Genomic DNA, 44,821 nt, shown 5'->3' with positions numbered 1-44,821 from the left:
CCAGTCACGATGGCTATCCAACGTCTTATGTTCTACCGCTAAAGCGCCGAAGGGGCACAACTCTATGTCGTATCGTGGGGGGACAACCTTACGTCGGGTGACACACTGCAATGTCCCTACGTCGAACCTGTCCTAACCAAATGGACGTTTGCAATATCTGATTAAGTCATTTGTTCGCGCGCTGCATCAAGGATGCCTCCCTCTAAAAGGCGTAGCGCACCGTGCAGTAGGGCATCTCCTGATGCAGTAGTTCCTGAAATTGCTCAACTAAACTGCCCTTCAACCCTCGCTTGTAGCGAACGTTTTTGCCGCCGGTCTGCGAAAACTTGGTCTCTTGCAGGTCGGGTTGCCACAGCAGGTCTTCGCCCTTGGGATGCCAGCCCATGTTGATATCGTGGAGGCGATCGTTGTGGGTTAAGAAGATCACCTCGCACTGGAGCTGCTGCTTGGCGCGATCGCTAAGGGTGTCGTCAATTTGGCGAAAAAGCTCGGTGTAGTCGTCGAGCCAGCCCTCGTAATAAACAACGGGCGCAAAGTTGAGGTGCACCTCGTAACCGGCTTCGACAAAATCGTTGATAGCATTGATGCGATCTGGAATTGGCGACGTTCGCACATCGATAATTTGAGCCTTAGCGGCAGGCATGAGGCTAAACCGAATCCGGGTCTTGCCCTGGGGGTCGTAGCTCAGCAACTGTCGATTGACGCATTTGGTAGCAAAGGTCGCCTTGCCGTTGGGAATGCGGCGAAACAGGGCAATGATATCCTTCACGTTGTCGCAAATAGCCGCATCGACCGAGCAGTCGCTGTTCTCGCCAATCTCGTAGACCCAAAACTGAGAGTCGACCTGGTTGGGTTCTAGCTTGTGGCCCTGGCGCTTGGCGTGACGCTCTAGGTAACCCAACACTCGCTCAATATTGACAAAGACGGTAATTGGGTTCGCGAAACCTTTGCGCCGGGCCACATAGCAGTATGAGCAGGCCATGGCGCAGCCGTTGGCGTGGGAGGGAGCAACAAAATCGGAAGAACGGCTGTTGGGCCGCGCCTGCATAGATTTCTTCACCCCCAGCACCAGTACGGTGCGCTTGATGCGAGTCCAGTCATCGATCGAGCCTTCGTTGCCGTGCAGGTCAGGAATGTTCCAGTGGGACGGCACCTCAATCAGCGATGCGTTGGGATGCTGGGCCAAAATCTCTTGACCGCGGGGGTACTGAAAAGCATCGGGCTCGTGATAAATCTCCTGAATGTTGAGAAGTCGCTCTAGGTGAATCTGAGGGGCCAGTCTCTGCTCGTCGCGCGTTGGTTGGGGGGCGATGGGAGTCGAGGTCAAAGTGCAGAAATCCTTAGCGGGTGATGAATACAGTGCTTGCGCATCTGCTTTCACCGTAGCGAGTAGACGCGGCAGAGAAAACCAGTTGATTGGGGTAACTGCCGCCCCTAGCAGGGCGGGTTTCTGCCGTCGAAAGATACCCCTCAGAGGGTGGGGAATCCATGCCCGCTAGAGGATTGCTCAGCTCAGTTTGCTTGCCATAGTAAAAGCTGCTCGCTCTTCTGCCCCCAACTGCAAGCGCACAGTCGCAGCGCACCTCGCCCATGACTTCCTATGCCCCCACTCAAGCCATCGTTGACACCCCAAACCTAGGGCTGGTCTGCATTACGACCTCGCCCGAGGTGCGCTTTAAGACGATGACTCGCAAGCGGCTGTTGCAGCTAGATGAAGAAGCACAGGCGCAGGCGGTGCGATCGCTCTACGGCGAGAACCTGAGGCGGCTCAACCTAGCGATCACGTTTTGCCAAGACAACCAAATTCAGCTCTACCGCCTGATATCAAACATTTTTCCGTTTTCGGATACACCTCTGGGCACGAAAATTTTGGAGGAGTTTGCCGAAGCTCTGAGGCAGCTAGGCGATCGCGCCCAGGCTGCCAACATCCGTCTGGTGCTGCACCCCGATCAGTTTGTGGTGCTCAACTCCGACAACCCGACGGTGATTGAGAACAGCATCACTATCCTGACGGCCCACGCCCGCTGGTTTGACCTGATGGGCCTACCCCAGTCTCCCTGGGCGTTGATGAATATCCACGGCGGCAAGGGCGATCGCGGCGATCGCCTCATCCAGGTAATCCGCGATCTGCCGACGCCGATTCGCTCTCGCCTCACTCTAGAGAACGACGAGCACACCTACAGCGCCGCCGCTATCCTAGACATCTGCCAAGCAACGCAGATTCCGATGGTGTTCGACGCCCACCACCACCTAATTCACGAACGCCTCGATAGCTACGACGATCCCAGCGTCGAGCAGATGCTGACAGCGGCTCGCACCACCTGGCCCGACCCAGCCTGGCAGCTAGTGCACATTTCCAACGGGTCTAGCGCCCTCCACGACCCTCGCCACAGCGACTTGATCACCGCCATGCCCAGTTCCTTCCGCCAGGCTCCCTGGATTGAGGTGGAGGCCAAGCACAAGGAGCTGGCGATCACGCATCTGCGCCAGACGTGGTTGTCGGCCTGAGGTGCCAAGGGTGACGGGTTAGTGGGGGTCTAAGGTTTAGGGTTTCAGGTATAGGGCCGGCCTTGAACCCTAGACCTTATACCCTAAACCCAAGCCTGTTAGAGCTTGTCACAATCAGCCCAGTCAAGCACTAGATTTCAGTATCCTTAAGGTAGGGCCAGATAAACCGACACCCTAAGGAAATTGCTAAATGAATCGTCGTGGGTTGATTGCCAAACTGCTGGCCGTGGGGATGATGGTTGCGATCGCCCTGCTCGGCTCCCCCATTGCCCAGGCGCAAGCGGCGACGGAGCTAACGGTATACCGTAGTCCCAGCTGTAACTGCTGTGGCCACTGGGTTGACCACATGCAAGCCGCTGGGTTTACCGTAGAAAGCGTGGTCACGGACGACATGGATGCGATCAAAGACCAGTACGGTGTGCCAGAGGCGCTGGCCTCGTGCCACACGGCCCTAATTGAGGGCTACGTCATTGAGGGCCATGTGCCCGCGTCGGATGTGCAGCGGTTGTTGAGCGAGCAACCTGATGTGCTCGGCATTGCCGCGCCGGGGATGCCAGTAGGCTCGCCGGGGATGGAAACGGGCGATCGCGTCGACCCCTACACCGTGGTCTCCTTTGCCGCGAACGGTGACACCGCCACCTTTGCCGAACATCTGTGAGCATCGCCACCTACCCCACTGTAGATCGTGCCGATCTCACGCTATGACTTACTACCGCAGTCAGCCCGAGGCCTTTTCTGCTGCCTACCTGCACAACCTGCGGGGGGCAATTCAGTCGTGTCGCTACTTTGCCACCAACAACCTCAACCGCGATTTTGTCGCCACAAAAGGGTTCTCTGTGGTGTTTAAGCAGGCGGGCCGGGCCGAGGTCGATCGCCAGTTTCCCTTTTTTAAGCCCTATCTCGACCAGGCGCTGCTGCCCAACTGCAACGCTTTCTATCTGAACCCGCTGATGTTGAAACAGGGGTCGCGGGTTGACCCTCACATCGATCGATCACTGCGGTCATATTGCAAAACCATTGAGCCCCCCGAACAAGTCAGTGTGCTCTACGTGCAGGTGCCCGCCGACCTGGCCAGCGGCGAACTGGTGTTGCAACGGGGGCGGCAGCGGGTGGCGCAGATTCGGCCCCAAACCGGCCTACTGCTACACTTCCAGGGCGATCTGACCCACTCTGTAAACGCTATGGCCAGCGCGGGCAGCCGCCTCAGCCTGGTGTGTGAACAGTACTGCCTCGATGCCGAGGCTCTGTGGGATATCCCTGAATTTTTGATCGAATCTAGAGCCGCTGCCCCCGCTAAAACCCGGCGATAGGCCAATTGAGGCACTAGTGGGTACAAATTTAGTATTCTTTAATCAGTCATAGAGGGCGTTTGAAGAGCGATTTGCTGTAGCTTTGAGCATCTGCTGATTCCCGTACCTTTCTTAACAGGGAGGTAAAAGTTCCTTTCTTGAGGGAAAGGGAAATTGACGTGGAATCTTCACTTTTGCTACCAGAAGCAGAGCTTTTTAAAAGGTCCTCTCGAACCGCTGTCGTAGAAAGTGAAGTGTCTTCTAGAGCAATCTACAACGCCACTACTTAGGTGCGTTAGGCACTTTCTTTTTTTCATTCTTTGCCCTTCATTCTTTAGCTGTATGAGTTTAATTCAAGAAATCTTTCTCGAAACCGATTGGGAAGAGGTGGAGCAAGCCCAGGCCGCCTGCGATCTGCGGGCCGCCCAGCTCAAAGCTGAGGGCCACAACTGCACCTGCACAACGCTCTACCGCATTACCGACGGGCGACGGGTGTTTTTGCTTGAGGCCCAGCACCCCGACTCCTTGGAACCGGAGAACAAGCCCTCACGGCGCAAGCTTCCTGCCCGGCGATCGGCCCCAAGAGGATGAGCTGAGGGGCGTGCGCCGTGCGCCCCTACGAGGGGTTACCCCTTGACCAAACTCAGGGCGACGGCCTCTGCCACCCGAATGCCGTCGATGCCGGCGGATAAAATGCCCCCGGCATAGCCGGCCCCTTCGCCAGCGGGGTATAGCCCAGCGGTGTTGAGGCTTTGAAACTGCTCATTGCGCTTGATGCGAATGGGTGATGAGGTGCGGGTCTCGATGCCGGTAAGCACGGCGTCATCCATGGCGAACCCGTGGATTTTGTGGTCGAAGGCCGGGATGGCCTCGCGGATGGCGGCGATCGCATAGTCGGGCAAACTGCCGCTCAAGTCACCCAGCTTGACCCCCGGTTTGTAGGAGGGTTGCACCTCACCAAAGGCCGTCGAGGGACGGTTGGCTAAAAAATCCCCCACTAGCTGCCCCGGAGCTTCGTAGGTGCCGCCACCCAGCTCAAAGGCAACTTCCTCCAGGCGACGCTGGAGTGCGATGCCCGCCAGCGGCCCCTCGGGATAGTCAACCTCAGGGGTGATGCCCACGACGATGGCGCTGTTGGCGTTCGATTCATCGCGCGCGTACTCGCTCATGCCGTTGGTCACCAGGCGGCCCGGCTCTGAGGCGGCCGCCACCACCTTGCCGCCGGGGCACATGCAAAAGCTGTAGACCGATCGTCCGTTTTCGCAATGGTGCACCAGCTTGTAGTCGGCGGAGCCAAGGCGGGGGTGCCCAGCCTGGTCGCCCAACCGGCAGCGATCGATCAACGCCTGGGGATGCTCGATGCGAAAGCCGATAGAAAAGGGCTTGGCCTCGATATAAACCCCCCGCTCGTGGAGCATGTGAAAGGTGTCGCGGGCGCTGTGGCCCACGGCCAACACCACGTGCTCGCTGGCCAGGTAGTCGCCGTTGTCGAGCCGCACGCCGCGCACCTGGCCCTGGTCGATGTCAATGTCGGTCACGCGAGTTTGAAAGCGAATTTCGCCGCCGAGAGACTCAATCATGGCCCGCATCTTTTGCACAATCTTGACTAGGCGGTAGGTGCCAATGTGGGGCTTGTTGATGTAAAGAATTTCAGGAGAAGCCCCAGCATTCACCAGCTCGGTGAGCACCTTGCGGCCGTAGTGATGGGGGTCACTCACCTGGCTGTAGAGCTTGCCATCGGAGAACGTGCCCGCGCCACCTTCGCCAAACTGCGCGTTTGACTCGGGGTTGAGGGTCTTTTTGAGCCAAAAGCCAAAGGTGTCAACGCTGCGATCGCGCACCGACTTGCCCCGTTCGAGCACAATCGGCCGAAACCCCATCTGCGCCAGCATCAGCCCCGCAAACATACCGCAGGGTCCCATGCCAATCACAATGGGTCGCGCCGGGAGCTGGGGTGGAGCTTGGGCTACCGAACGGTAGGTCAGATCGGGCGTCACGGTCACCGTGGCATCTTTCTTAAACCGCTTGAGCAGGGCCTTTTCCTTTGGCGTCTCCACATCGACAATGTAGACCAGCGCAATGTTGCCCTTTTTGCGGGCGTCATAGCTGCGTTTGAAAATGGTGAAGCTGCTCAAGTCTTCTGCTGTCAGATACAGCTTTTTGAGAATGGCCTCCTCAAGGGCGGCTTCAGGGTGGTCGAGGGGCAGTTTAATCTGGCTAAGGCGTAGCATACGAAATAGTGGGGCAAAGTCCCAGTGAGGCGCAGAGGATCATCATGCCACATCGGTCTGGGGTCTTACCATTTTGGGCGATCGCCTGTCAGGAATAGCCTGCCTAGCCGCTGTAGCTGGGGGTATCAGCTTCTAAATCGAGCCGATGTTGTGCTAATTGAGGAGAGACCGAGGATGAAATTAAATCTGGCCGTGGCGCTGTTGGGCAGCCTACCGCTGTGTTTGCTGAGCAGTGCGGCGGCCTTAGCCAACACAATTGAACTCAGCGTGGCACCCCTCCTAGACGGCCCAGCGTCGAACTGCCCCGAGAGCCTCACTGCCCACGAAACTATCCAGCCCTACTCCGAAGGCGGGTTTGCCACCAATGGCATGATCAGATTGCGGGATATTGCCACCAACATTAGCGTCTCCCAGTCCGATCGCTTCAGCACCACCTGGGTGGGCACACTCAAGCCCGAATATCGCAATTGCCAAGCTGCTGGAGGCATGCTCAGACTGGATGGAGAAACCTACGAGGGCCACTCCTATATTCGTGTTCAGCTGGTCAACGGTCAGGTAAAGGCCGTGCTCGATATGACCGGACTACGCGACCCCAACGGGTTTACCACTGTGATCACCTTCAAGGGTCTGCGGGATGACAATCCTCGCTGGACCTGGGGCGGTAGCGACTAGGCAGCTTCCCTCGGTAACGGCTATGGATATTGACCTGGGCGCAAGGTCTAGCACTTTGACAGCAGCCGACCTGGAGCCGAACCTAAAAGCATTGGAGCTATTCCGGCTCCAGACCATCGCGATCGTCTTCGTGGGTCGCTTTCAACATGGCGCGAATACGGTCAATATGAAGTTGAGAATCTTGCACCCGTTGCAAGACTGAAGAAGAAGAATTGCCCTGCTTCTGGCCCATGGTGGCAATCAAGTTCTGGCGCTCTTCAAACATTCGCAGAGCCACCCACAGCGTTTCTTCAATCTTGGCCGTTTGCTGGGCTAGCAGCACTGCCGAGGTAAATGCGTGGCCTGTATGACAGCGGTACCTGAGAAGATCGCCTTCCGACATTTGCCACAGCACCCCACCACAGTCAGGACAGTTGAACGGCACTTGCCTGCCCAGCGCCTCGACTGAGGGCAAATCGCTTAAAACGCGTTGGGCAATTTCTGCCTCGATCACAATATCTTTTGGGGGTTGCTTGCGAGCGGGTAGTTTTCTCTGCACCAGCTCCGACAGCAGCATTCCCATTTCGGCGATGGGCAAGCAGTAGTCAGCTCCCACATTAGCAATGACCGACTGGGGCATATCTGGGTAGGACGCATCCAGCGGATCTTGGACAATACAGAGGCCGCCGCATCGTTTGATGGCCATCATGCCGCTGGTGCCATCATCCAGGTATCCGGTCAGAATGATGCCGATGACGCGATTGCCGTAAGCCACCGCTGCGGAGCGGAACAAGGGGTCGATTGCCGGTCGGTAGCGGTTTTCGCGAGCCCCTTTGGTGACCAAAATTTTTCCTTCTACAAGCAAAATATGTTGATCGGCGGGTGCTAGATAGATGTGACCACTTTGGAAGGGTTGTTCGTTGTGGGCCTGTTCGCAGGTTAGACCCCCACTCTCATTTAAGGCTCTGACCAGCACGTCTCCAGTGGTCTCTGCACCCATGTGGTTGACCACAAAAATGGAGGCCGGAAAACCTTTTGGAAACTGGGCGACCAGCTGCTTCAAGGCCTGCATACCTCCCGCAGATGCGCCAACAACAATGATCACCGGATGTTTCTGATTCATCGTTACCTCTGTTGTGTATAGGTTTAGCGCATTCCTCTCTGCTGTCAATTCAAATAGGTCTAGCCTAAGGGGAAAATCTACCGGAGGTTGCACCAGCGCATTGAATTCAGCTCCTAGAGTAGAGGGGCTGTTGATTCTTTCGCCTTGATACCTGTGGATATTTACATTCTCGACCTGCTGGTGATTGGCTTATTGCTGCTGACAGTCACCTTGGGGTCGGGCTGGATTGGCCGATTGCCCCTGTCCTATGCGCTGATTTACCTGATTGTGGGGATTGCGCTAAGCCCCTACGGCTTTAACCTGGTGCAGGCGCGCCCCGACACCGCCTTTTTAGAGCGGCTGACCGAGTTTGTGGTATTGATTTCTCTGTTTAGCTGCGGCCTCAAAATGAATCGGCCGCTAAGGCGCTGGGCGTGGAATTCGACGATTCGGTTGATTGGCTTTTTGATGCCAATTTCGATCTTTGCGATCGCCGCCATTGGCCACTTTTTTCTCAAGTTGGAATGGGGCGTCGGCATGTTGCTCGGGGCAATTTTGGCCCCCACCGACCCGGTCTTGGCCTCTGAGGTGCAGCTCACCAACCCCCAAGACCAGGACGAGCTGCGCTTTGGACTCACGTCTGAGGGCGGCCTCAACGATGCGCTGGCCTTTCCCTTTGTCTATTTTGGGCTGCACTGGTTAGAAGACAATAACTGGCAGAGTTGGTTTGGGCGCTGGGTGGCCGTCGATCTGGTCTGGGCGATCGCTGCCGGACTGCTGGTTGGTATTGGGGTGGCTAAGGGGGTCTGCTGGCTGGAGCAGCATCTCGCTAAAAAAAGTGCTGTCGATGAGCTTATGGAAGATTTTATTGGCCTCAGCACCATCTTGATCAGCTATTCGGTGGCTGAACTAGCTCGCGGCTATGGCTTTTTGGCCGTTTTTGTCGCTGGAGTGGTGATGTACAACCAGTGCCTGAGCGATGAGCGATCGCTCTCTCGCCTCAGTTTTATGGAGCGGCTCGAAAAGCTGACTGAAATTGGCACAATTTTGCTGCTGGGGTCGCTGCTGCGCATTGAGCCCATGCTGAAGTTTGCGGTTCCGGGCCTGCTCATAGCGGGCTCATTGCTCTTTGTGATTCGCCCCCTAGGAGCCTGGGTGAGCACCATTGGCTCTCCAGTTCACCCGGCCACGCGCTGGCTGTTTGGCTGGTTTGGCATTCGCGGCGTGGGCTCGCTGTACTATCTCGCCTATTCTCTGGGTCATGGGTTGCAGGACGAAACTGGCGAGCTGATAGCTTGGGTGACAATCATTACGATCACCATTTCAGTAACGCTGCACGGCGTCACCTCGACTCCATTGATGCAGTGGTACGAGCACTACATTGGCGGCCGCAACGATATCGAGAAAGAGCTGTCCCCCTAGATCACAGTTCCCGATATTGCCCCACACACCAAAGCTTCTGTCTGGGAAAATCCTGTCATTTTTATCGCTGAGCCATTTTTATCGCTGAGCGGCGCTTGGGGCAGTGACTAAGGCAGTTTTTGCAGATCTTGCTGAAGCTGCTCCGCCCGTTGCTCCACAACTTCAGCCGCTTCGTTGGCTTTCTCAATGTTTTCTGTGGGGAGAGGGGTCTCGCTAGTCTCAGCGGGCTTGTTTTGCTGAAACATCAGCATCCCCACCACCCCAAGCCCCACCAATAACCCGACCAAATGAGAGTCCACGCATGGTTTTTACCTATCCCTAATGGGCCGTAGCCCTACGCCAGAGTCACTGTCCCACGTTCTGCCAGGGGCAGTGACTTTGGGTTTAAGCGCAGTGGCCATGACTATACTGTCGGCAGTTCAATACTCTTAAGGTACCCACGGGGCGACACGATGGAGGCACAGCTTACTATCGCTGGCCCTGAGTGGCGGCTTGATATCCCTGGCATAGCGGTGCTGGGCTGCGATCGCGCCGCCATGCCTGTAGAATTTTGCCATGACGACCTTTGTAGCCCTCGATTTTGAAACCGCCGATCGCTACCGCGACAGCGCCTGCGCCATTGGCCTGGTGCGAGTCGAGCAGGGGCAGGTGGTAGATAAGGTTCACTACCTCATTCGGCCCCCTCGGCGGCTGTTTGAGTTCACCCACATCCACGGCATCACCTGGCGGCAGGTGGCGAATGAACCCGATTTTGCCGAGCTATGGCCTGCGATCGCAGCGATGCTGACCGGAGCTGACTTTCTCGTGGCCCACAATGCCTCCTTCGATCGCAGCGTTCTCTATGCCTGCTGCAAGACCTACGGCATTTTGCCACCGGTGCCCAACTTCATTTGTACTGTGAAGCTGGCCCGTCAGGCTTGGAATATTCACCCGACCAAGCTGCCCAATGTGTGCGACTACCTGGGCATTTCCCTCAACCATCACGATGCCCTGTCGGATGCGGAGGCCTGCGCAAAAATTGCAATGCTGATTCCGACACAGCTGGCAGCCTCCGCGTTTGGGGCTAGCGCTGGCTAACCCTTCACCCCCAACCAATCGGCTGAGGGTGACTGCTCTATGGGAGCGATCGCAAAAAGGACAGACTGCTGTACTCAAGCATCCGTCCCTTTTACGACCGGCCACAGTCAAAACCGCTTATTGCCCCCCAGGGAATTTCTCCACATAGGCCTGCATCTGTAGCGCAATTTTCCCTGGCTGTACGTCTAGGCTTTGCAGCTGGAGCGTCATGCCGCTGAGGGTAAAATTATGCAGGTTGAGCAGGTCTTTGGCCGCCACCAGCAAACTCTGGGTCAGGGGTTCTGAGGTGTTTTCTGGCTCGATTTGAACGTCGTTCAGCACCACCTCATGCCCCTGGGGCCCCATAGCTGGGGTGGTGCGAAAGGCCACCTGCTGCCGTTCGCCGGTTTCTTCTAGCAGTACGCTAGCGGCGATCGCCACCTGACCATTCCCCGGCAGAGAAAAGTCAATTTGCTCAGCACTGACCTGCACTGGACGGCCGTCTAGGGTGACGTCCAGAGACTTCAGTTTTTGCTGAATATAGTCAGAATTGCAGGCCCGCTCAATATCGACCTCGGTCAGCTCAACCGCGGCGCTGGCGTTGGTGGGGCGAGTTAGCTCAATATTGCCGAAAGCTGCCTTGAGGGGGTCAATGGCGATGCCATCGGTTTTGACCGAAAGCTGCTCAGTACGCAGGTCATTTTTGATCACCAGACCCCGCCCTTGAATTTCAGCCGATTCTAGCTCCCCCTGCATCAGCGCGATCGGGTTGGTACGAATATCGGCATCTAGGTCGTCTGCGGCATCGAGCTGGGTAGATAGCCCTACCTCAAATGCTTTGCTTAGGGCCTGCTCTCCCAAATCTGAATTGCCTTTAGCCATCGTAAGTGTCCTTTCATAGGGTTGAAGGCATAGTCTAGACGGCATCCCAAGGGTTTACGCTCTGTCGAGATACGGGTCTTAGGGCCAGCAATAGTCTGCCTAGGGAGGATAAATAATTGGCCTAAATCACCCCTTTAGAACTGGGAATCAGATGCGCTCGGCGGAAGTCCGCCCCGGTAGCCATGCGCATGGCCCGCGCAAAGGCCTTGGATGCATTCTTGGTGGGCATGTCAGCCTCCTCAACTTTTCTGAGACTGTATGGGGCAGTGATTAGCTCTGCTACCTCCTCAGCCTGCTAAACCACTTAGTGGCTGCGAGCTAGGTAGACGGCTAATGGCCTCTAAAAAAATTGGTTTCTAAGTGCACCTTTGACAAATGCTTTAAAAACTCCCCATCGTAGGGCCTCGTTTTTTTGATTAAGAAGAAAATTGAGAAAGCAAAGCTAGGCAATGCACGGGCTAGAGGACGAGCTAAATGCTTGGGAAACGGGTAAAACTGCGACCCATAGAAACCTGCCAGATGAGTCAAATCTCCCGCTACTTCTCGGTAAAAGAGGAGCGTATCGTGTTTAGAAAAGGGCCTCACATGGGCCGAAAGCATCTTGCTACAGGTGGGGTGTACCCCAAACAGACCCAAGAGTCTATTGTGAAGGGACAAAACGTTAGGCACCCCCAGATAGAAGTAGCCTCCCACCTTTAAGACCCTAAAAATTTCGTGATTGATCCAGTAGATTTCTTTGGTGTGCTCTAGCACCTGATTAGCAATGACCAAATCTACTGATTCCGAGGCTATGGGCAGCGGTTCAGTTTCAACATTGACTGAAATTGGTTTAATGTCGATGGCGGCTAGCGCGGCGGCATGCCAATCGCCATAGTCAACCCCAACGCACTGAGCTTGAGGATGCTGAGCTAAAACCACTTGCAAATCTTGGCCTCCCCCGCAGCCAATGTCGAGGCAGGTGTCAATCGCCAGAGTTGGCACCACCTGCGCCAAGACATGGCGGCCATAGGTTTCGCCGTGGTCAACGGTGGTAAGGCGACTGGTGGTGCCCGGTGTGACTTGTCTAAACATGACTACACTCGTTTACATTGGCAGACAGAGGTTCAGCGTCTAAATCACACCCTTAGAGCTGGGAATGAGGTGCGCTCGGCGGGGGTCTACCTCGGTGGCCATGCGCATGGCGCGGGCAAAGGCCTTGAATGTGGCCTCAATAATGTGGTGCGAGTTAATGCCGTCGAGCTGGCGAATGTGCAAGGTCATTTGGCTGTGGTTGACCACCGCCACAAAAAACTCGCGCACCAGCTGCGTGTCGTAGGTACCTACCCGCTGGGTGGGAATCTCTAGCCCATAGCTGAGGTGAGGCCGACCTGAGAAATCTAACGCCACCTGCACTAGCGATTCGTCGAGCGGCGCGACAAAGTGGCCGAAGCGGGTAATGCCTTTGCGATCGCCCAAAGCCTGGTGCAGCGCCATTCCTAGGGTAATGCCCACATCTTCGTTGGTGTGGTGGTCGTCAATTTCGATGTCGCCTGTGGCCCGTACGTCCAGATCAATCAACCCGTGGGATGAAATCTGGTGCAGCATGTGGTCAAGAAACGGGATGCCCGTCTTCGCCTCACACTGCCCAGTGCCGTCCAAATTGAGGCTCACCTGCACGTCAGTTTCCCCAGTGGTGCGGCTCACGCTGGCGCTGCGGCTGGGGTAAACCAAACCAGGAGCAGGAACAGAAATCGGACGGTCTTGGGTTTGCATGGCGGGTTGCTGACGGGTAATGTCTCATTTTACCGAAGTCTGTATCCACCAACCGACCATAGCCGTTAAGGGCAAGAGACAGGGTTTTCCTCAGCACTACTAGTACTTGACCAAGCTAATTGTGACAAGCTCTAACCGCTTGGGGTCCGGGGTTTAAGGTATTCGGTTTAAAGTAGTTCGGTAATCTAAGACCTTGGACCTTGAACCCCAACTCACCGGTCACTTTTGGCTTGGCAGACTACTAGTGTTCTAGGGCCGCCAAAATTTGCTCCCGGGTAATGTCGCCCGTCACCTTAGCCGCGCCCAACCCATCAGGCATGACAAAGCGAACCTGGCCATCCTCCACTTTTTTGTCGCCCTGCAGCAGCGAAAGAATATCCTCAGCGGCCAGCTGGGCCGGAATTTGGGTGGGTAGCCCCGCTTTCTCAATTAGTTTCAGCTGGCGCGTTTCCTCATCGGCTGTCCAGTAGTTGAGGGCAGTGGCAATCTTGCCGACCGCCACCATACCGATCGCCACCGCTTCCCCGTGGTTGACCCCGCGATAGTTCATTAAACTTTCGACCGCGTGGCCAATGGTGTGTCCGTAATTGAGAATTGCCCGCAGCCCCGCTTCTTTTTCGTCTTGGGAAACCACGTCAGCCTTGGCCTGGCACGATCGCGTCAGAATGGTGTGCAGTAGCTCATCCCCTAGATAGCGATACTGATCGAGGCGGGGCGCGGCTTCCAGGGTTTCAAACAGGTCTTGATCCCAAATCACGCCGTACTTGATCACCTCTGCCATCCCCGCCCGGAATTCCCGCACGGGTAGAGTTTTCAGCACCGTAGGGTCGATCAACACTAGGCGCGGCTGATGAAACGCCCCAATCAGGTTCTTGCCCCGGGGATGGTTGACGCCAGTTTTCCCGCCAATGGAAGCATCTACCATGGCCAGCAGCGAGGTGGGCACCTGCACCACGTTTACCCCCCGCAGCCAGGTGGCGGCGGCAAAGCCGGTCATATCGCCAACCACACCGCCCCCCAGGGCCACCATCGCCGACTTGCGCTCTAAATGAAAGTCCAGGGCCGCATCGTAGATTTTTTGCAGTGAGCTGAGGGTTTTGTAGCGTTCCCCAGCGGGCAGTAGACAGGTTTCGACGGCGTAGCCCGCTTGGGTGAGAGAGGCTAGGGCGCGATCGCCGTACCGCTTAAAAATCGCCGGATTTGACACCAGCAGCAGCTTTTGCCCCGGCTTCACCAGCGGCGACTCACCACCCCCTAGCCAGGTGCCTAAATGATCTATGCCTCCGGTGGCCACCACCACATCGTAGGGTTGATTCGGCAGTGGGACAGGAATGACGGATTTCATTGGGATAGTTTGGGGGGAGGGAGTGCTTTAAAACTTTAACGTGTGGGGACGGGGAAGATGAGGGAGGTGAGGGAATGGGGGAGCTAGGGAGGATTTGCGTTCTAGGTGTGGCAAGGAATTTAGCTGGCTATCCCCATCGCAAATTCTGATGCACAAAAGCCTCAGCTCAGAAGGAATCCTGGTACAAGCATTAGCGCAACCATGCCCGAAGCTACATGCTATTGGCCCTCACAGACCAGATGTAATCAAACAAAACCCTCACCTCCCCTACTCCCTCACACTCCCCCGCTGTGGTTCAATATAGAGTCGTAACCGTTGTGGAGAGAGAAATTATGGGTGGTGTAGTCGCCTACGTGCTGTTTTTGTCGGTCATGGTGGGTACGGCTGTTGGGCTGTACTTTGGTCTCCGGCTTGTGAAGCTGATTTAGCGGTCAACCTTAGGTACGCCATGGCCTGAATGCAGCCCAATAGCAGCCATCCTAAGATATTGATGCGGCCATCGTAAAAGGCCAGATCAAAGATGGCAAAGGCTGCGGTGCCGCCAAAGCCAGTGAGGTAGCCTGCCAAAAGGGCCATGGCATTTGGGGGTAACGGAACTGAAACCAGGGCAAAGGTGCCGCGCCCCAAGATCCACCCTACTATGCCCGTAAACCCCAGAGCAACCGGGATACCGGCTTCGGCAGCTAGCATCAGCCACAGGTTGTGAGCGTGGGGCAAGAAGTCACCCGCCACCGGAAAGTCGGCTGGGTCGTAGAGCTGCTTAAAGGTACCCAGGCCCGTGCCAAACCAGGGGTGCTGCGGAATCATTTCGAGGGCTAAGCGCCAAATAGTAAAGCGTAGAGAAACGGTGGCAAAGGCCTCGGGCAGGGTGCGGCCCCCTACGCCCCAGACCAAAGCGCTGATGGTGAGCAGCGCGATCGCCCCTAGCCCCGCCCAAAAAATATAGCGGTAGGGCCGCAGCAGGCCGCCAAACAGCAGCAGTTGAATGCCCGCGATCAGCAGCCCATTGCGCGAACCTGAGCAGTAAATGCCCACCAGTGCCAGGGCTGTGGCAGCGCAAATCCAAATGCTTTTAGCCCTTAGGTTAGGGCGGTTGAGGTAGTAGGCGCAGAGCCCTAGCCCCAGCCCAAACACAATCACCATGTAGTTGGCCAGGGCGTTGGGATGCCCAAACATTGCACTGGCACGCTGGCCGTAGTTGGTTTGCTCGTAGAGCCAGGCTAGCCCAGGATGGTTGCCCCAGCGCGCTAGGCCGCCGGGCGATCGCAGGTAAAACTCCGCGATCGCCGTCAGGTTGACGGGTACAGTTGCCACCAGTAGCGCCACGGCCCAGTTGTGCAGTGTCGCCCAGGGCTGGCGAAACTGCGGCACAGCAATGGCGATCGCCCCGTAGAGCACAAAAAATGGTACAAAATTAAGCGCTTGCAGAGCCGACTCCCCCGGTGCCAGAGAAAGCGCTACGCTGACCCCGAGCCCCAGGGCCAGCCATAGCCAGCCCTGGGCGTAGAGCAATCGCCCAATCGCCTGCCAGCCGTGGTACAGGTTCACCAACAAAAACCAGACCAACCCCGCGATCGCCCCATAGACGATGTAGGGCAACGCCACCAAGCTGGCCAAAACCAGCCGTTCTTGGGCTACGCTACCGGCCCCAAATCCTTTTACCCTAGTAGGCTCCATCGCCAATTACAACCACCCACACTGTTCTTAGCAGAATATAAATGTCTAGCCAGACTGACCAGTTTCTCACGTAGTAGGCATCCAGGTTGACCCGCTCCTCATAAGACACATTGTTGCGCCCCGACACCTGCCATAGCCCCGTCAGGCCCGGTAGCACCTTCGTGTAAAGGCTGTACTTGTCGGCATAACGAGCAATTTCCTCCGTCACGATCGGGCGCGGGCCAACTAAGCTCATCTCGCCCCACAGCACATTCCACAGCTGGGGCAGCTCATCGAGACTGGTGCGGCGCAGAAAACGGCCCACACGGGTAATGCGCGGGTCGTAGCGCAGCTTGTGATCCCGCTCCCACTGCTCTCGCAGGTCAGGGTTCTCGTCCAGGTAGCGATCTAACACCTGCGCAGCATTGGGCACCATCGAGCGAAACTTCCAGGCGGTAAAGGGCACGCTATTTTGCCCCAGGCGAGGTTGCCCATAAAATATCGGCCCCCGCGAGTCGAGCTTGACCAAGACCGCAATCACCGCCAGTACCGGCAGCAAACACAATCCAATGACTAGGGTCAAGACCAAGTCCAGCAGAGTTTTAATCAGGCGCGGCCCTGGTAGCAGCAGCTGTTGACGAATTTCTAGGCCCAGAATGCCGCCCAGGTCTTTTGAGCTGACCCACAGGCTAGCCACCCCAAATAGGTCAGGAATCATCAACAAATGGGGAAAGGTGCGACCATACAGCTCCAGCACCCGCAGCAGCTTTTCTCGCTGCACCCCAGGCATAGCAACAATGGCATAGTGAATGTCGTGACGAAGGGCCAGGTGCGGTGCGGCCGACAATGGCCCAACAATGGGCACGCCGCACAGTCCCCCCTCATGCACCCGGCTGTCATCCAGCACGGCCACGGGTTTTAGACCAAACTCAGGCTGATTTTTTAGGGTTTGAATCACCAGCTCGCCAGTCCGCCCACCCCCCAAAATCAGGACCTGGTAACCCCACCAGGGGTAGCGAGAAAAACACTGTCTCACCATTAGCCGCCCGGTCAGCACCGTCACCAACGACAGCAACCAGGCCAGCAAAAATACCCCACGCGAATAGGTTTCGCCTTCGCGGGTTAAAAAGAGCCCTGCCCCCAGCACCAAATAGGTAAAGGTGGTGGATAGACAGATGCGCCGCAGTTCGTCGACGGGGCTCAGGCCCACCGCTGGGTAAAGCCCAGCCACAGCATAGGCCAGCAAAAACACACCTAAGATCGGCCACAGCTGGCCGTAGAGACCGGGTAGATACTCACCCCCAAAGGCTAACCGTAAATAGACCCCCGCACTACCGGCCAGGGCTAAGGCTAGCAAATCAGACGTACTGAGGAGGGCAACCATCGGCAAGGTGCGGGTTGACATCCTCAAGGACAACATTACTGGATGAACCGCGCGCTCAAGAGGAAACATAAATTTCCCCAACACTCCTGAAACACCGACACTACTCTAATTCATTGCCCTGCTGAAATTTCAGCCATTTATCTGCCAAATAAGTGGTTAATTCCTGGCGAAATCTTGCTTCAGAAAAGGTTTCAGCATGGTGGCGAATGGCTTCGGCCTCAAACTCGACACCGTGCTGGGCAAAATGCTGCACCGCCTGCACCAGATGATCGACACTTTGTTGGCTAAACAGTATCCCAGTTTTCCCCGGTTGCACGGTTTCGGCACAGCCCCCCTGACCGTAGGCAATCACCGGTGCCCCTGCCGCTTGAGCTTCGACTACCGTGATGCCAAAGTCTTCTTCCGCCGGGAAAATAAACCCTCGGCAACGTTCCATATGATCTGACACCACCGCGTCCGCAGGGTTCCGCAAAAAGCTGATATTGGGTTTGGCCGATCGCTGTAGCTCGGCCAGAGCTGGCCCATCGCCAATCACCACTAGGGGCAGCCCGAGGCGGTTAAAAGCCTCCACAGTCAGATCGACCCGCTTGTAGGGCACACAGCGCGATACCGTGAGATAGAAGTCGTCGCGGGGCTGCTGCCAGCGAAAGCGATCGACTGCCACTGGGGGATAGATCACCGTGGCGGGACGGCGGTAGGTTTTCCAAATGCGGCGGGCTACGTAGCGAGAGTTGGCCACAAAACAGTCGACCCGGTGGGCGGCCGCCAGATCCCACAGGCGCAGGTAGTGCAAAATCAGTCGGGTCAGGGCGCTTTTGGCTCCTCGGGTAAGCCCCGCCTGCTGGAGGTACTGGTGCTGCAAATCCCAGGCGTAGCGAATGGGAGTGTGCACGTAGCTGATGTGGAGCTGATGTGGTCGGGTGAGCACCCCCTTGGCCACAGCGTGGTTGCTGGAGAGCACCAGATCGTAATCTGAGAGGTCGAACTGCTCCACCGCCAGGGGCATCAACGGCAAATATTGACGAAAGTGCTGCCGCGCCCCAGGCAATTTTTGCAGAAATGAGGTCTGCACCCGCGTCCCTAGCGGGATCAGCGAGACGGCCTCGGGTTCTAAGAACTGCACTAGGCTAAAGACATCTGCCCCAGGACACAGCGCCAGCATTTGCTCGACGACTTTTTCTGACCCCGCCCGACTGACGAGCCACTCGTGCACGATCGCCACAGCGGCGGGTAAAGCTTCAGAAGTCATTCAACGTGGGGGTAAGGGCAACAGTCGGGAGATTAATTGGGGGCGATCGCCGCGATCTATCGCGCTGATCGATCAGCACCAGCGCCGCAGTGCCCCAAGGGAATGAACGCTGGAGACAGACGGCACCTACGGCTGTAAAATTCGTCAGGACTCGATCACATTCCGGAAGAATTTTCGAGTTTTAGCTCTCCAGCGGCGACCTTGTCGTTGACGACCCGCCGCACCAGCTCCAATTCCTCAAAGGTGACTTTACCATCGGCCCGCATCGTAGCAGTAATGGCATCGCGCTCGGCCTGGGTGAGCACCCCGTCGGCGATCGCCTGCTCGATGATCTGCCTCAAAGTATCTAGCTCCTGTTGTTCTTCAGCACTGAGTTCTTCTGAGGCCATGGGAGGGCTCCTTAGGTGGCAGCTTAACGCTCCAATCTTATCAGCGCATCTCGCCCTGAAATGAGTGGCCTAATCAAACACGCCTAATCACAGGTCGCACTCCCCTCGATCCCCGTATAGTCCAAGCTCACCTGCGACCCACTGCGGGGGTTGCCCCCCGAGAGATCGGTGAGCGCCACCGGGTAGTTGCCGCCGGCAGGTGGGCTGGCGCTGCCCTGATACAGGGGCTGTCCGTCGTTGCTGCTGCCCTGGCGGCTGAGAGTGGCGTCGAAGGTGTTTTTAGTTTCTAAATTGACGAAGCGCACCAGGTGAAAACCATTGGCGTCGTAGAAGGCGGTGACGGCCATGCCTTCCATCACGCCCTCACAGGTGTTGCTGTCGTCGGCCCGCTGCGATAGAGAAGTGGCCCGCCCTTCGGTATTGATAAAGTCGCCGCGAATCCAGCCTTCGGCCCCAGACTGATCAAATTTGACAAAGTACCAGGTGCCGTCGCTGGCCTTGGTCGATCGCAGCAGCATCACCGGGTCACCCACTAGGCCGTAGCCTTTGGAGTCGGAGGATGAGGTGGGCTGCGATCGCAAATTAATCTGAGACCCAGGCTGACTGGCAATGAGCTGCGCCGCCTGGGGTGGGTTGACCGCTTGCCCCGTGCCCCCGACCCCAGGTTCTGGCGGGCTTGGAGTTGGAGTTGTTCCTGTGCCTGGGCTTGTCCCTGGGGCTGGCTGAGTGGGGGCTACCACCACTGGCTGTTCCTCGGTCTGTTCCGCTGGGATAGAGGGCACCCCTACGGTGGTGTTGTCGTTGCGCTGTCCGCAGGTGACCGCCGTCAGCGCGACGACAACACTACAGAGCGCCACTGCCATCCATACCTTGGACTTCGTCATAGCTATGCCCTTCAGGAGACCCAGAGATCTAGCATAGCGTTTGGCCCATAGGGCTTTGAGTTGTGAGGGTGAGATTTTGGATTGTCACATTAGAGACTTTTGCCGAACCCCACCACGGCCCCTTCCGCCGCTACGTAGGCCGTCTCTCCCGCCGCCAGTGCAATGTCATAGCCACCGGTAAACTCCCCAAAGGAGGGCAGGGTGAGCCGGTTTTGCCGGGGCTGCCAGTGAAAGCAGGGCAGACGCAGGCGATCGCACCCCATGCTCAGGCGAAAACAGGGGTGAATGTGGCCGCAGATATTCAGCCGGGTGGGGTCGACATCGGGCTCATGGCTAAAAAGGACGTCGCCGACCTCTACCGCCTCCACAAAGCATTCAACGGAGAGCTGGGTCAGCGTGTCTTGCAGGCGGCGATCGTGATTCCCCAAAATTAGGTGAGCGCTCACCTGAGTCCGGTGCAAGAACCTCAGCCAGGCGTCGATTACCTCATCCGCCAGGCCCTCGCGCCCATGGAACAAGTCGCCCAAAATCCACAGCGCCTCCGGCTGATATTGGGTGCACAATTCCTCCAGCCGTCGGAGCGTGCCCTGGTTGACCTGGCTAGACACCGGCAACCCATGGTGCTGAAAGATCTCGGCCTTACCCAGATGGACATCCGACACCAGCAGCAGCTTTAGCGACTCCACAAAAACCGCTCGCTGGGGCAGCAGCCGCAGCTGAATCAAGCCTACAGTCAGCATTTCTGTAGCGACAAGGGGCAGCGACATCAACAACCCAATCCCAACACAATGGATGTCACTGTAAAGGATTTAGCCCCCCTTGTCGCGATCGTCTGGGCCGCAAGCCTTCAACTCTGCCAGCCTCTATCTAGCTAGCAGGGTCATGATCTTCGCCACCATAGCCAGGCTCTCTTCATACAGCACATCCTCGCCCCAGCGCTGGAGCTGCTGACCCAGCATAAAGTCGGCCTTCTGGTCAGAGAGAGCCGTGACCTGCTCTACCTGACAGGCCTGGGCACCGCCCCCGGCTTCCATGCGCATGCAGCCAGTGGTCTCAGAACACAGAATGGTGCAGCAGTTGGCGTTTTTGTCAGTAGAGGCCAGCCGTAGCCCGGTCAAGTCGCCCACCACTTCCCCCGAGTCCGCTACCGGAATGCTCGCCAGCTCGGCCTCAATGTCTAGACCGTTAGTGCCTTTGAAATAGATCTTTTTGATGTTGTAGATGCCGCCTTCCTCGATGTAATCGATTGGCTGCCAGCCCAGGCGGCTGGCAAACCAGCCCAAGTACAGCAGCGCCTGAGCCGCGTTGCCCTGCTCATAGTCAATGCTGATACGGTCTACATCCACCAGCGACTCGCGCCGCTCCGGGGGGTCAAAGGCGGCGGCGGTCAGCTCCTGCCAGGGGGCCAAGCGGTGCCAGTTGAGGTCAGCGATGTAGGTACCCGCTTCGATCAGCTCCTGCATCTTTTGCAGCTCGGCCTCGGCATCGCTGAAGTAGCTTGAGTCAACAATGATGCAGTTGCTCGACTTGGCCAGGTTTTGAAAGATCAGCTGTTCGGGGCTGGGGGTAGCCTTCCACCACACAAACTTGGGCAGTTCCGGCAAAATCAACGAGGCAATCAGGTCGCTGACTCGCCCCAGGGCGGCTTTGGTACCCCGCAGGTTGATGTACTCGCAGCACACTAGGTTGCCTGAGCCTTTCTTCTGCACCGGGCAGTAGACCGAAACCTGGGCAGTTACTCCTGTATCTTCCCCAAAGGTGGGGCAAAGGCTGATGATGCGGCAGGGGTTGTGGGCCGAAATCGACTCGCTCAGGCTAAACCCCCGCTGGTCGAGGTTGGGGTACTGTTTTTGAACATCAGAAAGCTGGGCGTACTCCTGACGCAATCGCGCCAGGGTGGGGGGATCAACCCGGCCCGTCACCCGCAGATCGTAGGCCATCTGGGCCTGGCGAATGGCCTCGCGGGTCTGGCTGCCATGGCTGCTGTCAATGAAGCCGGTGTAGTAGCCCAGGGCCGCCAAAATTTGCTGTACCTCCTCGGGCTCGTAGATCACCATGGTGAAGGTGGTGGCCCGAGTCGCCATGGGAGCGGTCATGCCTGAGTCTTGCTGGTACCAAATATTGTGTAGCTCTGACTCGATCTCATCCAGGGAAATATCCTTGGGCTTTTGGAGGGCAACGATGGGAGTCGTAGTCATAGGAATGTTGGGGGTAAAAGGGAATTTGGAAGTTTTGAGTTCTAAGTTTTGAGTTTTGAGTTTAGGAATTGGGGCTGCAAATTAAAACTAAGCATTTCTCCATCGGAGACGCTTCGCGAACAAAACTCAAAACTTTTTTAGAGGCGTCGCCAGCGGCGGCCGTCTTTGTTCAGCAAAAACTCTGCCTCCATCGGTCCCCAGGTGCCTGCTTCGTAAAGGGGAATAGCCTTGGGGTCAGCGGGGGCATCCCAGGCTTCGAGTAGAGGGGTTAGCAGCCGCCACGAGGCTTCAACCTCGTCACCGCGGGTAAACAGGGTCTGGTCGGCCAGCATGCAGTCGACGATCAGGCGGGCGTAGGCGTCAGTATTGGCCTGGCCAAAGGCGGCATCGTAGCGAAAGTCCATATCCACCGATCGCGTCCTCAGTGAGTTGCCAGGAGTTTTCACCTCAAACCGCATGGAAATGCCCTCGTCGGGCTGAATCCGCAGAGCCAGCACGTTGTGGTTCATCTGCTGGGCCGCCGACTGAAACATCAGGTGGGGCACATCTTTGAAGTGGATAGAAATCTCGCTCACCTTCTTGGGCATGCGCTTGCCGGTGCGCATGTAGAAGGGCACCCCTTTCCAGCGCCAGTTGTCGATCTCCAGCTTAATGGCGCTAAAAGTTTGCACCGTCGAGTTGGAGCTAGCCCCCTCCTCCTCACGGTAGCCCGGTACCGATTGCCCCTTCATCCAGCCACCGGAGTACTGCCCACGCACCGCCGACTGGCTAAGGTCGTCGATATCAGCTAGGCGGGTGGCTTGCAGCACCTTGGTCTTCTCGTTGCGAATGGCGTCGGCATCGAGGGAGTTGGGGGCTTCCATAGCGGTGAGGCTAAAGAGCTGCATCAGGTGGTTTTGCACCATGTCGCGCAGCGCTCCGGCAGTCTCGTAGTAGCCCGCCCGACCCTCTAGGCCCACAGTTTCGGCCACAGTAATTTGCACGTGATCGACAAACTGCCGGTTCCACAGGGGCTCAAAGATGGCGTTGGCAAAGCGAAACACCATCAGGTTTTGAACAGTTTCTTTGCCGAGGTAGTGGTCGATGCGGTAGATCTGGCGTTCGTCGCAGACATCTTGCACCACGCGGTTGAGCACCCGCGCTGAAGACAGATCTTTGCCAAAGGGTTTTTCAATGATCAGCCGCTGTTTGTCGGGGTTTTCGAGCATGCCTGCGGCCCCTAGCTGCTGGGTGGCCTCACCAAAAAAGCGTGGTGCTACCGACAAATAAAACACCCGGTTGCCCTTGGTGCCCCTGGTCACATCAATCTCGGCCAGTAGGGTTTTAAGTGCCTGATAGGAGGCCGGATTGTCAATGTCGCCGGGGCAGTAAAACAGCCCTCGTGCGAAGTCATTCCAAATGGCTTCATGGCCCAGGCCATTGCCAAATTCTTCTACCCCTTCGCGCAGGTGCTCGCGAAAGAACTCGTGGCTCCACTCGCGGCGGGCGACGCCGACGATCGTCAGCTCGGGGGGTAGCCGCCGCTCGCGCCGCATTTGGTAAATGGCGGGCACAATTTTGCGCTGGGTGAGGTCGCCGGAGGCCCCGAAGATTACCAAAATTTGCGGCTCAGGAATCCGGTCTTGTTGAAGACCAGCGCGCAGGGGATTTTCAAGCAAGGACACCATAAGCGTGGGGAGTAAACGTTAGTAACGACGCACTGACAAGGTTGATATTGGCTGATTTGGCGATCGCGGCAGCCACCTACAAATAACAGAAATCGAAATCTATATTGACAGCAGATTTTACAAAACTAGGCAGACTATAGACGGTCTTAATTAACCCCTTAGCAAAGGTATTAAATAAAGCTAATCTGTGGTTTAGGCCGTAGCACAGGCTACCGGTTTAGCTTTACCCAATCAGTTTAAGTGGGGTTTAAAGGAAAGGGGCGATCGCCTCAGATAAGCTAACAACCCGCCCCTTCCCTAGGGCTAGTTGGCCAGTAGGGTGCTCTGGCGGCGGCTGTGGTCTTGAATAAACGACTCCACCAAAGCCACATCGTCGCGGCTGCCCACCACGAAGGGCGTGCGCTGGTGAATTTGGCCCGGCACCACCCCCATGATGTCTTCTGTGCCGGTGCTGGCCCGACCACCGGCCTGCTCAATCAAAAAGGCCAGGGGAGCCGTCTCGTAGAGTAGCCGCAGCTTGCCCTCAGGCTTTTTGGTGGTGCCGGGATAGAGAAACACCCCGCCCTGGGTCAAAATGCGGTGGAAGTCGGCCACCAGCGCCCCGGTATAGCGAGCCGAGTAGCCGTCGTGGCGATGCACGTAGCGGGTAAAGTCGCGAATGGCGTCTTCCCACTGCCAAAAGTTGCCTTCGTTGACGCTGTAGGTGGGGCCATGGGCCGGCACCTGAATGTTTTCGGTGGCCAGAATAAACTCGCCTAGGCTGGGGTCGAGCACAAAGGCATGCACCCCACGCCCAATGGAGTACACCAGCACCGTGCTGGGGCCGTAGAGAATGTAGCCCGCTGCCAGCTGCTGGTGGCCGTCTTGCAGCAGATCGGCTCCGGTTTGGTCGAGGTCGTCGCCCTGCTGACGGCGAATGGAAAAAATAGAGCCGACGTTAAGGTTGATATCGACGTTGGATGACCCGTCGATCGGGTCGTAAAGCAGGGTATAGCGCCCAATCGGGCAGTTTTCGGGAATGTAGTAGGGCTTGTCCATCTCTTCGGAAGCCAGGCGGCAGACTAGGCCGCTCTGCTTGAAGACCGAGATAAACACGTCGTTAGCGTAGATATCCATCTTTTTGACGGCCTCGCCCTGAACGTTGGTATCGCCGGTAAAGCCCAGGGCCGACTCCATCAACCCAGCGCGGCTCAGGTGTCGGGCGATAATCTTCCCGGCTAGGGCAATGCGGTTCATCAGAGCGCTGAGGTCTTGGGCCTCGGGGCCAAAGCTATGGAGCTGCTCCAGCACGTGGCGAGAGAGGGTAGTGCAGTCGCGATCGAGGGCAAAGGCGGAGTCGGCGGGTTGGTAGTCGGCCATCGTAGGATTCCTTTCTGTGGGATAGGGCTGTGGTGTCTAGCGAGGGCGACAATCCCCTAGTGTTATGTCTACAGGCTGTCTCCATGGTAAGAAGGCAGACTGCGATCGATGGCCAACCTTTAGAGACACTTTAGAAATGAGACAACGCTGAGCACCAGAATTGGCCCCAGATTCAGGACTATTTCAAGATTAGTAACGGTGCGATCGCGCCAATCTGGGTTGGCCGGGGGGGAAATGTTTCTCGCCTACCTGGGCAGAGTACTTAGGGATTTTCTCTCTCAGCGGGCAATTCAGACTGGCTCAACCAGCCTAGCACCAGTGGATTGACCAGCTCGGGAGCTTCGTCTTGGGGGCAATGGCCCACGCCCGAGAGTTCTTCCATTGCCCGAACTGCCGGATAGTTCGCCAGGCTGCGACCCATGGCCACCGGCTCCCAGGGGTCGTCTTGGCCCCAGATAATCCACACAGGGCACTGGACCTGGGGCAGCAGATCTTCGGGCAACGGACCTTGGGAATAGCGCACAAAGGCCAGAAACACATCGGCAGCCCCCTCAGTGAGAGCGGGGCCCAGAATGGCCTCAACCAGCTCGTCGGTGATAGCTTCGGAGCGATGGTAGGCCTGACCCAGCAAATTGCGAATGACTTTGCGCTGGGCAATGCGGGAGAAAAAGAAGCGACCGACCTGGGAATAGCCCAGCAGCTGCTGCACCACGGGAGTGCTAAGGCGCTGGTGCCAGGGAATTTCGGCCCGCCGCCGCTCGTGCAGCAGGCGGATAGAGCAGTTGAGCATTACCACGCCCTTGACCCACTCAGACCCATCTACAGCGGCCTGGAGCGCCACGATGCAGCCGATGGAATTCGCTACCAGGTAAGCGGGTTGACCAATCACCTCGCGGCAAAAGTCTAGAATTTGCTGGCCCCAGGTCTCGAAGGTGTAGGCCAGCGGTTGATTGGGAGTAGGTTTGTCAGAGAAGCCAAAACCAATTAGATCGATCGCATAGGCCTGAAAACTCTCGCCATAGGCGGGCAGATTCTTCCGCCAGTGATCGCTCGATGCCCCAAATCCGTGGATGCACAACACTGGGACCCCCGCTTCACCAATGCGCTGGTAGCGAATGGAAAACCCCTGCCATTGCCAGGTTTTAACGTCGGGAATAGCCAGGGCAGTGGTCACAGCGGTATCTCTCGGTATCGGCCTGCTTAATACTCCTTTACAATAGCGAAAAGGGTAGGGTTCAGCTAGAACTAGGAGCGGGCCGACTCGTGGATAACCGCGATCGCCCACAGACAACCCAACAGCACGAGCGATCGCGCCAACACCTGTTCTAAAAAGAACACGATTGCCGCAGCTACTAGGGATAGGTCGAGCACTAGGGCGATGACGTAAGCAATGGTGCAGCCCGCTAGCCCAAACAAGAAGTATTTGATCAGGCTGAAGGTGAGGCTGAGCACGTGATGAGGGCGACGGGGGCGTTGCATGGTAAGGTCCTCTAGGCTAAAGGCATGGCGATCGCTAGCACAGTTACTAACTAATGGTTGTGATCATTAAGTGTGTTTTGGGGCCGGGATGTGACGGGAGAAAGAAGTGGATGGGCCAAAGCGGAATCGCATCATTGGCGTAGACACCGCTGCCCCAAGCGCAGTAGGTCATTCAGGCTTGCTGGGCCGATGTTTAAACTGGGTATGGGTTTGCTCAACCCTAGTGGCAGTTAGCCAGGTGGATAACTTTCTATGCCTCCATTGACCGACGATATTTTGTGGGCCATTCTCAACGACGAGCTAGATGACGACACCGTGACCCGTCTGGTGTGGTATGGCTTGGGCTACCGAGAAATTTCCGCTGGTTGGGATAGCTCGGCGGTGGAGCCAGTTTGGGCAGAAAAATACCCAGAGCCGCCAAACTTTATCGAGAGTCGCCCGGCGACGGTGCAACTGACCCGGTCGATTCCTCCGGAGGACAAGCAGCTGCTAAAGGAAGAATTGGGGTTTAAGGGCTACACGGTCGATCAGCTAATTCCTCGGTTGACGCGGCGGGCAACGATGGTGAGCTGGCTGCTGAGCCACCGCAAGCAGCAAACGGGTGGTGGCTGAGAGCGAAGTCGTTCGTTTTTTGGACGGGCCACACCAACGGGTGGCATCTCCAGGTAAGCTGCCAGCGGCTCAAAATTAGAAAAGGATGCGGCTAACCGCATCCTCGCTCTCAACCCACGGCGCTCTCTCCGTGGATCTTGGTTCTGCTAGGGTCGTTGGCGAAGGCAACCTGTGACGTGAGGGTTGCCGTTAGGCCAAGGAGTAGCAGAATAGCTCAATGGTTAAAACTCGCTCTCTGGCTTAGGCTCTTCAACTTTGGGGGAAGAATCCAGAAAGATGTCGGTGGCTTTGAGCTGGAGCCCGGCCCGCGCCTGGGAGTCAGTTTTGCTGACGTAGGGGGAGGCATCGATCGCCCCGCTAGCGATAATCAATGAGCCTTTTTTAACGTGGGTGAGCTTGCGCCAGGCGGGGGAGCCTTCCCACACGCTGATATCAACGGTAAAGCTGTCGTTGTCTTTGCGGCTGGGAATGCGCTCGACGTAGATAGTCATTTCGGCTACCTGGGCACAGCCGCCGGTTTTGCGCTCAACATTACGCACCTGAGGGTCGGCGGCAACATTGCCGGACAGAGTGAACAGATTTAATCCGCGACTGGACATAGTTGAAGTCTCCACAGGGTAGATGCACTAGACCCCGCCCGACGCGACAGATGCCTGTGGCTTTAATATGCACAAGCTAAATTCACAATTTACTATGGATTTTTACGTAATTTTTTAGACTAACGCCTACGTATATTTAGCAGCGTGGAGAAAGGGAGGATTGTAAAGTTGGCTTCGGCCAGGGTCCGGCTTAGCGATATGCTAGGCCTGAAGGAATTACAGTGCTATGACCACCCAATCGGTAAACCAAGCTGACCGCAAACTTTGGCTAGCGGCTATAAAGCCCCCTATGTATAGCGTTGCCATCATGCCGATGGTGGTGGGCAGTGCGATCGCCTACGCTGAAACTGGCCAGTTTGACGGCGGTATTTTTGCGCTATTTCTGTTGGCGGCGGTGCTTATTTTGGCCTGGGAAAACCTCAGTAATGATGTGTTTGACTCGGAGACAGGCATTGATGTCAATAAGGCGCATTCTGTTGTTAACCTCACGCGCAGTCGGCGATTGGTTTTTGCTTTAGCAAACCTGTGTTTGGGCTTAGGCATCGCCGGCATTGTGGCGATCGCGGCCTACCAGCAAGACCCCACCGTGCTGGCGATCGTCCTGCTGTGCTGCGGACTGGGCTACATGTACCAGGGGCCACCCTTTCGCCTGGGCTACCAGGGGCTGGGAGAAGTGCTGTGCTTTTTTAGCTTTGGCCCCCTGGCCATGGGGGCGGCCTACTATAGCCAGACCCAGAGCTGGTCTTGGAGTAGCCAAATGGCAGGGGTGATGGTGGGGCTGACCACGACTCTGGTGCTGTTTTGCTCCCACTTTCACCAGGTGGAGGATGATATTGCGGCGGGCAAGCGATCGCCCATTGTGCGTCTGGGCACAAAGCGAGGGGCGGCGCTCATTCCATGGGTATGTGGGATTGTGTTTGCGATCGCTGCCTTGGGCCTGGTGCTTGGCCTATTCCCTATCTGGACAGCACTAGTATTTGGCAGCCTGCCGTCGGCCTGGCGGTTGAGTCGCCACGTTACCCGCTACCACGACCAACCCCAGCGGGTCTTCAACGCCAAATTCTTTGCCATTGGCTTTCACTTTTGGAGCGGGGTGCTGTTGAGCCTGGGGTTTTGGCTAAGCGCCTATGGGCGTTGAGCTAGTGGTTCGCTCTTACCGTAGGCGATTTGCTCAGCCATTGCACACCGCCCACGGCCCGTGGGTATGGCGAGAGGGCCTGCTAATTCGTCTGACAGATGGCCTGGGGCGAGTGGGCTACGGCGAAGTGGCCCCGATTCCTTGGTTTGGCAGCGAATCGGTGACAGAAGCCCTAGCGTTTTGCCAGGCTCAGGGGGAAGAATGGCGATCGCAGCCCATTCCCAATGGGCTGCCGGCCACCCAGTTTGGGCTAGAGTCGGCAGCGGCGGACTTAGATACGGAAAACTCTGCTGGTGGGCAAGAACCGGCGATTCCTGCGGATAGCTTTGCTAACGCAGCCATCTGCGGCCTTCTGCCCGCTGGCGAAACGGCGGTAGAAATCGCTTCCCAGCGCATAGCTCAAGGCCATCGCACTTTAAAGTGGAAAATTGGCGTGCATCCCATCGCTGACGAAATTTACTGGTTAAATCAGTTGGTGCAAGCCCTGCCCCCCGATGCTCGACTGCGGCTGGATGCCAATGGCGGGCTGAATCTGGCCCAGGCCGAGCAATGGCTGGCAGCCTGCGATCGCATCAATGCCAGTCCGCAGTTGGCCACGGTTGAACACCTGGAGCAGCCGTTGCCGCCCAGTCAGCTAACAGCGATGACAGCATTGGGGGAGCGATATCAAACCGCGATCGCCCTAGATGAGTCGGTCGCTACAGTGGCTCAGCTAGAGAATTGTTGGCAACGGGGCTGGCGAGGGGTGTTTGTGGTCAAACCTGCGATCGCCGGTTCACCCCAGAAGTTAGAAGCATTCTGTCAACAGTATCAGCCCCGCCTCGTCTTTTCCTCTGCCTTTGAAACTGTGATCGGACGACAGGCCGCATTGGCAGTTGCCGCCCGCTGTTCTCCTTCCCCGGCGCCAGCCCTGGGCTTTGGTACCCAGGGCTGGTTTGCCGACGATTGGGATACCCTCACCCCCGCCGAACTATGGGACAGACTCTAAAGGCGCTGCTTCAAACTCGCTGGGGGGACGATTGGCTAATTGGCCCTAGCAGTCAGGAGTTTTGGCAGCGTTTAAGCGAACTTACCCCTGTTTTTGCGACCTACAGAGAATCCTGCGGTTCACACACCCCCGGAGTCTTGATTGCCGAACCTGACCCGCTTCAGTTTTTGGCGACCTGCATGGCCGCTTGGTCAGAAGGCTGCACCGTGGTATTGGTCAATCCTCGCTGGAGCGATCGCGAGCGCCAGCAGGTGCAAGCCCTAGTCAACCCTAAGTGGGATGCTCCAGTTGGGCTGAAAATTAAGAGCTACCCCTGCCAGGTAGCGGCAAGTCAGCCAGGGCAAATTCTCATTCCCACAGGCGGCTCGTCCGGACAGATCAAATTTGCGGTGCATAGCTGGGATACCTTGAACGTCTCCATTGAAGGATTTCGATCTCACTTTGGGGTTGGGGCCGTGCAATCCTACTGTGTGCTGCCGCTGTTTCACGTCAGCGGGCTAATGCAGGCGCTACGGGTGCTGGCTTCGGGAGGCTGTCTGGCACTGCAATCCTACAGTGACCTCAAAGGCGGAAAAAGAGCTGCTTTGCCCAGCGGTGGGTTTCTCTCACTAGTACCGACTCAGCTGCAAGAATTGCTGGCTTTGGGCGGTGAGTTTATCCCCTGGCTGCGGAGTTTTCGGGCGGTGTTGCTGGGGGGCGCTCCAGCCTGGCGATCGCTCCTCGACCAAGCCCAGGCAGATCAAATTCCTGTTGCCCTCACCTACGGCATGACCGAAACCGCCGCCCAGGTCGCCACCCTACTACCAGAGGAATTTTTGGCGGGGCACCGCAGCAGCGGCAGACCCCTGCCCCACGTCAATCTCACTATTCTCAACGACCAGGGCCAGCCCCAGCGATCAGGACAGCCCGGTAAAATTGTCATTCGCTCCAATTCCCTAGCCCAGGGATATCTACCATCTGCTGGGGCGGCGATCGCGGCAAATTCTCTCACCACCGATGACATTGGCTATCTCAATGACGGGGGCTATCTATATATTGTTGGGCGCAGCAGTACCAAAATTATTACCGGCGGCGAGAACGTATTCCCTGAAGAAATTGAGGCGGTGCTGCTGGCGACGGGCTGGGTGAGCGATGCCTGTGTGGTGGGGTTGCCGTGCGATCACTGGGGTCAGCGGCTCTGCGCCCTGGTGGTGATCAATTCCCCAAACTTACTGCACGATCTACCCGATCGCCTGCGATCGCGGCTGGCCCCCTACAAACTACCCAAGCAGTGGATTCTCATCAGTGCCCTGCCTAGAACCGCCCAGGGCAAACTCAGCCGTCCCCAGTCCTTGGCTCTGGCCCAAAAGATTTTAGGTATGGACGGTTAAAGTTCCTGACTCATTTCACGGGTTTGATCCAGTTCTGCTGCCGTGCTAGCTCTAGGCTGGCGGCAGAACTGGCAAAGATGAGCAGGCTTTCGGCGATCGCCGCTGCAAAGGGCCAGCCGTGCAGGCTCACCGCCGCCGCCACATTCACCAGGGCCAACCCCCGCACCAGGCTAAAGGCCAGTACCACTCCGGCTTTAAGCTGAGAGTTTTCGTCTTGGCGCACAGCGTATCGATAGGTAATGCCAAACAGCCCGCCGGAGAGGCCCGCGATCGCGGCGCTGACCCAAAAAGTGCTGCCGCTGAGACCCGATGCGATCGAGGCTAACGCCCCGTCCCAACCGAGGGATGGCACACGGTGGGCCAGCAGGAGCCCAGCCGCCACCATACCAGCAGCGATACCTGCCAATACGGCTGCCTTCAGCGACTCAATTCGGTCTTCATCGGTAAACGGACGTTCTATGGGCAGAGGCATAGATTGTTCATCTCTGTGATCAGTAAGGTTAGCCAATTCAGACGAAACGATTGGCGAGCTTAACAGTCCGAAGGTTCGCAAAATTCAAGCGGCTGAATCAGCTATGGCATCGTCTTTGGGGCAGAAACATCACTTTTGAGCGTAAAACCCTAAATGGTTAGCCACCGGACGCTCCCGCATTAGAATTTTGGTATGAATGGGAGCATTTAGAACCGTTGGCCTTGACCCGGTTTTAACGACTAAGGTGGATGAACCCCCACCGTCTAAACAGAGCGCCGTGTCAACCTCAAGCTGACTGAAGACTTCGGTTAGCTCTGCCAGGGTAATGCCCTCACTGTAGAAAGGCTGCTTGCCATCAACGATAGCCAACCATAGAGTTTCCCCCGTCTTGTCTACAGCAACTGCCGTACGAGAGTAGGGCTGATCCGACTCGGGCTCACCTTTAAGGGCAACCGGATTGTTGTTAAGGATTAACAGATCCCGGCCTGCAACGGCATGGGCGGTACCGACAGGACATTCGCCTGTCCCCGAGATTTGGGCACGATTAGCTGGAGAAATACAGAGGGCTGGCCAATCTGCCTCAGCAGAAGCATAGGCATTGCCATTGGAAATAGCTTGGCCCACCAGATTGACGCGATCGCCCGTGTGGGGATAAAAGTCCCAAGGTGCCTTTTCACGAAACGGATAAAAGTAATTGGCATTGATGGCCAGCTGCAGGTCAAATTCCTGCAAGAAGTCTGACGCCGTCCGTGCAGTGGTCTCGCCCCGATCGTCTGCAGGTCTGCCAGGAGTAGTAAATGCTCGGATGCCAGGGGTTGTCAAATCAAGGGTAATGAGATGAAGAATGTAGGGGCGAGGCGAAGAATATACGCTTCGCTGATAGCTAATTCCTGGAAAAAGGGTTTGCTGAGTCAGCGTGTGAGGGGGGCGCTGAAAACAGAGCTGTGCATATAAAATCAAAGGCAGCAACAGCACTGTTGCGACTATTAACTGCCATTGTCGTCCTACTCTTTTCAGCACGGATAGCGTATGGGTGATTTGGATTCCCTCGATTTTAGCAATCGGGATTTACGCAACCGCTCCTTTAGGGGCAGAAACCTGAGTGGTGCTGATTTTGAAGGTTCTGATATTCGAGGCTGTAACTTTGGCCATGCCCAACTGGTGGGGGCTAATTTTGAGCGCGCTAGAACAGGACAGACCCGTCGCCAAGTGTTTCTACCGCTTGTGGTTGCTGGAGCGTTTGCTTTAGCGCTTGCCTATGGACTGAGCCACATGGTTTTTGGCGCTTTGGGGCAGACGCCAGAGCAATCGGCCTGGATGTCTGTCGTAATGCTACACATCTTTTCAGGAGTGGCGGGGGTTGGTTCGGCTAGCCGCGCTTTATTCGGGTGGGGTGGCAGGGTTGGTCGAGCAGGGATGCACCTATCTGGCGTGTGTTCGGCGGCGTTGGTAGGTTTTTTCTACCTTGGCAACTACTTTGACCAGAGCCTTAAGGCTGCGATCGCAGGTGCAGTTGCCGGGGCCGGCCTCGCGGTCGTCTTCGGTTTGATGGCTAAGAAGCCCATGGGAGTGATCATTCCCGCCTTGGGCGCAATTGCGGCCTATGGGTTCTCCTTTTTAGTATGGACTGCGGCGATCGCCCATTTGAGCGCTAGGCAATACATCTGGGGGGTTTGCTTGGGCGCTTTGTCGCTGGCCTATGTAGGGTTTGCCATCTGCTCGCTGCAGGCATTGGGTCACGGGGTCAGCCAGCTGATTGGCACCTCTTTTCGAGGAGCCAATCTAACCAATGCTCAATTTGACCAGGGGAACTTAAAAAATACTGATTTTTCGAAAGCAATCGGTCGGTAAAGACAGCCGACGGCAAAGTTGTGCGGCGGCAGATAACCTTGAACAAGGTTTTAGTTGGATGCGGGGAAAGAGCCCTTGGTTGACGCCTCAACTCGCTCTAGCCAGCCGCGCATTTTGCCGGGGTTGAGCAGCCCGTAGGGGTCAACCTCGGCTTTGAAATCTACCTGAACCGCGTCCACCTTTTTCATGCCGCCGTCTTCGAGCAGATAGGTGTGGGGGTTAGCAATCAGCGCGCCGTTGTCTTCGTGGTAGCGAATAATTTCCGCCAGCCGTTCAGGGGTCGAGTAGCGCACAATTTGCAGCGCCGCCGGAATCGTGTTGCCCCCCATGCGCAGATACTCCAGATGCATGATCACCTCGTCGCCAAAGTGTTCATGGAAGTGGCGCACCCGCTCCAGCTTCGGATCGTAGGGAAACAGAGTTTGCAAGTAAGTGAGCGAGGGGTCAACGCTGCGGGCGTGGAGAGTGGTGTGGTTCCAGGTGAACTCGGCCAGGGGAGCGCCTTTGCTGGCCTCCTGGGCCGATTTGCTGGAGGTGATAGTGCCGCCAAATCCCTTCACCAATTCGCCAAACAGAGCTAGGGAAGGCTCGGCCACCATCAGCAGTGCCACCGCTTTGCCCTCAGGCAAGTAGGGCTTCAGCGGCGCAAAATAGCTGGGGATCGGCCAGGCGTGGATGCTGATCAGCTTTTTGATCAGGCCATCGGCATCGCCCAGGGCTTGGCCAAAGTGGGCGGCGGTCATAAAGTCATCGAAGGCCACAATTACTTCCGCCCAGGGGTAGGCTGGACCCAGGGGAATTTCTAGCCCGGTAATAATGCCGTTGGTGCCGTAGGCATGGTTGACCTTTTGCACCTCGTCGCCGCGTAGCTCGATCACCCGAGGATGGTCTTCGAAGGTGACTACGCGTACGGCGTTGAGGTTGCCGCGATCGCGCAATTGCCCATAGCTAATCGACCCAATGCCGCCGCTGCCGCCGCCAATAAAGCCGCCAATGGTCGCCGTGCGGTAGGTCGAGGGGTACATCCGCAATTCCCAGCCGGTTTCACGGGTCACTTTGTCGATCGCCGCCAGCTTGGCCCCCGGCTCCACCCAGGCCACCCCTGGCTCTACCCGCTTTACCGCATTCATTTTGCTCAGATCTAGCACCACTCCGCCCTCGAGGGGAATGCACTGGCCATAGTTGCCGGTGCCCGCCCCTCGCACGGTGACGGGCACCCGCGCCTCGACGCAGACCTTGGCTGCTGCCAGCACTTCGGCCTCGCTAGTAGGGCGCACAATCAAATCGGCCACGAGGTCGGCTAGCTGCCCTTGCAGCACCGGGCTGAAATAGTAATAGTCCTTGGAGAGTTTCTCGCGCTGGTTGGGGTCGCGAATAGTTTCGATCGTGCCAAAGGCTTGAGCTAGAGCATCCCAGTCAGTAGCGGGGCGAGCCAGGGTCATAGACGAGTCAACCAGTAGAAGATTGCTGTTGCTAGTGTAAGGTGCCGGTTGGGTGGCTGATCTGTATAGAAGAGTGCGATCGCCGCCACAATTTATAGCCCTAAAAGCAAAGGGCCAAGGCAGCTTCCTACCCTGGCCCCGTTGTGCGTGCGATCGCTGTTAGCGCCTAATGCTAAATAACAGGAACCGAGCCATCGTGGTAGCGACGCAGGTTTGCGCCCAGGGACCGGAGCTTGCCCTCCAAATCGTCGTAGCCGCGATCGAGGTGGTGTAGACCCTGGATGGTGGTGGTGCCTTTGGCCGCTAGACCGGCCAGCACTAGAGCAGCCGAGGCTCGCAGGTCGGTGGCCAGTACCGGGGCCCCCGAGAGCTGGTGAACGCCCTTGATAATGGCGCAGTTGCCATTGAGGCGAATGTCGGCCCCCATACGATTAAGCTCGGCTACGTGGCGCAGGCGATTTTCAAACACCGTTTCGGTGATCAGGCTGCTGCCCTCACAGACCGCCATCAGCGCCATAAACTGGGCCTGCATATCGGTGGGAAAGCCCGGAAATGGCCCGGTTTGAATATCGGTGGGGGTAATGGTGTGAGAGGGCACGTAGCGCACGCGGCTGGGGCCATCGACCACCACCTGCCCGCCAATTTCTTGAAGCTTGGCAATCACGGCGGTGAGGTGCTCAGGAATCACCGGATGTAGGCTGATTTCAGAGCGGGTGATCGCCCCCGCCACTAGCAGAGTGCCGGCCTCAATGCGATCGGGAATGATGCCGTAGTCGGTGCTGTGCAGGCTAGGCACCCCGACGATGGTAATGGTGTTGGTGCCCGCGCCGCGAATCCGCGCCCCCATGGCCCGGCAAAAATTGGCCAAGTCGGTGACTTCAGGCTCTTGGGCGGCGTTTTCGATGATGGTTTCGCCGTCGGCCAGCGTGGCGGCCATCATCAGGGTTTCGGTAGCCCCCACGCTGGGGTAGTCGAGGTAAATTCTAGCCCCTTGCAGGCGTCCGCCGCTGCCGGGTACATAGGCGTGTACGGTGCCGTGCTCAATGTGCACATCGGCCCCCATGGCCTGAAGCCCGCGCACGTGCAGCTCTACCGGGCGAGCCCCGATCGCGCAGCCGCCGGGTAGAGGAATGCGAGCTACCCCCATGCGGGCCAGTAGGGGGCCGATGACAAAAAAGCTAGCTCGTAGACGGCTCACTACGTCGTAGGGGGCTTTGGTGTGGGCAATGGTGGTGGCATCTACCACCAGGGCATCGTCTTCGCGCTTAAGACCTACCCCGAGGGCGGTAAGCACCTCCCCCATGCGCTCAATATCCATCAGGTGAGGAATATTGCGAATGCGGCAGGGTTGCGAGCAGAGCAGGGTACCAGCCATGACCACCAAGGCGGAGTTTTTGGCTCCACTGATGGTCGCTTGACCCCTCAGGGGAGTACCGCCAATAATTTCAAGGACAGCACCATCCGCTTCGGCAGCGGCTACAGGGTTGGGTAAACCAATGGACGTAACGATAGCGGTGTCCTCCACGACTGATAACTCCACCTTTTCCCAAATTTCGTCTAGATTCTACTCGAAATCATCAATTTCGCCACAGTAATCAAGACTTATTTGCCGGGCTTGGCCACATCAGGATAGCCGATTCACTTAAAATCACGAAATCTTTTTTTACACACTTGACTCTGGTGCAAACTCAGTGCATGATTACAAATCGCGGCGGTAATACGCCCAGCCAGCGGAACTGGCGGAATTGGTAGACGCGCTAGGTTCAGGTCCTAGTGTTAGCAATAACTTCCGGGTTCAAGTCCCGGGTTCCGCATCTCATAGTCGTTAGCGACAGTCAAACGGTTAACCAGGGGATTACGTCATGCTTACGAGCCTGCAAAATCCCCTGGTTAAACTTTTTAGAAAGCTGCACCAGGCTAAGGCGCGGCGATCGCAGAGCCAATTTTTGCTCGAAGGCACCCACCTCATTCAGGAAGCCCTCGCCACCCACTACCCAATTGAAATTGCCTGCTATACCCCCGATTGGCAGCAGGCCCATCCCAATTTAGCCCTGGAGCTAGAAGAGCGGGCCGAGCGGGTCGAACTGGTGTCAGATGCGCTGTTGGAAGGCATGGCCACGACCCAGCATCCCGATGGAGTCGTGGCGATCGCTCCCCAGTTCCTCCGCCCCCCCAACCTTGACGTTCAGGGCATAGGGCTAGCGGTAGAAACCCTGCAAGATCCCGGCAACCTGGGCACAATTATTCGAACGGCGGTAGCCGCCGGGGTGGATGGCCTGTGGCTGAGCGCCGACAGCGTCGCCCCCGACCACCCCAAGGTGCTGCGGGCCTCAGCGGGCCAGTGGTTTCGGCTGCCCCTGACGGTAGTGGGTGAGTTGAATGATCTTCTGGCGAACTGGGATCAGGCCGGGGTGCAGCTGGTGACCACCAGTTCCCACGCCACGGTGGACTATTGGTCGGTGGATTTCACCAAACCCACGGTGATTGTGCTGGGCAATGAGGGAGCAGGCTTATCGGCAGACCTTCAGTGCCAGGCTACAGTGCAGGTGCGCATTCCCATGGCAGGGGCGGTGGAGTCGCTAAATGTGGGGATTTCGGCGGCCCTGCTGCTCTACGAGGCGCGGCGGCAGCGGTGGGCCAAAGCCCAAGATTAGGCCAAGCTTAGGAGTTGTCTGATTGCTCTCGGTGGTCAAGAATGAAAGGAAACTCTGTTGGTCGCAGTATCCATACCCTGCGACCCTGGTCTACGGCCCAGGTTTGCGGCTAGGCTGAGGGCACATTCCCCAACCACCTAGCTGGCCACTTAAGCTGAAGTTAATCCCGTTTGGACTACCTGTTCAGGAGCCTGCTGTGAGCGACGCATTTGATTACGACCTGCTGATTATTGGTGCTGGGGTAGGGGGCCACGGTGCCGCCCTGCATGCGGTAAAGCGGGGGCTGAAGACCGCCATTGTTGAAGCTGATGTGATGGGGGGCACCTGCGTAAACCGGGGCTGCATTCCTTCTAAGGCACTGCTGGCGGCGTCGGGCCGAGTGCGGGAGCTGCGCAACGAGCACCACCTCAAGTCCCTGGGCATTTCGGTGGGGAACGTCACCTACGATCGCGAAGCCATTGCCGACCACGCCAAAAATCTGGTCAGCAAGATCCAGGGCGATATGACCAACAGCCTCACCCGGCTGGGGGTCGATATCATTAAGGGCTGGGCGCGGCTGGCGGGGGAGCAGAAGGCGGCGATCGCCACCCCCGACGGCGAAAAAATTGTTACGGCTAAAGATATTATTCTGTCGCCTGGCTCGGTGCCCTTTGTGCCCCCCGGCATTGAGACCGACGGCAAAACCGTCTTTACCAGCGATGAAGCCCTGAAGCTTGACTGGCTGCCCGACTGGATCGCCATTATCGGCAGCGGCTACATTGGCCTAGAGTTTTCCGATGTCTATACCGCCCTGGGCTGCGAAGTCACCATCATCGAAGCGCTGGATCAACTGATGCCCACCTTCGACCCCGACATCGCCAAGATCGCCCAGCGGGTGCTGATTGCCCCCCGCGACATCGAAACCCGCGCTGGGGTGATTGCCCAAAAAGTCACCCCTGGAACCCCAGTGGTGATCGAGTTAGCCAATCGCGAAACCCGCGAGGTCGTGGAAACCCTGGAGGTGGACGCCTGCCTGGTGGCCACCGGGCGCATCCCAGCGACAAAAGATTTGGGTCTAGAAAAAGTCGGTGTCGATGCCGATCGCCGAGGCTTTATTCCGGTGGACGACCACCTGCAGGTGCTGCGGGATGGCCAGCCAGTACCTCACCTATGGGCGATCGGTGACGCCACTGGCAAAATGATGCTGGCCCACGCCGCCTCGGCCCAGGGCATTCTCACGGTAGAAACCATCTGTGGCGAGCCGCGCCAGCTCAACTACCTCAGCATTCCGGCGGCAGCCTTTACCCACCCCGAGGTCAGCTTTGTGGGGTTGACAGAACCCGCCGCCAAGACCCTGGGCGAGGCCGAGGGGTATGCCATTGACACCGTAAAGACCTACTTTAAGGGCAACTCCAAGGCTCTGGCTGAGGGCGAGGGCGATGGGCTCGCCAAGGTAATCTACCGCAAAGACACTGGCGAAATCCTCGGCGCTCACATTATTGGTATGCACGCGGCGGATCTGATTCAGGAAGCAGCCAATGCGATCGCCAACGGCCAGACCGTCACCGAATTGTCGTTCTGCGTCCACACCCACCCCACCCTCTCGGAGGTGCTCGACGAGGCCTTTAAGCGGGCCGTCGTGGTCTCCACCTGATCCCCGCAGGGTGGGCAATGCCCACTCCCCTATGAGTCAAATCCGGGGAATATCGCCCCTGATAATGGCCGGAGTTCCATAGCCTTGAGTAGCTGGTAATTAGCTCAGACAGTGGTGGGCATTGCCCACCCTACAGTCCAAAATCGCCCTAAAATCGTCAATTTAAACGTCAAAGATGAAGATTCGTCGTCGCCCTCCCAATCCCGCTGTTGCAGTCAAACACTTGCAATACCAAATCAAAGTGGATGATGCCGAACCCCGAAATATCTTAGAAAAAATCGTTTGGCACAAAGAAACTGAGGTCGCTCAGCTACGGGAGCGCTTGCCCCTGGCCGATCTGCAACGGCAGGTGCTCGATGCGCCCCCGCCCCGCAACTTTGTTGCCGCTCTGCGCGATGGCCGCACCACGCCAGCGCTGATTGCTGAGGTCAAAAAGGCTTCTCCCAGCCAGGGAGTAATGCGGCCTGACTTTGACCCGGTGGCGATCGCCCAAACCTACGCCGCCCACGGAGCCACCTGCCTCTCGGTGCTCACCGACAAAACCTTCTTCCATGGTGATTTCGAGTACCTAACCCAGATTCGGGAAGCGGTTGACCTGCCGCTCTTGTGCAAAGAGTTCATCATCTACCCCTACCAGATGTATCTGGCTCGGTCGAAGGGGGCCGACGCGGTGCTGCTGATTGCCGCCATTCTCTCTGACCAAGATCTGGTCTACTTTGCACAGATTGCCAAAGCCCTAGGGATGGCAGTACTGGTCGAAGTTCACACCTTAGAGGAGTTAGATCGGGTGCTGGCGGTGCCGAATCTGGCGCTGATTGGCATCAACAATCGCGATCTAGAAACCTTTACCACCCGCTTAGAGACCACCGCTGAGCTAATCGCGGCGCGGCGCGAGGCCCTTGCTGCCAGCAATGCTCTGGTGGTCAGCGAGTCGGGCATTCATATCCCAGCAGACCTGCGGGCGGTAACGGCGGCCGGAGTGGGGGCCGTGCTGGTGGGCGAGTCGCTGATTCGGCAACCCGACCCAGGGCTGGCCATTGACCAGCTTTATGAAAAAAATACGGACTAGATACTGAAGTCTTTAACGACTTCCTGGTTTAATCAACAGATCTCACCCTGGGGCACCGCAATGGCAAATCTAGGCAAACCGCTCCCGCTACCCTCCCACATTCATTACGAGCTGCTGCTGCGATTGCTAGAGCAGCAGACGATGTCGGTGGCCTACCAAAATCCTCAGATTCGGGTGCAGGTGCAGGACTTGATCGTTGCCCTGCGTAAGGCTCTGTCGCAGCAGCGTCAGCTTGAAGAAACCTGTAGACAGGTCAAAATCGACGTTGAATATCAGTGGTCGACGAATCAGCTGGGCGATCGCTTTTTACCTGAAGATGTCGCTCCCTAGGGGCAAGACTTGGCAAAACGGTGATTCTCGCTACTTCCAGTGGCTTTTTTCCTCTGCAAGCTATATTAAGTTCACTTTGAGGCCGATGGATATCCATCGTCGGGTGCTGGTTAGAAACCGCGCCCTTGCCCTAAAGTGTTGCTGCTAACCGGGCAACCCCAGCCCTATCGCCCCAAATAGTTTGTGAGGAAAGACCATGAAACGACGCCGGTTTTTGGCATCCACCGCCGCTGTTGCTCTGACTATTGTGGGTCTAACTACAGCCTGCGGGGGCGGTCAATCTGCCGGAGGCGATGGGGCGGCCGGGGGTGACGGGGCGGCCGGAAACGGTGAGTCGGGAGGCGGTGTTTTGACCATGGCCACCTCCGCTGACTACCCCCCCTACGAGTTTGTCGAAACCGCTGGCGGTGCCGAGGAAATCGTAGGATTTGACGTCGATATTGCCCGCCACATTGCCGAAGAGCTGGGTTACGAGCTAGAGATTACCAACATTGACTTTAACGGCTTGATCCCAGCGTTACAGGCGGGGCGGGCCGACTTTGTAATGGCGGGCATGACCCCCACCGAAGAGCGCAAGCAAAACGTCGATTTCTCTGAAATTTACTACGAGGCTAGGCAGACCATTGTGTTTCCGTCAGGGGGTGGCATTGCTTCTCCAGCTGACCTAGAGGGCAAAACCGTGGGAGTACAGTTGGGCTCTATTCAAGAAGAGCTTGCCAACAAGCTGGTTGAAGAAACCCCTAGTATCGAGCTGTCGCCCCTCAACCGCATCAACGAGATCGTGCAGGAACTTAAGTCGGGCCGCGTTGATGCTGCCATTATCGAAGACACTGTGGCGAAGGGATTTTTGGAGAACAACCCCGACCTAGAGTCGGTCGAAATTCCTGCAGAAGGCCCGGTGGGCTCGGCGATCGCATTTCCCAAAGACTCTGAGCTAGTGAGCGACTTTAACGAGGTGCTGGCCGAGATGGAGTCGAGCGGCCTGATGGAAGAGCTGATTGTTAAGTGGTTTGGCGACGGGGCTGAGTAGTCACGCATCAAGAACCTAGCCCTATGAACTTAGACTTAGACTTCGGCCAAATTATTCCATCGCTGCCCTTCATCCTGAATGGCATTCTAGTTACCCTCCGCTTCACAGTGCTATCAGCGCTGTTTGGCTTTACCCTAGGCACCCTGCTGTCGCTGCTCAAGATCTCTAACATCAAGCCACTAAAGTGGTTTGCGGAGTTCTACACGTCAATTTTTCGGGGTACGCCGCTGATTTTGCAGCTGGCGCTGGTGTACTTTGCCACCCCCCAGCTGATCGGCTACAAGATTTCGCCGATTGAGGCAGGGGTGTTTACCTTTTCACTCAACTCGGCGGCCTACAGTTCTGAAACTATTCGGGCCGGCATTATGGCGGTGGATAAAGGGCAGCGGGAGGCTTCCATGTCGCTGGGGGTGCCCTACCGGCCGATGATGCTCGACATTATTTTGCCCCAAGCCTTTAAAAATATTCTGCCCGCCCTGGTGAATGAGACCATTGCGCTACTAAAAGATTCGGCCCTGGTGTCTACCATTGGAGTGTTAGATCTGATGCGGCGGGCCCAGGTGGTGGCGGGGCAGACTTTTCTCTACTTCGAGCCGCTGCTAGTGGTAGGGGTAATTTACTACGTCATGGTGATGGGGCTGACTCAGGCTGCTAACGTTCTTGAGCGGAGGATGCGCCGCAGTGATTAAAATCGAGCATTTAGTCAAATCTTTTGGGCCGCTGGAGGTGCTGAAGGATATTTCTACCGAAGTAGACAGTGGGGAAGTGGTGGCCATTATCGGCCCCTCAGGGTCGGGTAAGTCGACCCTGCTGCGCTGCATTAATCTGCTAGAGGTGCCTACAGCCGGACACATCTTTGTCGGTGGCATCGACATTACATCGTCCAAGTGCGACATTCTCAAGGTGCGCCAAAATGTGGGCATGGTGTTTCAGCATTTCAACCTGTTTCCCCACAAAACAGTGATGGGCAACCTCACCTACGCGCCGATGAAGGTGAGGGGGCTCTCGAAGGCCGACGCCAGCAAAATTGCCATAGATCTGCTTAACAAGGTCGGTCTAGCGGAAAAGGCTGACCAGTACCCGTCGCGACTGTCGGGGGGGCAGAAGCAGCGGGTAGCGATCGCTCGCGCCCTAGCCATGGAGCCCGATGTAATGCTATTTGACGAGCCCACCAGCGCCCTTGACCCCGAGATGGTCAAAGAAGTGCTGGATGTGATGAAGGCACTGGTCAGAACGGGCATCACCATGGCAATTGTCACCCACGAGATGGGCTTTGCCCGCGAGGTGGCCAACCGCGTGCTGTTTCTCGATGGTGGCTACTTGGTAGAAGACGCGCCGCCGGATGTGTTTTTTAGTGCGCCGAAGAGCGATCGCGCCCAGCAGTTTTTAGAAAAGGTGTTGTAGGAGGTTCAAGGTGCACGGTATAGAGCGTATGACAAAACCGTGAACTGCAAGCCGTATACCTTGAACCCTATACCCCCTAACCCAAAACCCCAACTCTCAACCTCCTAATTCGTCTAAGCTAGGCAGAGGTTCTAGCTGAGTAAATTATCATGTCTGTGCTTACGGTGCCGTCTGCTTGGAAAATTCGCGATTGCACCTTGACCTGGGGCAGCCGCACCTACCTGATGGGGGTGCTCAACGTCACTCCCGACAGCTTTAGCGACGGTGGCCAATTTAACACCGTTGAGCGAGCCGTGGCCCAGGCGCGCCATCTGGTGCACCACGGCACCGATATTCTTGACATTGGCGGCCAGTCTACCCGACCGGGGGCCGAGTCGATTTCCCGTATCGAAGAGCTGGAACGGGTGATTCCGGTGATTGAGGCGATTCGTCGAGATGACGACGACACCCTGGCCCAGGCGATTATCTCAGTAGATACTACCCGGTCGTCGGTGGCGCGGGCAGCAGTAAAGGCTGGGGCCGACATTGTCAACGACATCTCAGCGGGCACCTACGACAATGCCATGCTCTCGACGGTGGCTGACCTGGGCGTTCCGATCATGATTATGCACCTGCGGGGCACCCCGATTACCATGCAGCAGCGCACCGACTACCACGATATGGTGGGCGAAATTTACGAATTTTTGCAGCACCAGATTGAAGCGGCGATCGCCGTTGGCGTCAAACCCAGCAAAATTGCCGTTGACCCCGGTCTGGGTTTTGCCAAAACCTCTGCCCAGAGCCTAGAACTGCTGCGGCAGCTCAGTCGGTTTCGCGATCTGGGGCGGCCGCTGCTGGTAGGACCCTCTCGCAAGAGTTTCATCGGCTGGATTTTAGACCAGCCCGACCCCCAGCAGCGGGTGTGGGGTACGGCGGCAACCTGCTGCGCGGCGATCGCTGGCGGGGCTGACATCATCCGCGTCCACGACGGGGCGGAGATGCACGACGTATGTCGAGTGGCCGACGCGGTGTGGCGCGGGAAGGCGTGATGGGGTAATGGGGTGGATGGGTTAGTCATGGGGCTTGTTGGTGCCGAGTAGGCCAATGAGGGTAGTGGTGCCGGTGGTCCAGAGGGCGATCGCGGTATTTAACACATGGGTTTGGGCCTCAGTAAGGGTGGGTTGGCTGGCTATGTGCAGAGCTGCGCCGCCTGAGCCAAGGGTGAGCGATAGAACAGTGGAAAAAACCAGGTTGAAGGCGGGTGGTGTTTTGGTGGGTTGCATAATGAACTCCGTGCTGTATTGGATGAGTTCATCATCGTTGGGAAGCTGCGAAAGTTCAGTCCCTACAAGGGTTTCGGACGGTATGACTTCGGTGTGAGTTGAGGATGACTTGCGCTACCCTTGGGTAAAACCGTGGTCAAGCGAGAAAAAACGGCATGGCAGAGCGATCTCTATCAGCAACACCCTACGGTCTGACCATTGCCAATAATGCCTTGACGGGATTGGGTATCAGCAAAGAAGATTTTGCGGCCAAGGTCGAGATTCAGGGCAAGACAACGACCCAAGGCATCGGCATTGCGACGGTTAAAAAATTTTTCGCGGGCAAAAGTGTAGACCGCAAGTATTTTGTTGGTATAGCGATCCGTATAAGGGTTCGGTCAGGCAAAATGACAGGATATCGAGAGGAGTATTGTGATGCCAGCTCCCTACAGCCTTGACCTGCGCCAGAAAGCGATTGCCGCGAT

Annotated in this window: 47 protein-coding genes, 1 tRNA gene and 1 pseudogene; 23 read left to right on the top strand and 26 right to left on the bottom strand. The window is 57.0% G+C overall.

The window, feature by feature from the left end:
- Positions 1-202: 202 nt before the first annotated feature.
- Positions 203-1,267 (bottom strand): spore photoproduct lyase family protein, encoded by a 1,065-nt coding sequence (locus H6F57_RS26155; RefSeq protein WP_190631909.1) that lies wholly within the window; start codon positions 1,265-1,267, stop codon positions 203-205.
- Positions 1,268-1,590: 323 nt separating this feature from the next.
- Here H6F57_RS26155 and uvsE point away from each other — a divergent pair, with 323 nt between their 5' ends.
- From uvsE to H6F57_RS26135, 4 genes are all read left to right on the top strand, one after another.
- The gene (gene uvsE / locus H6F57_RS26150) at positions 1,591-2,508 is read left to right on the top strand and encodes a UV DNA damage repair endonuclease UvsE (RefSeq protein ID WP_190631899.1); all 918 of its coding nucleotides are present in this window, start codon (positions 1,591-1,593) and stop codon (positions 2,506-2,508) included.
- A gap of 190 nt (positions 2,509-2,698) precedes the next feature.
- Positions 2,699-3,166 carry a DUF411 domain-containing protein gene (locus H6F57_RS26145; protein WP_190631897.1) on the top strand — a complete coding sequence of 156 codons (468 nt, stop codon included), beginning with the start codon at positions 2,699-2,701 and terminating at the stop codon, positions 3,164-3,166.
- 43 nt (positions 3,167-3,209) lie between these two features.
- Positions 3,210-3,818, top strand: coding sequence for a 2OG-Fe(II) oxygenase (locus tag H6F57_RS26140; RefSeq protein ID WP_190631895.1), 609 nt, complete (start codon positions 3,210-3,212; stop codon positions 3,816-3,818).
- Positions 3,819-4,139: 321 nt separating this feature from the next.
- Positions 4,140-4,388 carry a hypothetical protein gene (locus H6F57_RS26135; protein ID WP_190631893.1) on the top strand — a complete coding sequence of 83 codons (249 nt, stop codon included), beginning with the start codon at positions 4,140-4,142 and terminating at the stop codon, positions 4,386-4,388.
- 35 nt (positions 4,389-4,423) lie between these two features.
- Here H6F57_RS26135 and H6F57_RS26130 read toward each other — a convergent pair whose 3' ends face one another.
- Positions 4,424-6,028: an NAD(P)/FAD-dependent oxidoreductase gene (locus H6F57_RS26130; RefSeq protein WP_190631891.1), complete on the bottom strand. Its 1,605-nt coding sequence runs from the start codon at positions 6,026-6,028 to the stop codon at positions 4,424-4,426.
- 174 nt (positions 6,029-6,202) lie between these two features.
- Between H6F57_RS26130 and H6F57_RS26125 the strand changes: the two genes are divergently transcribed.
- Positions 6,203-6,700, top strand: a complete 498-nt coding sequence (locus H6F57_RS26125) for a hypothetical protein (RefSeq protein WP_190631889.1) — start codon at positions 6,203-6,205, stop codon at positions 6,698-6,700.
- 97 nt (positions 6,701-6,797) lie between these two features.
- Here the strand turns inward: H6F57_RS26125 and H6F57_RS26120 are convergent, their stop codons facing one another.
- On the bottom strand, positions 6,798-7,802 hold the full coding sequence (locus H6F57_RS26120) for a chemotaxis protein CheB (protein ID WP_190631887.1): 1,005 nt from the start codon (positions 7,800-7,802) through the stop codon (positions 6,798-6,800).
- 153 nt (positions 7,803-7,955) lie between these two features.
- Here H6F57_RS26120 and H6F57_RS26115 point away from each other — a divergent pair, with 153 nt between their 5' ends.
- On the top strand, positions 7,956-9,203 hold the full coding sequence (locus H6F57_RS26115; protein WP_190631886.1) for a cation:proton antiporter: 1,248 nt from the start codon (positions 7,956-7,958) through the stop codon (positions 9,201-9,203).
- 107 nt (positions 9,204-9,310) lie between these two features.
- Here the strand turns inward: H6F57_RS26115 and H6F57_RS26110 are convergent, their stop codons facing one another.
- The gene (locus H6F57_RS26110; RefSeq protein ID WP_190631884.1) at positions 9,311-9,502 is read right to left on the bottom strand and encodes a hypothetical protein; all 192 of its coding nucleotides are present in this window, start codon (positions 9,500-9,502) and stop codon (positions 9,311-9,313) included.
- A 153-nt stretch (positions 9,503-9,655) separates the two neighbouring features.
- Between H6F57_RS26110 and H6F57_RS28165 the strand changes: the two genes are divergently transcribed.
- Together H6F57_RS28165 and H6F57_RS26105 are read left to right on the top strand one after the other, a co-directional pair.
- Positions 9,656-9,787 carry a hypothetical protein gene (locus tag H6F57_RS28165; protein ID WP_277873706.1) on the top strand — a complete coding sequence of 44 codons (132 nt, stop codon included), beginning with the start codon at positions 9,656-9,658 and terminating at the stop codon, positions 9,785-9,787.
- Positions 9,759-10,280, top strand: coding sequence for a 3'-5' exonuclease (locus H6F57_RS26105; RefSeq protein ID WP_190631882.1), 522 nt, complete (start codon positions 9,759-9,761; stop codon positions 10,278-10,280). The genes H6F57_RS28165 and H6F57_RS26105 overlap by 29 nt, the downstream gene beginning before the upstream one ends.
- A 117-nt stretch (positions 10,281-10,397) precedes the next feature.
- Here the strand turns inward: H6F57_RS26105 and H6F57_RS26100 are convergent, their stop codons facing one another.
- The 16 genes and pseudogenes from H6F57_RS26100 to H6F57_RS26025 all read right to left on the bottom strand — a co-directional run bounded on the left by H6F57_RS26100 (position 10,398) and on the right by H6F57_RS26025 (position 26,503).
- On the bottom strand, positions 10,398-11,141 hold the full coding sequence (locus H6F57_RS26100; protein ID WP_190631880.1) for a DUF2993 domain-containing protein: 744 nt from the start codon (positions 11,139-11,141) through the stop codon (positions 10,398-10,400).
- Positions 11,142-11,262: 121 nt separating this feature from the next.
- A pseudogene (locus H6F57_RS26095) lies at positions 11,263-11,349 on the bottom strand (imidazoleglycerol-phosphate dehydratase); the annotation flags it as partial.
- A gap of 122 nt (positions 11,350-11,471) precedes the next feature.
- Positions 11,472-12,212, bottom strand: coding sequence for a class I SAM-dependent methyltransferase (locus H6F57_RS26090; protein ID WP_190631878.1), 741 nt, complete (start codon positions 12,210-12,212; stop codon positions 11,472-11,474).
- A gap of 39 nt (positions 12,213-12,251) precedes the next feature.
- The gene (gene hisB, locus H6F57_RS26085; RefSeq protein ID WP_190631876.1) at positions 12,252-12,893 is read right to left on the bottom strand and encodes an imidazoleglycerol-phosphate dehydratase HisB; all 642 of its coding nucleotides are present in this window, start codon (positions 12,891-12,893) and stop codon (positions 12,252-12,254) included.
- Positions 12,894-13,134: 241 nt separating this feature from the next.
- Entirely contained in the window at positions 13,135-14,238 is a 1,104-nt protein-coding gene (aroB, locus tag H6F57_RS26080; protein WP_190631874.1) for a 3-dehydroquinate synthase, read from the bottom strand.
- Between the two features lie 369 nt (positions 14,239-14,607).
- Entirely contained in the window at positions 14,608-15,915 is a 1,308-nt protein-coding gene (locus H6F57_RS27800; protein ID WP_242025063.1) for an O-antigen ligase family protein, read from the bottom strand.
- Entirely contained in the window at positions 15,902-17,347 is a 1,446-nt protein-coding gene (gene wbaP, locus H6F57_RS26070) for an undecaprenyl-phosphate galactose phosphotransferase WbaP (protein ID WP_190631872.1), read from the bottom strand. Before wbaP ends, H6F57_RS27800 begins: the two co-directional genes overlap by 14 nt.
- 31 nt (positions 17,348-17,378) lie before the next feature.
- Positions 17,379-18,527 carry a glycosyltransferase family 4 protein gene (locus tag H6F57_RS26065; protein ID WP_190631870.1) on the bottom strand — a complete coding sequence of 383 codons (1,149 nt, stop codon included), beginning with the start codon at positions 18,525-18,527 and terminating at the stop codon, positions 17,379-17,381.
- Positions 18,528-18,682: 155 nt separating this feature from the next.
- Positions 18,683-18,916 carry a hypothetical protein gene (locus H6F57_RS26060; RefSeq protein ID WP_190631868.1) on the bottom strand — a complete coding sequence of 78 codons (234 nt, stop codon included), beginning with the start codon at positions 18,914-18,916 and terminating at the stop codon, positions 18,683-18,685.
- 83 nt (positions 18,917-18,999) lie between these two features.
- Complete coding sequence (locus tag H6F57_RS26055) at positions 19,000-19,800, bottom strand: SH3 domain-containing protein (protein ID WP_199290023.1); 801 nt, start codon at positions 19,798-19,800, stop codon at positions 19,000-19,002.
- 89 nt (positions 19,801-19,889) lie between these two features.
- A complete protein-coding gene (gene pdeM / locus H6F57_RS26050; RefSeq protein ID WP_199290022.1) occupies positions 19,890-20,567 on the bottom strand; it encodes a ligase-associated DNA damage response endonuclease PdeM in 678 nt (225 codons plus the stop codon).
- 96 nt (positions 20,568-20,663) lie between these two features.
- Entirely contained in the window at positions 20,664-21,998 is a 1,335-nt protein-coding gene (gene opcA / locus H6F57_RS26045) for a glucose-6-phosphate dehydrogenase assembly protein OpcA (protein ID WP_190631866.1), read from the bottom strand.
- Positions 21,999-22,135: 137 nt separating this feature from the next.
- Positions 22,136-23,665 (bottom strand): glucose-6-phosphate dehydrogenase, encoded by a 1,530-nt coding sequence (zwf, locus tag H6F57_RS26040; RefSeq protein ID WP_190631864.1) that lies wholly within the window; start codon positions 23,663-23,665, stop codon positions 22,136-22,138.
- 303 nt (positions 23,666-23,968) lie between these two features.
- Positions 23,969-25,024 (bottom strand): class 1 fructose-bisphosphatase, encoded by a 1,056-nt coding sequence (fbp, locus tag H6F57_RS26035; protein WP_190631863.1) that lies wholly within the window; start codon positions 25,022-25,024, stop codon positions 23,969-23,971.
- 262 nt (positions 25,025-25,286) lie between these two features.
- The gene (locus H6F57_RS26030; protein WP_190631861.1) at positions 25,287-26,198 is read right to left on the bottom strand and encodes an alpha/beta fold hydrolase; all 912 of its coding nucleotides are present in this window, start codon (positions 26,196-26,198) and stop codon (positions 25,287-25,289) included.
- A 71-nt stretch (positions 26,199-26,269) separates the two neighbouring features.
- A complete protein-coding gene (locus H6F57_RS26025) occupies positions 26,270-26,503 on the bottom strand; it encodes a hypothetical protein (RefSeq protein ID WP_190631859.1) in 234 nt (77 codons plus the stop codon).
- A gap of 252 nt (positions 26,504-26,755) precedes the next feature.
- Between H6F57_RS26025 and H6F57_RS26020 the strand changes: the two genes are divergently transcribed.
- Positions 26,756-27,115, top strand: a complete 360-nt coding sequence (locus H6F57_RS26020) for a DUF1823 family protein (RefSeq protein WP_190631856.1) — start codon at positions 26,756-26,758, stop codon at positions 27,113-27,115.
- A gap of 221 nt (positions 27,116-27,336) precedes the next feature.
- On the opposite strand, the gene H6F57_RS26015 is transcribed toward H6F57_RS26020, so the two are convergent.
- Positions 27,337-27,714 (bottom strand): single-stranded DNA-binding protein, encoded by a 378-nt coding sequence (locus H6F57_RS26015; protein WP_190631854.1) that lies wholly within the window; start codon positions 27,712-27,714, stop codon positions 27,337-27,339.
- A gap of 226 nt (positions 27,715-27,940) precedes the next feature.
- Here H6F57_RS26015 and menA point away from each other — a divergent pair, with 226 nt between their 5' ends.
- From menA to H6F57_RS26000, 3 genes are read left to right on the top strand one after another with little or no spacing between them, the layout of a single operon-like run.
- Positions 27,941-28,852 carry a 2-carboxy-1,4-naphthoquinone phytyltransferase gene (gene menA / locus H6F57_RS26010; protein ID WP_190631852.1) on the top strand — a complete coding sequence of 304 codons (912 nt, stop codon included), beginning with the start codon at positions 27,941-27,943 and terminating at the stop codon, positions 28,850-28,852.
- Positions 28,842-29,840 carry an o-succinylbenzoate synthase gene (locus H6F57_RS26005; RefSeq protein ID WP_190631850.1) on the top strand — a complete coding sequence of 333 codons (999 nt, stop codon included), beginning with the start codon at positions 28,842-28,844 and terminating at the stop codon, positions 29,838-29,840. Before menA ends, H6F57_RS26005 begins: the two co-directional genes overlap by 11 nt.
- The gene (locus H6F57_RS26000; protein WP_190631848.1) at positions 29,825-31,210 is read left to right on the top strand and encodes an AMP-binding protein; all 1,386 of its coding nucleotides are present in this window, start codon (positions 29,825-29,827) and stop codon (positions 31,208-31,210) included. The genes H6F57_RS26005 and H6F57_RS26000 overlap by 16 nt, the downstream gene beginning before the upstream one ends.
- 10 nt (positions 31,211-31,220) lie before the next feature.
- Here the strand turns inward: H6F57_RS26000 and H6F57_RS25995 are convergent, their stop codons facing one another.
- Both H6F57_RS25995 and H6F57_RS25990 read right to left on the bottom strand, forming a co-directional pair.
- Entirely contained in the window at positions 31,221-31,682 is a 462-nt protein-coding gene (locus H6F57_RS25995; RefSeq protein WP_190631846.1) for a hypothetical protein, read from the bottom strand.
- A 129-nt stretch (positions 31,683-31,811) separates the two neighbouring features.
- The gene (locus H6F57_RS25990; protein WP_242025867.1) at positions 31,812-32,504 is read right to left on the bottom strand and encodes a phosphodiester glycosidase family protein; all 693 of its coding nucleotides are present in this window, start codon (positions 32,502-32,504) and stop codon (positions 31,812-31,814) included.
- 207 nt (positions 32,505-32,711) lie between these two features.
- Here H6F57_RS25990 and H6F57_RS25985 point away from each other — a divergent pair, with 207 nt between their 5' ends.
- Positions 32,712-33,533: a pentapeptide repeat-containing protein gene (locus H6F57_RS25985; protein ID WP_190631843.1), complete on the top strand. Its 822-nt coding sequence runs from the start codon at positions 32,712-32,714 to the stop codon at positions 33,531-33,533.
- Positions 33,534-33,583: 50 nt separating this feature from the next.
- On the opposite strand, the gene H6F57_RS25980 is transcribed toward H6F57_RS25985, so the two are convergent.
- Entirely contained in the window at positions 33,584-34,975 is a 1,392-nt protein-coding gene (locus H6F57_RS25980) for an FAD-binding oxidoreductase (protein ID WP_190631841.1), read from the bottom strand.
- A 172-nt stretch (positions 34,976-35,147) separates the two neighbouring features.
- A complete protein-coding gene (gene murA / locus H6F57_RS25975) occupies positions 35,148-36,500 on the bottom strand; it encodes a UDP-N-acetylglucosamine 1-carboxyvinyltransferase (RefSeq protein ID WP_313933695.1) in 1,353 nt (450 codons plus the stop codon).
- Between the two features lie 205 nt (positions 36,501-36,705).
- Here murA and H6F57_RS25970 point away from each other — a divergent pair.
- The 9 genes from H6F57_RS25970 (at position 36,706) to folP (ending at position 44,123) form a co-directional block, all read left to right on the top strand.
- A tRNA-Leu gene (locus H6F57_RS25970) sits at positions 36,706-36,789 on the top strand.
- A gap of 48 nt (positions 36,790-36,837) precedes the next feature.
- The gene (locus H6F57_RS25965; protein WP_190631839.1) at positions 36,838-37,629 is read left to right on the top strand and encodes an RNA methyltransferase; all 792 of its coding nucleotides are present in this window, start codon (positions 36,838-36,840) and stop codon (positions 37,627-37,629) included.
- 196 nt (positions 37,630-37,825) lie between these two features.
- Entirely contained in the window at positions 37,826-39,262 is a 1,437-nt protein-coding gene (gene lpdA, locus H6F57_RS25960) for a dihydrolipoyl dehydrogenase (RefSeq protein WP_190631838.1), read from the top strand.
- A gap of 175 nt (positions 39,263-39,437) precedes the next feature.
- Entirely contained in the window at positions 39,438-40,331 is an 894-nt protein-coding gene (gene trpC / locus H6F57_RS25955; RefSeq protein WP_190631836.1) for an indole-3-glycerol phosphate synthase TrpC, read from the top strand.
- 60 nt (positions 40,332-40,391) lie between these two features.
- The gene (locus H6F57_RS25950) at positions 40,392-40,661 is read left to right on the top strand and encodes a DUF5340 domain-containing protein (RefSeq protein ID WP_190631834.1); all 270 of its coding nucleotides are present in this window, start codon (positions 40,392-40,394) and stop codon (positions 40,659-40,661) included.
- Positions 40,662-40,857: 196 nt separating this feature from the next.
- Positions 40,858-41,691 (top strand): transporter substrate-binding domain-containing protein, encoded by an 834-nt coding sequence (locus H6F57_RS25945; RefSeq protein ID WP_190631833.1) that lies wholly within the window; start codon positions 40,858-40,860, stop codon positions 41,689-41,691.
- Between the two features lie 23 nt (positions 41,692-41,714).
- A complete protein-coding gene (locus H6F57_RS25940) occupies positions 41,715-42,380 on the top strand; it encodes an amino acid ABC transporter permease (RefSeq protein ID WP_190631831.1) in 666 nt (221 codons plus the stop codon).
- Positions 42,373-43,095: an ATP-binding cassette domain-containing protein gene (locus H6F57_RS25935; RefSeq protein ID WP_190631829.1), complete on the top strand. Its 723-nt coding sequence runs from the start codon at positions 42,373-42,375 to the stop codon at positions 43,093-43,095. Before H6F57_RS25940 ends, H6F57_RS25935 begins: the two co-directional genes overlap by 8 nt.
- Before the next feature lie 149 nt (positions 43,096-43,244).
- Entirely contained in the window at positions 43,245-44,123 is an 879-nt protein-coding gene (folP, locus tag H6F57_RS25930; RefSeq protein ID WP_190631827.1) for a dihydropteroate synthase, read from the top strand.
- 21 nt (positions 44,124-44,144) lie between these two features.
- Here the strand turns inward: folP and H6F57_RS25925 are convergent, their stop codons facing one another.
- Entirely contained in the window at positions 44,145-44,357 is a 213-nt protein-coding gene (locus tag H6F57_RS25925; RefSeq protein WP_190631825.1) for a hypothetical protein, read from the bottom strand.
- Between the two features lie 155 nt (positions 44,358-44,512).
- Between H6F57_RS25925 and H6F57_RS25920 the strand changes: the two genes are divergently transcribed.
- The gene (locus tag H6F57_RS25920; RefSeq protein WP_190631823.1) at positions 44,513-44,794 is read left to right on the top strand and encodes a hypothetical protein; all 282 of its coding nucleotides are present in this window, start codon (positions 44,513-44,515) and stop codon (positions 44,792-44,794) included.
- The last annotated feature ends 27 nt before the right edge of the window (positions 44,795-44,821 follow it).

Source organism: Leptolyngbya sp. FACHB-60, assembly GCF_014695775.1.
Taxonomy (GTDB): domain Bacteria; phylum Cyanobacteriota; class Cyanobacteriia; order Phormidesmidales; family Phormidesmidaceae; genus Nodosilinea.
Note: the sequence above shows the minus strand (reverse complement) of the source record. Positions and strands in the feature narration are given on the sequence as shown.

Coding starts and splice junctions, on each gene's coding strand:
- uvsE (WP_190631899.1), top strand. CDS start 1,591: ATGACTTCCTATGCCCCCACTCAAGCCATCGTTGACACCCCAAACCTA.
- H6F57_RS26145 (WP_190631897.1), top strand. CDS start 2,699: ATGAATCGTCGTGGGTTGATTGCCAAACTGCTGGCCGTGGGGATGATG.
- H6F57_RS26140 (WP_190631895.1), top strand. CDS start 3,210: ATGACTTACTACCGCAGTCAGCCCGAGGCCTTTTCTGCTGCCTACCTG.
- H6F57_RS26135 (WP_190631893.1), top strand. CDS start 4,140: ATGAGTTTAATTCAAGAAATCTTTCTCGAAACCGATTGGGAAGAGGTG.
- H6F57_RS26130 (WP_190631891.1), bottom strand. CDS start 6,028: ATGCTACGCCTTAGCCAGATTAAACTGCCCCTCGACCACCCTGAAGCC.
- H6F57_RS26125 (WP_190631889.1), top strand. CDS start 6,203: ATGAAATTAAATCTGGCCGTGGCGCTGTTGGGCAGCCTACCGCTGTGT.
- H6F57_RS26120 (WP_190631887.1), bottom strand. CDS start 7,802: ATGAATCAGAAACATCCGGTGATCATTGTTGTTGGCGCATCTGCGGGA.
- H6F57_RS28165 (WP_277873706.1), top strand. CDS start 9,656: ATGGAGGCACAGCTTACTATCGCTGGCCCTGAGTGGCGGCTTGATATC.
- H6F57_RS26105 (WP_190631882.1), top strand. CDS start 9,759: ATGACGACCTTTGTAGCCCTCGATTTTGAAACCGCCGATCGCTACCGC.
- H6F57_RS26100 (WP_190631880.1), bottom strand. CDS start 11,141: ATGGCTAAAGGCAATTCAGATTTGGGAGAGCAGGCCCTAAGCAAAGCA.
- H6F57_RS26090 (WP_190631878.1), bottom strand. CDS start 12,212: ATGTTTAGACAAGTCACACCGGGCACCACCAGTCGCCTTACCACCGTT.
- hisB (WP_190631876.1), bottom strand. CDS start 12,893: ATGCAAACCCAAGACCGTCCGATTTCTGTTCCTGCTCCTGGTTTGGTT.
- aroB (WP_190631874.1), bottom strand. CDS start 14,238: ATGAAATCCGTCATTCCTGTCCCACTGCCGAATCAACCCTACGATGTG.
- H6F57_RS27800 (WP_242025063.1), bottom strand. CDS start 15,915: ATGGAGCCTACTAGGGTAAAAGGATTTGGGGCCGGTAGCGTAGCCCAA.
- wbaP (WP_190631872.1), bottom strand. CDS start 17,347: ATGTTTCCTCTTGAGCGCGCGGTTCATCCAGTAATGTTGTCCTTGAGG.
- H6F57_RS26065 (WP_190631870.1), bottom strand. CDS start 18,527: ATGACTTCTGAAGCTTTACCCGCCGCTGTGGCGATCGTGCACGAGTGG.
- H6F57_RS26060 (WP_190631868.1), bottom strand. CDS start 18,916: ATGGCCTCAGAAGAACTCAGTGCTGAAGAACAACAGGAGCTAGATACT.
- H6F57_RS26055 (WP_199290023.1), bottom strand. CDS start 19,800: ATGACGAAGTCCAAGGTATGGATGGCAGTGGCGCTCTGTAGTGTTGTC.
- pdeM (WP_199290022.1), bottom strand. CDS start 20,567: ATGTCGCTGCCCCTTGTCGCTACAGAAATGCTGACTGTAGGCTTGATT.
- opcA (WP_190631866.1), bottom strand. CDS start 21,998: ATGACTACGACTCCCATCGTTGCCCTCCAAAAGCCCAAGGATATTTCC.
- zwf (WP_190631864.1), bottom strand. CDS start 23,665: ATGGTGTCCTTGCTTGAAAATCCCCTGCGCGCTGGTCTTCAACAAGAC.
- fbp (WP_190631863.1), bottom strand. CDS start 25,024: ATGGCCGACTACCAACCCGCCGACTCCGCCTTTGCCCTCGATCGCGAC.
- H6F57_RS26025 (WP_190631859.1), bottom strand. CDS start 26,503: ATGCAACGCCCCCGTCGCCCTCATCACGTGCTCAGCCTCACCTTCAGC.
- H6F57_RS26020 (WP_190631856.1), top strand. CDS start 26,756: ATGCCTCCATTGACCGACGATATTTTGTGGGCCATTCTCAACGACGAG.
- H6F57_RS26015 (WP_190631854.1), bottom strand. CDS start 27,714: ATGTCCAGTCGCGGATTAAATCTGTTCACTCTGTCCGGCAATGTTGCC.
- menA (WP_190631852.1), top strand. CDS start 27,941: ATGACCACCCAATCGGTAAACCAAGCTGACCGCAAACTTTGGCTAGCG.
- H6F57_RS26005 (WP_190631850.1), top strand. CDS start 28,842: ATGGGCGTTGAGCTAGTGGTTCGCTCTTACCGTAGGCGATTTGCTCAG.
- H6F57_RS26000 (WP_190631848.1), top strand. CDS start 29,825: ATGGGACAGACTCTAAAGGCGCTGCTTCAAACTCGCTGGGGGGACGAT.
- H6F57_RS25995 (WP_190631846.1), bottom strand. CDS start 31,682: ATGCCTCTGCCCATAGAACGTCCGTTTACCGATGAAGACCGAATTGAG.
- H6F57_RS25985 (WP_190631843.1), top strand. CDS start 32,712: ATGGGTGATTTGGATTCCCTCGATTTTAGCAATCGGGATTTACGCAAC.
- H6F57_RS25980 (WP_190631841.1), bottom strand. CDS start 34,975: ATGACCCTGGCTCGCCCCGCTACTGACTGGGATGCTCTAGCTCAAGCC.
- H6F57_RS25965 (WP_190631839.1), top strand. CDS start 36,838: ATGCTTACGAGCCTGCAAAATCCCCTGGTTAAACTTTTTAGAAAGCTG.
- trpC (WP_190631836.1), top strand. CDS start 39,438: ATGAAGATTCGTCGTCGCCCTCCCAATCCCGCTGTTGCAGTCAAACAC.
- H6F57_RS25950 (WP_190631834.1), top strand. CDS start 40,392: ATGGCAAATCTAGGCAAACCGCTCCCGCTACCCTCCCACATTCATTAC.
- H6F57_RS25945 (WP_190631833.1), top strand. CDS start 40,858: ATGAAACGACGCCGGTTTTTGGCATCCACCGCCGCTGTTGCTCTGACT.
- H6F57_RS25940 (WP_190631831.1), top strand. CDS start 41,715: ATGAACTTAGACTTAGACTTCGGCCAAATTATTCCATCGCTGCCCTTC.
- folP (WP_190631827.1), top strand. CDS start 43,245: ATGTCTGTGCTTACGGTGCCGTCTGCTTGGAAAATTCGCGATTGCACC.
- H6F57_RS25925 (WP_190631825.1), bottom strand. CDS start 44,357: ATGCAACCCACCAAAACACCACCCGCCTTCAACCTGGTTTTTTCCACT.
- H6F57_RS25920 (WP_190631823.1), top strand. CDS start 44,513: ATGGCAGAGCGATCTCTATCAGCAACACCCTACGGTCTGACCATTGCC.